Origin of the sequence: Bacillus sp. B1-b2 (assembly GCF_009183415.1) — a bacterium.
In the GTDB taxonomy this organism is placed as follows: Bacteria; Bacillota; Bacilli; order Bacillales; family Cytobacillaceae; genus Niallia.
This window is the reverse complement of sequence record NZ_WEHU01000009.1, coordinates 115,344-173,014: the sequence shown is the minus strand read 5'-3', so window position 1 is coordinate 173,014 and position 57,671 is coordinate 115,344. Positions and strand designations below refer to the sequence as shown.

At 33.3% G+C, this 57,671-nt stretch carries 58 protein-coding genes and 3 riboswitches (2 of these 61 cut by a window edge); of the genes, 35 read left to right on the top strand and 23 right to left on the bottom strand.

What is annotated here, in order from left to right; all coding sequences use genetic code 11:
• The 3 genes from F9279_RS11160 to F9279_RS11150 form a co-directional block, all read left to right on the top strand.
• Positions 1–97: the 3' end of a gamma-glutamyl-gamma-aminobutyrate hydrolase family protein gene (locus tag F9279_RS11160; RefSeq protein ID WP_152112982.1), read on the top strand. It extends 620 nt beyond the left edge of the window; 97 of the gene's 717 nt are visible here — the last part of the coding sequence; its start codon lies off the left edge, out of view; its stop codon occupies positions 95–97.
• 163 nt (positions 98–260) lie between these two features.
• Positions 261–527 carry a phosphocarrier protein HPr gene (locus tag F9279_RS11155; RefSeq protein WP_152112980.1) on the top strand — a complete coding sequence of 89 codons (267 nt, stop codon included), beginning with the start codon at positions 261–263 and terminating at the stop codon, positions 525–527.
• 210 nt (positions 528–737) lie between these two features.
• The gene (locus F9279_RS11150; protein WP_152112978.1) at positions 738–1,511 is read left to right on the top strand and encodes an ABC transporter ATP-binding protein; all 774 of its coding nucleotides are present in this window, start codon (positions 738–740) and stop codon (positions 1,509–1,511) included.
• A gap of 73 nt (positions 1,512–1,584) precedes the next feature.
• Here F9279_RS11150 and F9279_RS11145 read toward each other — a convergent pair whose 3' ends face one another.
• On the bottom strand, positions 1,585–1,902 hold the full coding sequence (locus tag F9279_RS11145) for a hypothetical protein (protein ID WP_152112976.1): 318 nt from the start codon (positions 1,900–1,902) through the stop codon (positions 1,585–1,587).
• 457 nt (positions 1,903–2,359) lie between these two features.
• Between F9279_RS11145 and F9279_RS11140 the strand changes: the two genes are divergently transcribed.
• Together F9279_RS11140 and F9279_RS11135 are read left to right on the top strand one after the other, a co-directional pair.
• On the top strand, positions 2,360–2,704 hold the full coding sequence (locus tag F9279_RS11140) for a hypothetical protein (RefSeq protein ID WP_226793438.1): 345 nt from the start codon (positions 2,360–2,362) through the stop codon (positions 2,702–2,704).
• 24 nt (positions 2,705–2,728) lie between these two features.
• Positions 2,729–4,255 carry a flotillin family protein gene (locus F9279_RS11135; protein WP_152112972.1) on the top strand — a complete coding sequence of 509 codons (1,527 nt, stop codon included), beginning with the start codon at positions 2,729–2,731 and terminating at the stop codon, positions 4,253–4,255.
• 49 nt (positions 4,256–4,304) lie between these two features.
• On the opposite strand, the gene F9279_RS11130 is transcribed toward F9279_RS11135, so the two are convergent.
• The 3 genes from F9279_RS11130 to F9279_RS11120 are packed head-to-tail and all read right to left on the bottom strand — an operon-like array spanning position 4,305 to position 7,271.
• A complete protein-coding gene (locus tag F9279_RS11130) occupies positions 4,305–5,186 on the bottom strand; it encodes a glycine betaine ABC transporter substrate-binding protein (RefSeq protein ID WP_152112970.1) in 882 nt (293 codons plus the stop codon).
• A gap of 1 nt (position 5,187) precedes the next feature.
• Complete coding sequence (locus F9279_RS11125; protein ID WP_152112968.1) at positions 5,188–6,033, bottom strand: ABC transporter permease; 846 nt, start codon at positions 6,031–6,033, stop codon at positions 5,188–5,190.
• On the bottom strand, positions 6,030–7,271 hold the full coding sequence (locus tag F9279_RS11120; RefSeq protein WP_152112966.1) for a quaternary amine ABC transporter ATP-binding protein: 1,242 nt from the start codon (positions 7,269–7,271) through the stop codon (positions 6,030–6,032). The genes F9279_RS11125 and F9279_RS11120 overlap by 4 nt, the downstream gene beginning before the upstream one ends.
• A gap of 363 nt (positions 7,272–7,634) precedes the next feature.
• On the opposite strand from F9279_RS11120, the gene F9279_RS11115 reads away from it, so the two are divergent.
• From F9279_RS11115 to F9279_RS11100, 4 genes are all read left to right on the top strand, one after another.
• Positions 7,635–8,180: a GbsR/MarR family transcriptional regulator gene (locus tag F9279_RS11115; protein ID WP_152112964.1), complete on the top strand. Its 546-nt coding sequence runs from the start codon at positions 7,635–7,637 to the stop codon at positions 8,178–8,180.
• A 173-nt stretch (positions 8,181–8,353) separates the two neighbouring features.
• Positions 8,354–8,452 carry a YjcZ family sporulation protein gene (locus tag F9279_RS11110; RefSeq protein WP_101177663.1) on the top strand — a complete coding sequence of 33 codons (99 nt, stop codon included), beginning with the start codon at positions 8,354–8,356 and terminating at the stop codon, positions 8,450–8,452.
• A gap of 42 nt (positions 8,453–8,494) precedes the next feature.
• Positions 8,495–8,635 carry a YjcZ family sporulation protein gene (locus F9279_RS11105; RefSeq protein ID WP_152112961.1) on the top strand — a complete coding sequence of 47 codons (141 nt, stop codon included), beginning with the start codon at positions 8,495–8,497 and terminating at the stop codon, positions 8,633–8,635.
• Positions 8,636–9,011: 376 nt separating this feature from the next.
• A complete protein-coding gene (locus F9279_RS11100; RefSeq protein WP_152112959.1) occupies positions 9,012–12,584 on the top strand; it encodes a CheR family methyltransferase in 3,573 nt (1,190 codons plus the stop codon).
• On the opposite strand, the gene F9279_RS11095 is transcribed toward F9279_RS11100, so the two are convergent.
• The 3 genes from F9279_RS11095 to F9279_RS11085 are packed head-to-tail and all read right to left on the bottom strand — an operon-like array spanning position 12,577 to position 13,861.
• Complete coding sequence (locus F9279_RS11095; protein ID WP_152112957.1) at positions 12,577–13,188, bottom strand: hypothetical protein; 612 nt, start codon at positions 13,186–13,188, stop codon at positions 12,577–12,579. The two genes, F9279_RS11100 and F9279_RS11095, sit on opposite strands and share 8 nt — an antisense overlap.
• On the bottom strand, positions 13,185–13,610 hold the full coding sequence (locus F9279_RS11090) for a B12-binding domain-containing protein (protein ID WP_193224539.1): 426 nt from the start codon (positions 13,608–13,610) through the stop codon (positions 13,185–13,187). The genes F9279_RS11095 and F9279_RS11090 overlap by 4 nt, the downstream gene beginning before the upstream one ends.
• On the bottom strand, positions 13,541–13,861 hold the full coding sequence (locus tag F9279_RS11085) for a B12-binding domain-containing protein (protein ID WP_152112953.1): 321 nt from the start codon (positions 13,859–13,861) through the stop codon (positions 13,541–13,543). Before F9279_RS11085 ends, F9279_RS11090 begins: the two co-directional genes overlap by 70 nt.
• Positions 13,862–13,985: 124 nt before the next feature.
• Here F9279_RS11085 and F9279_RS11080 point away from each other — a divergent pair, with 124 nt between their 5' ends.
• Complete coding sequence (locus F9279_RS11080; RefSeq protein WP_152112951.1) at positions 13,986–14,348, top strand: hypothetical protein; 363 nt, start codon at positions 13,986–13,988, stop codon at positions 14,346–14,348.
• Between the two features lie 71 nt (positions 14,349–14,419).
• Here the strand turns inward: F9279_RS11080 and F9279_RS11075 are convergent, their stop codons facing one another.
• Genes F9279_RS11075 through F9279_RS11055 form a run of 5 tightly spaced genes read right to left on the bottom strand, consistent with a single transcriptional unit; the run spans position 14,420 to position 17,975 of the window.
• Positions 14,420–15,187, bottom strand: coding sequence for a TatD family hydrolase (locus F9279_RS11075; RefSeq protein WP_152112949.1), 768 nt, complete (start codon positions 15,185–15,187; stop codon positions 14,420–14,422).
• A 5-nt stretch (positions 15,188–15,192) separates the two neighbouring features.
• The gene (locus F9279_RS11070; protein ID WP_152112947.1) at positions 15,193–15,924 is read right to left on the bottom strand and encodes an ABC transporter ATP-binding protein; all 732 of its coding nucleotides are present in this window, start codon (positions 15,922–15,924) and stop codon (positions 15,193–15,195) included.
• A gap of 1 nt (position 15,925) precedes the next feature.
• Complete coding sequence (locus F9279_RS11065) at positions 15,926–16,684, bottom strand: ABC transporter permease (RefSeq protein WP_152112946.1); 759 nt, start codon at positions 16,682–16,684, stop codon at positions 15,926–15,928.
• Positions 16,681–16,974: an MTH1187 family thiamine-binding protein gene (locus F9279_RS11060; RefSeq protein WP_152112944.1), complete on the bottom strand. Its 294-nt coding sequence runs from the start codon at positions 16,972–16,974 to the stop codon at positions 16,681–16,683. The genes F9279_RS11065 and F9279_RS11060 overlap by 4 nt, the downstream gene beginning before the upstream one ends.
• Positions 16,975–16,976: 2 nt before the next feature.
• Entirely contained in the window at positions 16,977–17,975 is a 999-nt protein-coding gene (locus F9279_RS11055; RefSeq protein ID WP_152112942.1) for an ABC transporter substrate-binding protein, read from the bottom strand.
• Positions 17,976–18,114: 139 nt separating this feature from the next.
• Positions 18,115–18,223, bottom strand: a riboswitch (TPP riboswitch).
• Positions 18,224–18,386: 163 nt separating this feature from the next.
• Between F9279_RS11055 and F9279_RS11050 the strand changes: the two genes are divergently transcribed.
• The 7 genes from F9279_RS11050 (at position 18,387) to F9279_RS11020 (ending at position 27,371) form a co-directional block, all read left to right on the top strand.
• A complete protein-coding gene (locus F9279_RS11050) occupies positions 18,387–19,964 on the top strand; it encodes a peptide chain release factor 3 (RefSeq protein ID WP_152112940.1) in 1,578 nt (525 codons plus the stop codon).
• A 328-nt stretch (positions 19,965–20,292) separates the two neighbouring features.
• The gene (locus tag F9279_RS11045) at positions 20,293–21,369 is read left to right on the top strand and encodes an amino acid ABC transporter substrate-binding protein (RefSeq protein ID WP_152112938.1); all 1,077 of its coding nucleotides are present in this window, start codon (positions 20,293–20,295) and stop codon (positions 21,367–21,369) included.
• Between the two features lie 98 nt (positions 21,370–21,467).
• Complete coding sequence (locus F9279_RS11040) at positions 21,468–22,637, top strand: amino acid ABC transporter permease (protein WP_152112936.1); 1,170 nt, start codon at positions 21,468–21,470, stop codon at positions 22,635–22,637.
• 9 nt (positions 22,638–22,646) lie between these two features.
• Positions 22,647–23,846 (top strand): amino acid ABC transporter permease, encoded by a 1,200-nt coding sequence (locus F9279_RS11035; protein ID WP_152112934.1) that lies wholly within the window; start codon positions 22,647–22,649, stop codon positions 23,844–23,846.
• A 16-nt stretch (positions 23,847–23,862) separates the two neighbouring features.
• Positions 23,863–24,642: an amino acid ABC transporter ATP-binding protein gene (locus F9279_RS11030; protein WP_152112932.1), complete on the top strand. Its 780-nt coding sequence runs from the start codon at positions 23,863–23,865 to the stop codon at positions 24,640–24,642.
• Positions 24,643–25,517: 875 nt separating this feature from the next.
• A complete protein-coding gene (locus tag F9279_RS11025; RefSeq protein WP_152112930.1) occupies positions 25,518–25,991 on the top strand; it encodes a hypothetical protein in 474 nt (157 codons plus the stop codon).
• A 381-nt stretch (positions 25,992–26,372) separates the two neighbouring features.
• Positions 26,373–26,504, top strand: a riboswitch (yybP-ykoY riboswitch).
• A gap of 90 nt (positions 26,505–26,594) precedes the next feature.
• Complete coding sequence (locus F9279_RS11020) at positions 26,595–27,371, top strand: TerC family protein (protein ID WP_152112927.1); 777 nt, start codon at positions 26,595–26,597, stop codon at positions 27,369–27,371.
• Positions 27,372–27,447: 76 nt separating this feature from the next.
• On the opposite strand, the gene F9279_RS11015 is transcribed toward F9279_RS11020, so the two are convergent.
• Positions 27,448–27,642, bottom strand: coding sequence for an alpha/beta-type small acid-soluble spore protein (locus F9279_RS11015; RefSeq protein WP_152112925.1), 195 nt, complete (start codon positions 27,640–27,642; stop codon positions 27,448–27,450).
• 249 nt (positions 27,643–27,891) lie between these two features.
• Between F9279_RS11015 and F9279_RS11010 the strand changes: the two genes are divergently transcribed.
• The 3 genes from F9279_RS11010 to F9279_RS25165 all read left to right on the top strand — a co-directional run bounded on the left by F9279_RS11010 (position 27,892) and on the right by F9279_RS25165 (position 29,907).
• Positions 27,892–29,247: a TrkH family potassium uptake protein gene (locus tag F9279_RS11010; protein WP_152112923.1), complete on the top strand. Its 1,356-nt coding sequence runs from the start codon at positions 27,892–27,894 to the stop codon at positions 29,245–29,247.
• 353 nt (positions 29,248–29,600) lie between these two features.
• On the top strand, positions 29,601–29,759 hold the full coding sequence (locus F9279_RS25170; RefSeq protein ID WP_193224538.1) for a hypothetical protein: 159 nt from the start codon (positions 29,601–29,603) through the stop codon (positions 29,757–29,759).
• Between the two features lies 1 nt (position 29,760).
• Positions 29,761–29,907: a hypothetical protein gene (locus tag F9279_RS25165; RefSeq protein WP_193224537.1), complete on the top strand. Its 147-nt coding sequence runs from the start codon at positions 29,761–29,763 to the stop codon at positions 29,905–29,907.
• Positions 29,908–29,956: 49 nt separating this feature from the next.
• Here F9279_RS25165 and F9279_RS11005 read toward each other — a convergent pair whose 3' ends face one another.
• On the bottom strand, positions 29,957–30,976 hold the full coding sequence (locus F9279_RS11005; RefSeq protein ID WP_152112921.1) for an acyltransferase family protein: 1,020 nt from the start codon (positions 30,974–30,976) through the stop codon (positions 29,957–29,959).
• Positions 30,977–31,283: 307 nt separating this feature from the next.
• Between F9279_RS11005 and F9279_RS11000 the strand changes: the two genes are divergently transcribed.
• Positions 31,284–33,131 (top strand): PAS domain-containing sensor histidine kinase, encoded by a 1,848-nt coding sequence (locus F9279_RS11000; protein ID WP_152112919.1) that lies wholly within the window; start codon positions 31,284–31,286, stop codon positions 33,129–33,131.
• Between the two features lie 102 nt (positions 33,132–33,233).
• Complete coding sequence (locus tag F9279_RS10995; RefSeq protein ID WP_152112917.1) at positions 33,234–33,803, top strand: metalloregulator ArsR/SmtB family transcription factor; 570 nt, start codon at positions 33,234–33,236, stop codon at positions 33,801–33,803.
• 57 nt (positions 33,804–33,860) lie between these two features.
• On the opposite strand, the gene F9279_RS10990 is transcribed toward F9279_RS10995, so the two are convergent.
• The gene (locus tag F9279_RS10990) at positions 33,861–34,646 is read right to left on the bottom strand and encodes a carbon-nitrogen family hydrolase (RefSeq protein WP_152112915.1); all 786 of its coding nucleotides are present in this window, start codon (positions 34,644–34,646) and stop codon (positions 33,861–33,863) included.
• Between the two features lie 154 nt (positions 34,647–34,800).
• Here F9279_RS10990 and F9279_RS10985 point away from each other — a divergent pair, with 154 nt between their 5' ends.
• From F9279_RS10985 to F9279_RS10970, 4 genes are all read left to right on the top strand, one after another.
• A complete protein-coding gene (locus tag F9279_RS10985) occupies positions 34,801–35,985 on the top strand; it encodes a pyridoxal phosphate-dependent aminotransferase (protein ID WP_152112913.1) in 1,185 nt (394 codons plus the stop codon).
• Between the two features lie 455 nt (positions 35,986–36,440).
• Positions 36,441–36,707 carry an aspartyl-phosphate phosphatase Spo0E family protein gene (locus F9279_RS10980; RefSeq protein WP_152112911.1) on the top strand — a complete coding sequence of 89 codons (267 nt, stop codon included), beginning with the start codon at positions 36,441–36,443 and terminating at the stop codon, positions 36,705–36,707.
• A 287-nt stretch (positions 36,708–36,994) separates the two neighbouring features.
• Complete coding sequence (locus F9279_RS10975; RefSeq protein WP_152112909.1) at positions 36,995–37,435, top strand: MarR family winged helix-turn-helix transcriptional regulator; 441 nt, start codon at positions 36,995–36,997, stop codon at positions 37,433–37,435.
• A 147-nt stretch (positions 37,436–37,582) separates the two neighbouring features.
• Complete coding sequence (locus F9279_RS10970) at positions 37,583–39,277, top strand: M3 family oligoendopeptidase (RefSeq protein ID WP_152112908.1); 1,695 nt, start codon at positions 37,583–37,585, stop codon at positions 39,275–39,277.
• A gap of 31 nt (positions 39,278–39,308) precedes the next feature.
• Here the strand turns inward: F9279_RS10970 and F9279_RS10965 are convergent, their stop codons facing one another.
• Positions 39,309–41,465 carry an ATP-dependent Clp protease ATP-binding subunit gene (locus F9279_RS10965; RefSeq protein WP_152113043.1) on the bottom strand — a complete coding sequence of 719 codons (2,157 nt, stop codon included), beginning with the start codon at positions 41,463–41,465 and terminating at the stop codon, positions 39,309–39,311.
• Positions 41,466–41,683: 218 nt separating this feature from the next.
• On the opposite strand from F9279_RS10965, the gene F9279_RS10960 reads away from it, so the two are divergent.
• Positions 41,684–42,721, top strand: coding sequence for a hypothetical protein (locus F9279_RS10960; protein ID WP_152112906.1), 1,038 nt, complete (start codon positions 41,684–41,686; stop codon positions 42,719–42,721).
• 222 nt (positions 42,722–42,943) lie between these two features.
• On the opposite strand, the gene F9279_RS10955 is transcribed toward F9279_RS10960, so the two are convergent.
• Positions 42,944–44,305, bottom strand: coding sequence for a PFL family protein (locus tag F9279_RS10955; protein WP_152113041.1), 1,362 nt, complete (start codon positions 44,303–44,305; stop codon positions 42,944–42,946).
• Between the two features lie 17 nt (positions 44,306–44,322).
• Entirely contained in the window at positions 44,323–44,601 is a 279-nt protein-coding gene (locus tag F9279_RS10950; RefSeq protein WP_152112904.1) for an ACT domain-containing protein, read from the bottom strand.
• A 243-nt stretch (positions 44,602–44,844) separates the two neighbouring features.
• Positions 44,845–44,927: riboswitch (glycine riboswitch) on the bottom strand.
• 186 nt (positions 44,928–45,113) lie between these two features.
• On the opposite strand from F9279_RS10950, the gene F9279_RS25680 reads away from it, so the two are divergent.
• The gene (locus F9279_RS25680) at positions 45,114–45,218 is read left to right on the top strand and encodes a DUF6254 family protein (protein WP_226793435.1); all 105 of its coding nucleotides are present in this window, start codon (positions 45,114–45,116) and stop codon (positions 45,216–45,218) included.
• Positions 45,219–45,311: 93 nt separating this feature from the next.
• Here the strand turns inward: F9279_RS25680 and F9279_RS10945 are convergent, their stop codons facing one another.
• A complete protein-coding gene (locus F9279_RS10945; RefSeq protein WP_065429081.1) occupies positions 45,312–45,485 on the bottom strand; it encodes a YkvS family protein in 174 nt (57 codons plus the stop codon).
• Positions 45,486–45,890: 405 nt separating this feature from the next.
• Between F9279_RS10945 and F9279_RS10940 the strand changes: the two genes are divergently transcribed.
• Complete coding sequence (locus tag F9279_RS10940; protein ID WP_152112902.1) at positions 45,891–46,085, top strand: hypothetical protein; 195 nt, start codon at positions 45,891–45,893, stop codon at positions 46,083–46,085.
• Positions 46,086–46,264: 179 nt separating this feature from the next.
• Here F9279_RS10940 and F9279_RS10935 read toward each other — a convergent pair whose 3' ends face one another.
• A complete protein-coding gene (locus F9279_RS10935) occupies positions 46,265–46,633 on the bottom strand; it encodes a PilZ domain-containing protein (protein WP_152112900.1) in 369 nt (122 codons plus the stop codon).
• A gap of 526 nt (positions 46,634–47,159) precedes the next feature.
• Here F9279_RS10935 and F9279_RS10930 point away from each other — a divergent pair.
• The 4 genes from F9279_RS10930 to F9279_RS10915 all read left to right on the top strand — a co-directional run bounded on the left by F9279_RS10930 (position 47,160) and on the right by F9279_RS10915 (position 53,124).
• On the top strand, positions 47,160–47,426 hold the full coding sequence (locus F9279_RS10930) for a phosphocarrier protein HPr (RefSeq protein WP_152112898.1): 267 nt from the start codon (positions 47,160–47,162) through the stop codon (positions 47,424–47,426).
• Complete coding sequence (ptsP, locus tag F9279_RS10925) at positions 47,426–49,144, top strand: phosphoenolpyruvate--protein phosphotransferase (protein ID WP_152112896.1); 1,719 nt, start codon at positions 47,426–47,428, stop codon at positions 49,142–49,144. The genes F9279_RS10930 and ptsP overlap by 1 nt, the downstream gene beginning before the upstream one ends.
• A gap of 324 nt (positions 49,145–49,468) precedes the next feature.
• Positions 49,469–52,117 carry a cation-translocating P-type ATPase gene (locus tag F9279_RS10920; RefSeq protein WP_152112894.1) on the top strand — a complete coding sequence of 883 codons (2,649 nt, stop codon included), beginning with the start codon at positions 49,469–49,471 and terminating at the stop codon, positions 52,115–52,117.
• A gap of 128 nt (positions 52,118–52,245) precedes the next feature.
• Positions 52,246–53,124, top strand: a complete 879-nt coding sequence (locus tag F9279_RS10915; protein ID WP_152112892.1) for an NAD(P)-dependent oxidoreductase — start codon at positions 52,246–52,248, stop codon at positions 53,122–53,124.
• A gap of 89 nt (positions 53,125–53,213) precedes the next feature.
• Here the strand turns inward: F9279_RS10915 and F9279_RS10910 are convergent, their stop codons facing one another.
• Complete coding sequence (locus F9279_RS10910; RefSeq protein ID WP_152112890.1) at positions 53,214–54,368, bottom strand: aminotransferase A; 1,155 nt, start codon at positions 54,366–54,368, stop codon at positions 53,214–53,216.
• A gap of 132 nt (positions 54,369–54,500) precedes the next feature.
• Complete coding sequence (locus F9279_RS10905; RefSeq protein WP_152112888.1) at positions 54,501–54,680, bottom strand: hypothetical protein; 180 nt, start codon at positions 54,678–54,680, stop codon at positions 54,501–54,503.
• Positions 54,681–55,179: 499 nt separating this feature from the next.
• On the opposite strand from F9279_RS10905, the gene F9279_RS10900 reads away from it, so the two are divergent.
• Together F9279_RS10900 and F9279_RS10895 are read left to right on the top strand one after the other, a co-directional pair.
• Entirely contained in the window at positions 55,180–56,481 is a 1,302-nt protein-coding gene (locus tag F9279_RS10900; RefSeq protein ID WP_152112886.1) for an MFS transporter, read from the top strand.
• Between the two features lie 140 nt (positions 56,482–56,621).
• Entirely contained in the window at positions 56,622–57,527 is a 906-nt protein-coding gene (locus tag F9279_RS10895; protein WP_152112884.1) for a chemotaxis protein, read from the top strand.
• Between the two features lie 70 nt (positions 57,528–57,597).
• Here F9279_RS10895 and F9279_RS10890 read toward each other — a convergent pair whose 3' ends face one another.
• Positions 57,598–57,671 carry the end of a YkyB family protein gene (locus tag F9279_RS10890; protein ID WP_152112882.1) on the bottom strand. The gene runs 394 nt beyond the window's last position, so the window shows 74 of its 468 coding nt (coding positions 395–468); the start codon falls outside the window, past its right edge; its stop codon occupies positions 57,598–57,600.

Genomic DNA, 57,671 nt, shown 5'->3' with positions numbered 1-57,671 from the left:
TTTCTTCTTGGGATTACAATGGCATCCTGAATCTATGGCTGCCACTAATGAGAAAATGAATAGAATATTCTCGGAATTTATAAAGAGTGCAATATAGACTAAAAATACATAGAGTTTAAAAAAAGTACATGACTGAATAATTGTGAGAATATAGTGTAATTTAATAAGAGGCAAAAAAAGATGAAAAAAAGTTAGTATTAGATACTAAAATCAGCTAAAATAAGAAGGTAACAAATTATTTTATTTGGAGGTATTTGAAAATGAGCGAAAAAACTTTCACTGTAATCGATGAGACTGGTATTCATGCAAGACCTGCAACTTTACTAGTAAGTGCAGCTAGCAAATTTAAATCTGATATGCAAATTGCTTTCCAAGGCAAATCAGTTAACTTAAAATCTATCATGGGTGTAATGTCTCTTGGTGTACCTAAAGGTGGAGAAATTACTATCACAGCTACTGGTGAAGATGAAGTAGAAGCTGTTGATGGATTAGAAGCAGTTCTTAAAAAAGAAGGATTAGTAGGCTAATACTTAGTAATTCCTGACCCTCTAGAAAGAGGGTCGCCTTTAAAATAAAATATTAAGCGTTTTCAATTGTGGAAACTTGCTAATAAAAGAGAGTAGATTAAGTAATTTCTTAATGAATATCTCCTATTAGCAAGTTTTTTTGCTGTGAAAAAATCTGTTATTGTAAAAATATTCGAATTTTTTGTAAAATGTTAAAAGGAGGGGATATTAATGGTCGTTAAATTGGAACAAGTAGGATGGAAGAGAAATGGAAAATGGATTCTTCAAAATATTAATTGGGAAATAAAAAAAGGAGAGAACTGGGTCCTTTATGGTCTAAATGGTGCAGGTAAGACTGCATTGTTAAATATGATTTGTGCTTATTATCACCCAACGGTTGGGAATATGGAAGTTCTAGGTAGGAGATTTGGGAAAGCAGAACTAGGAGGCTCATTAAGAAGAAATATTGGACTTGTTTCTAATCGTTTACAACAGAGTTTTTACGAATCGGATAGTGCCTTTGAAATTGTCTTAAGTGGGGAATATGCCTCCATTGGACTTTATGAAACTCCTACTGCTGAAGTTAAAAATAAAGCAATTGATTTACTAGAAAGAATGGGAAGTATTCAGTATGCGGACCGTTCTTATAGAAGCCTCTCTCAAGGGGAGCGTCAAAGGGTTCTTATTGCGAGGGCACTTATGTTAAACCCTGAGCTGTTGATTTTAGATGAGCCTGCAACCGGGTTAGATTTTCTAGCAAGAGAGCAATTATTGGAGCTAATTGGCAAGTTATCGAATGATGGAGAATTAAGTATCATTTATGTGACTCATCATGTAGAAGAAATCTTGCCTGAATTTAATCATACTTTTCTGTTGAAAGATGGAGAGAAATTCTTATCAGGTTGTACGCAAGAAATATTATCTAGTCAGCATTTATCGGATTTCTTTTCTATTCCAGTAGAATTAATGTGGAAACATAAAAGGCCATTTCTTGTCAAAAACTAATTTGTAATGGGAAAAGATAGTCTTGTTTGAAGAATATAGGAAGCCATAATCTGTTCTTCAAACAACCTCTTCTTTATTCATTCTCCCATTCTTCATAAACAACAACTCCACCAGTTAAGTCAATCGTATTTCGTTCGCCTTTATATAATAACTTCCCATCCTCTTCCACGAGTAAGTTATCATATGTATATACCTTTTTCCCATTTGGTAAGGTAATAATTACTTGATCCCCAAGTTCTTGCTTAGAAGAAGCAGTCTCTTTGGCAAAATATTTTTCTGTAAAAATATATCCTCCAAAAAGTAAAAATAATAAGATGGTTAATCCTATTCCAATAAGGAGTTTTCGGGATACCTTTGTATTTTTTTCTTCCAATTTATCAGTACGGTTCATGGGATTCTTCACATCCTCTATAATGAAGAGTTATTGGAGCTCTATATGTGTATATAAAATTCCCTACCTTTTAACATATGAAACTAAAAAAGAAAGATGACTTAAAAATAGAAAAACTTGGAATTTATTAATCGTTCATTATTTGGGAAAGTAAATTGTAAATAAAGTGAAAAAATTGAAACTTTTCCTTCTTTATACCGTATAAAAAAGTACAAGAAAATATGGAGGGAGTGTTAATAAGAAAGTGTGCTTCTTTTAATAAAATAGAAAGTGAATGATTGTTATGGAATTATTTGGTACACCTCTTTCTTCTATATATTTAACCATATTGATCGGGTCAGGATGTTGTATTTTACTAACCATATTTTTATCTGACATTTTTAGTGTAGACATTGGCATATTAAATCCCACACTAATTCTGGCTTTCTTTTCTATCCTCTCTGCAGGAGGATATATTATGGAGAAATATACAAGTATCCATAGCTGGTTGATATTGCTAATTTCCACTGCAATTGCTGTTATTATTTCGATTATTCTACATTTCTTTGTATTTGTTCCATTAGCAAATGCAGAAGAATCCTTAGTGTATACGGAAGAATCATTAAAAGGAAGAATAGCAAGAGTAATTGTTTCCATTCCGAAAGATGGTTATGGAGAAATTCTAATAGAAAGCTACAGTGGCAATATTTCTAAGACTGCTACTAGCTTTTATAATGAAGAAATTCCATATGGAACTGAGACGGTAATTATAGAAATAAGAAGTAATGTCGCATATGTAGTACCAAAAGAAGAGGCTTACTGAAATAAAATTTGAGGAGGAACTGGAATGGGTTTAGCATTAGAAATATGGATTATTATTGGAGTAGTAGCAGTTTTACTTATCGCACTTGTAAGTATATTTATAGCAAAATATAAAACAGCTGGTCCAGATGAAGCATTAATTGTAACAGGGAGTTATCTTGGTACCAAAAATGTTCATGTAGATGAATCTGGCAATAGAATAAAAATAATACGTGGTGGAGGAACGTTTATCTTACCAGTATTTCAACAATCAGAGCCACTGAGTTTACTATCTAGTAAATTAGATGTATCTACACCAGAAGTATATACAGAACAAGGTGTTCCTGTTATGGCAGATGGTACTGCTATTATAAAGGTTGGTGGATCTATAAGTGAGATTGCAACTGCAGCGGAGCAATTCCTTGGAAAAAGCAAGCAGGATAGAGAAAACGAAGCAAGAGAAGTGTTAGAAGGACATTTACGTTCTATTCTTGGAAGTATGACAGTGGAAGAAATTTATAAAAACAGAGATAAGTTCTCTCAAGAAGTCCAAAGAGTAGCATCTCAAGACTTGGCTAAGATGGGACTTATGATTGTTTCCTTTACTATTAAAGATGTACGCGATAAAAATGGATACTTAGATTCACTTGGTAAACCTAGAATTGCTCAAGTAAAACGAGATGCCGATATTGCAACAGCTGAAGCAGATAAGGAAACAAGAATTAAGAAAGCGGAAGCAGATAAAGATGCGAAAAAAGCGGAATTAGAAAGAGCAACGGAAATAGCAGAAGCAGAAAAAGAAAACCAAATGAAAATAGCAGACTACAGACGTGATCAAGATATTGCAAAGGCACGTGCTGACCAAGCCTATGATTTAGAGAGTGCACGCTCTAAACAAGAGGTAACAGAACATGAAATGCAAATTAAAATCATTGAAAGACAAAAGCAAATTGAATTAGAAGAAAAAGAAATATTAAGAAGAGAAAAACAATATGACTCTGAAGTGAAAAAGAAAGCAGATGCTGATCGTTATGCTATGGAGCAAGCAGCAGAAGCAAATAAACGAAGAGAAATAGCGGAAGCGGACGCTAACCAATATCGTATTGAATCACAAGCTAAAGCAGAAGCAGAAAAGGTTCGTGTAGACGGATTAGCAAAAGCAGAAGCAGAAAAAGCAAAAGGGGAAACAGAAGCGGAAATTATCCGATTAAAAGGTCTAGCTGAAGCAGAAGCAAAACGTAAAATTGCCGAAGCTTATGCACAATATGGTCAGGCGGCTATATTGGATATGGTACTTGATATGTTACCAGAATACGCTAAACAAGTGGCAAGTCCGTTATCTAATATTGATAAGATTACAGTGGTAGATACGGGTAGTGATGGAAGTAATGGAGGAGCTAATAAAGTAACAAGCTATGCTACAAACTTAATGTCTACGATGCAGGAATCTTTAAAAGCTTCTGCAGGAATTGATATAAAGGAAATGTTAGAGAATCTTTCAGGTAAAGGGAATATTAGACAAAGCTTAGATGAGTTGAATGAAAGCTTGATAGATAGTAAGAAAGCGGAATAAACAGAAGGGGGGCAGATAATATATCTGCCCCCTTTACTGTCTTTAACTATTATTCTTTTAAATCTTCAATGGAATCAATATCCATGTAGCTTGGTACTACAAGTCCTAGTTTTGTTCCTTCTAGGTTTGCTCCTAGGTCTTCAAATTGACCTTCGTATTTTTTAGCATAGTCTTCATGTGTAATTGGTAACCAACCAGCAAGTGATGCATCTAAGCTGCCATCAGCTACTCCAGTCCACATTGGACCAGCTTCGATTTGACTTAATGTTACTTTATAACCTAGATCTTCTAACACTTTTCCAATAACATTTGTACTAGCAATTTCACTATCCCAAGCAACATAACCAAGGGTAATTTTGTCACCGTCTACTTTTTCTACCCCATTTGTCCATTCTGTCACTTTGTCTGCGTTATCTTCAACCCAGCTTGCTGCTGCTTTAGTTGGATCTTCACCTTCATAGATATCCATCATAACTACGCCCATATCGTCTGAAGTCCAATAGAAGTTATCTAATACAGTGTAAGCTTCAGGCATATCATCTTTAAGCCCGTTTCTTGTAATAGTATGAATATTTTCATCCTCACCAAATGAACCCTTTGGATCTTCTAGATATTTTAAATCATATGCTGCGAACATCCAGTGAGGAGTCCAGCCTGTAACAATAATTGGTTCTTCTTTATCATAAGCTTTTTTTAGTGAAGCAGTCATTGCTGCACTTGAGCCTTCAACAAGTGTCCAATCCTCAAGTTCATAATCACTAATAGCTTTATTAGATGCTTTCATTAGTCCAGCACCAGGATCAATTCCAATAATCTCATAATCTACTTGTTCTCCTACAGTAGCATTTGCATCACTTGCACTATCAGATCCACAAGCAGCTAAGCCTAAACTAAGTGTAACAGCTCCTAATAAAGTCATCATTTTTTTCATATTAATTTGCCCCCTTTTTTTTTGTACCCATATTTTGGGTAATTCTATCTAATATAATGGCAAGTACTACTATTGCAATACCTGCTTCAAAACCACGACCTATTTGAATTTGTGTAACGGCACGATAAACATCTGCACCAAGACCAGGAGCACCAACCATTGCTGCAATAACTACCATTGATAAAGCAAGCATGATACTTTGGTTAATACCTGCTAAGATAGTTGGCATAGCTAATGGAAGTTGAACTTTTAATAGTCTTTGAGCAGTTGTACTACCGAAACTTTCTGTAGCCTCTGTAATATCGGCTGGTACTTGTTTAATACCAAGAATAGTTAAACGAATTGTTGGAGGCATTGCGAAAATAACGGATGCAACAACACCTGGTACTACTCCAATACTAAAGAAGAAGATGGCAGGAATTAAGTAAACAAATGCTGGCATTGTTTGCATGAAATCTAAAATTGGTACAACAATATTTCGAACTGTATTACTTTGGGATGACCATATACCAAGTGGAATACCGATAATAATGGAAATAAATACAGAAGAGAGTACAAGTGCTAATGTATCAATCATTGGTTCCCAATAACCTAAGTTGTCTACAAGTAATAAACCAATTAGAGTAAAAAGTGCAACCTTTTTATTTGCTAATCTCCAAGCTAATAGTGCTAATAAAATCATTAGTAAGATAGGAGGGATAAATCCGAAGAAACCTACTAATATATCAACTACGAATTCTAAGGCAATCGTTATGCCATCAAACAAACCTTCAAAAGTAGTAGTTAACCAATCTACTAAAGAGTCAATCCAATCTGCTACTGGTAATTTTGGTAATAAGTTATTCATGCTTCCACTACCTCCACTTTTTCTGTTTCTTCAAAGGAGGGATTATTAATATTATCATTATTTCCAGCTAGTGCCCCGATAACTGCACCTCTTACAAGAAGACCTTTAAGACGATTTTGTTCATCTGTTACAGCAACAGGAATGGTAGCAATAGATACTTTATCGAATAAATCAACTAATAAGGTATCTCCACTTACACAAACTACTTCCTTTTGAAGAATTGCTTCTATATTTTGGTTGTTTTCACTAGCAATCTTAGCATCATCTGCAGTAATAGCACCAAGTAATTCTCTACGCTTATTTACAACATATATACTAGAGATTCCTAATTTTTTCATCATCTCTAACGCTACACGAGGGCCTTTGTCAATATTCACTGCTTCTGCACGTTTCATAATATGGTTAGCAGTTAATACTTTAGATAAGTCAACATCTTCTACAAAGCGTTCTACATAATCATTAGAAGGATTCATTAGTATTTCTTCTGGGGTTCCAACCTGTACGATAGAACCATCTTTCATTAATGCGATTCGGTCCCCAATTCGTAATGCTTCATCTAAGTCATGTGTGATAAAGATGATTGTTTTTTCCATATTTGATTGTAAATCTAAGAGCTCATCTTGCATATCTTTGCGTATTAATGGATCAAGTGCACTAAATGCTTCATCCATTAGAAGGATATCTGGATCATTTGCTAATGCACGTGCAAGGCCGACCCTTTGTTGCATCCCGCCACTCAGTTGATCAGGATATTGATTTTCATAACCATTTAAACCAACTAATTGTAAAGATTCTAAAGCCTTTTGTTTTCGAGTTTCTTTGTCTACACCTTGGATTTCAAGACCAAATTCAGCATTTTCCAAAATGGTTCTGTGTGGAAGTAAAGCGAACTTCTGAAATACCATACTGATTTTTTCTCTACGTACTTTTCGTAATTCTTCTTTTGACATGCTAACAATTTCTTGACCGTCAATGAATATTTTTCCGATGGTTGGATCAATGAGGCGGTTAAACATTCGAACTAGAGTTGATTTACCACTACCTGAAAGCCCCATGATAACGAATATTTCTCCAGGGTTAACTTCAAAACTAGCTTTGTTGACACCAACCGTTGAACCTGTTTTCTTCAGGATTTCTTGCTTTGATTCACCATTATTTAATAATTGAATGGCTTTTTTTGAGTTTTTGCCGAAAATTTTTGTTACATTCTCGACTTTTAATTTTGCCTTACTTTCCATTATTTCACCTCTTTAATTCTAACTGCTCGTAATTTTAAGCACTCATACATTATACATTGTTTTGGTTTGATAGTTCAAACTGTGTATTCTGTTAAAAACAATCATTCTGTACGTACAGAAAAAACTGTACGATATTAACATGGGTATTTCGCCTAAATACTTTAAAATACTACTGATTTCATATAAGAATGATTCTTTACAAATTTTCCAATCATGATAATCTATATAGAGATGTTTTTTATATTAATATGAAGATCTTCATATTAACAACGCTTTTATAATGAATTAATTGTAAAAGTCTACATGCAAGTTTTATGAAAAAGAACGAAGACAAGTAAATGAATATATGGATGTGATTAATATATGAAGGATAAGGATCAGCTAGACATTGCTCGAGAAAGAGTTATAGATGCAGTAGCTCAGAATATTGAACTATATGGAGTATCAGATTCAATAGGTAGATTATATGGTATGCTTTTATTTCAAGAAAATCCAATGACTTTAGATGAAATGAAAGAAGAGCTAGGAATGAGTAAAACTAGTATGAGCACTTCTGTAAGAACATTACTTGAGTTGAAAATGGTCGATAAGGTTTGGAAAAAAGGAGTACGAAAAGATTTATATCGTGCAGAAGAAGATTGGTATCAAACGTTTATTGATTTCTTTACTATTAAATGGAGATCTGCTATTTCTGAGAATGTTACGGCAATGGAAAAGTCCATGAATGAGCTAAAAATGCTTATAGATAATGAAGATACAACCGAAGAAGTAAAAATAATGGCAAAAGCTGATCAAGAAAGATTGGCTAGTGCTATTGAATATTACGATTGGTTAGATCGATTTGTAGACAGTCTAGAGTCACATGAAATTTTTAATTTGGTTCCAAAGAACATAGAAAACAAAAAATGAAATGAATGCTTCCTTAAAGTAACTACTAATACAGATTAACAGCCTGTATTAGTAGTTTCTGTAGGAAGCATTTTTTATGTAGTAAAAAAACCAAAAAAAATTGCGTTTGGCTATCGCACATTTTTGTATTCCTGAATAGGATATAAGGAATTAAGAAAAGGAGGGAATTATTCATGGGTGAAGTTGGTTACGGCGGAGGTTTCGCTCTTTTAGTAGTATTGTTTATTCTTTTAGTTATCATTGGTGCTTCTTGGGGTTACGGCGGATTTTAATAATCCGTTTTATGGGATAGAAAGATAGAAGGAGGAAAAAATATGTACGGATATGGTTATGGCTATCCTAGCTATGGTTACGGCTATGGTGGTACAGGAGCTGGTTACGGCGGAGGTTTCGCTTTAATAGTAGTATTATTTATCTTATTAATTATTGTAGGTGCAGCTTGCTTTAAATGGTAAGTAGTAAGGAAGACTGATTCCTAAATGGAGTCAGTCTTCTTTTTTTCTTGTTACAAATTTAGTGAAACAAATAGTAATTAAATGAATTTGTTTTACGCGGATTTAACTAAAGGAAAGAACTCGGAAGTTGCTATAAATAAAAAAAATAAAAAAATGATAAAAAAAGGTTTAAAAAACAAATGAAATGGGTAGTGGTTTTATTAAAAAAAATTTTGGGTAAAAGGTGCATAAAAAATGTAGAAAACTAAACAATTGCATGATTAATATGATAATGTAAATATATACATATAAATAACATACGTCGATATTTATGGATTCTGCTTATATAAGAACATTTAGTAGGAAAGAAAAGCAGTAATTTTAAATGGGGGTTATTATGTCAGAAAATATTTCTAGTTATTCATCAGAATCTAATCAATTAGTAGATGATGCATATGTAGTTGGAATAGGAGCTTCTGCAGGTGGCTTAGAAGCGATTGAACAATTCTTTTCTCATTTAACAGCTGATACAGGAATGATTTATGTCCTTGTACAGCATTTGTCTGTTAAATATAAGAGTTTTATGCCAGAATTGCTTTCAAAAAAAACCAATATGAATATAGTGAGAATTGCTGATGGGTTAAAGGCAGTTCCCAATACCATTTATTTAAACCCGCCCCATCATTATATAACGATAGAAAATGGAGTATTCCGTGTAGAGGAATATGATAAAAATGTCCCTAATCACTTTCCGATTGATCGTTTCTTTAACTCATTAGCGGAAGAAAAAAAAGATAAGGCTATTAGTATTATATTTTCTGGAAATGGAACGGATGGAACAGAGGGAGTAAAAGCGATAAAAGAGTGCGGTGGTATGGTTATTGTTCAAGAAGAAGAAAGTGCTAAATTTGAGAATATGCCTAAAAGTGTCATTCACTCGGGTTATGCGGATTATATTGAATTACCAGCGAAAATCCCTACAATTTTTCAAACAATGCTTGAGCCAGCTACTATTACATATATGGAAGAAACATTAAATCAAATATTTCATATTATCCATAAAAGAACTGGAATAAACTTTTCTAACTATAAAAAAAGCAGTATTTTAAGAAGAATGGAAAAAAGAATGAATGTTTTAAAGGGCGAAGTACATAGTATGGAGTCGTATTATAAATATTTAGAAAAAAATGCGGACGAAATTGATCTACTTCAAAAGGATTTACTAATTAATGTGACTGAATTTTTTAGAGATCCTAAGGCTTTTAATGAAGTAGAGCGATTAATACCAGATTTAGTGAAACATAAAGTGGATAGTGGTGCTGATGAAATAAGACTTTGGTCAGTAGGATGTTCAACAGGGCAAGAGGCCTATTCATTAGCAATTATTTTGGATCGATATTTAAAAAGTTTGGACTATACCATTGATTTTCGGATTTTTGCAACAGATGTTGATAGAGAGACAATTAAAAGTGCTAGCGATGGCATTTATGATAAATCATTAATTAGTTCCCTGCCGGAGAGTTTAACAAGTCATTATTTTGATGAGCATGGGGAGAAATATCAAGTAAAGAAATTCTTAAGAAAGAAAATAGTTTTTGCTCCACACAATATTACCAAAGATTCCCCTTTTGTAAATATTGATTTAATTAGTTGCCGTAATATGATGATATATTTCCAGCCAGAATTACAGCAAAAAATATTATCTTTATTTCATTTTTCTTTAGTTGATAATGGTATTTTATTTCTTGGTCCTAGTGAAACCATAGGTAAATTAACCACATTATTTGAACCTATCCATTCTAAATGGAAAATATATAGAAGTCGTAGTGGCGGGATATGGGAAGTTAGAGAACCTACTGTTACTTTAGATAATCCCAAGAAAGAACAATTATCAAGAGATTTGAGTCATTCTAATAGTTTCTTCGAGGTTTTACCTACACGTAAACTGGATGTTTTGTATCAAAATTTAATCAATGAATTTATGGATCCTTGTATTATTATTAATGAGAAAAATGAAGTCATTCTTACTTCGAAGAGTGCTAACAAATTACTAACTATTCCTATTGGACAAACAAATTATAGCATTCATAAGCTTGTACCTACACCTTTATCTGTTATTATTGGAACAGCTTTAAAGAAATTAACAGGCATAGAAAGTGAAATTCACTATAAGGGTATAGCAATAAAAATTAATGATGAAGAGCAAGAATTTGATCTAACCATTAGGAGATTAGCTGGAAGTGATACATTAACGGTTCTATCTTTTCATAAAAAAGATGTTTCGTTAGAGAAGGATCATTTCAGTGCTCCCATCTATTTTGACCCAAATACTTCGATTTCAGAAAGGGTAATAGATTTAGAGCAAGAATTATTTTATACACAGCAAAATTTACAAACTACAATAGAAGAACTAGAAACTTCTAATGAAGAACTACAATCAACAAATGAAGAATTAATCGCATCTAATGAAGAGTTGCAAAGTACAAATGAAGAGCTTCAATCAGTGAATGAAGAGCTTCTTAATGTGAATAACGAATTTGAATCTAAAATTAGTGAATTGACTAGTACGACGAATGATCTAGATAATTTGCTCGTAAACACAAGTATAGCTACGATATTTTTAGACAAAGCTCTGAATATCAAGTTATTTACACCTGAAATTCAAAAGATTATTAATATACTAGAAATGGATATTGGTAGACCATTTTTTCATTTAACACATAACCTAGAATTTGGCTCCTTACTTCAAATTGCTGAACAAGTACTACGTACATCAGAAAAAATGCAGTATGAGATAAAAAGTAGAGATGATAGATGGTATACAATGAAGGCAATGCCATATCGCACAGGAAACAATATCATTGATGGTGTAGTAATTACCTTTACGGATATTACAGATATTAAAGCATCCAATCAAAAGCTTATGTTTACCTCAAGTGTTATTGAGCAAACACCAACAAGTATTTGCATAACAGATAAGCATGGAAAAATAGAATTTGCTAATGCTCGATTTAGAAAGCACTTGGGAATAGAGCAAGAACAAATAGAGAATACAGATAAGACCCTATTTGAGTTTTATGAAGATTTTCTTCATGCTACTATTTCTGATGAAATTTGGGCAAATATGTTAACAGGAGAAGCCTGGGTAGGAGATATCTCTTACTATAATGAAGATAAACAAGAAATTTGGGAAAGTGTTAGCATGCTTCCAATATTAAATGAAGATGGTACATTAGCGAATGTCTTGCGGATTGCGGAGGATATAACAGAGAGAGTAAAATCAGAGGATATGTTAAAGAAATCTGAAATGCTTTCTGCTGTAGGGCAATTAGCAGCTGGAATTGCTCATGAAATTAGAAATCCACTAACCTCACTTAAAGGATTTCTTCAATTAATGATGCAAAGTAATGAATATAATAAAGAGTATACAGAAGTAATGTTCTCGGAATTCAATCGGTTAGAGCTTATTATTAGCGAATTTTTAGTATTAGCAAAACCACAAGCATTATCATTCCAATCACTTAGTCTTGAAAAGGTATTAGAAGATGTTCATATTCTTTTGAATACTCAAGCAATCCTAAAAAATGTACAAATAGAAATGAAGGTTCAAGAAGATATTCCATTTATATACGGAAATGAAAAAGAATTAAAGCAATTATTTATTAATATGATTAAGAATGGAATAGAGGCAATGGAAGAGACGGAAGGGGCAATTCGAATTGTCGTTTCTATGGAAAAAACAGAAAAAGTACTTGTGCAAATAATAGATCAAGGAAAAGGAATCCCGAAAGAGCAATTACAAAAAATGGGACAGCCATTCTTTACGACAAAAGAAAAAGGAACAGGATTAGGATTAATGATCAGCCAAAAAATTGTGGCAAATCATCATGGTACCTTACATTTTCAAAGTGAATTAGGTGTAGGTACAACTGTCGAAGTAAGATTTCCAGTTGAAAAAAAGCTTAGTTGATGGATGATTTTATCTCATCAACTAAGCTTTTTATATCCCTTAATTCGTCATACACTAGTTCTAAATAGTCAGATTTGTCATTTTCAATAATAATATTCGTCATAACACCAAGTAAGTCCATAATAGAAGAGGTAGATCTTCTAATAGAATCTAATCTTTTGCTCGTATCTATTTGGATGATTTTTTCTAAGCTTGTGGAATCTGATTGGGAAAGAGAGTACTGTTCTAGGTTTTTATATGCCTGCTCGTCCATATTCACAATGCTTTCTTTCAATTGGAAGAGTTCATATTGTAAATTAATATACTGGTCATGAAATGGCTGACAAAATATATAGTATTGATTCTCTTCTACGTGAAAAGAAGCATTCACTCTAAAAAGAGTAGGTGGATTATTTTTTGTCACCATATTTATTTCCACTGAATCATGAAAATTTTTTTCTAGTAAGTAAGTCTTAAACTTATCTAAACTCTCCGAATCAATGAGCTCTAAGAAATTTTTAGTACAATTAAAAAAGTGATTACATGGAGGGGACTTATCGATGATTCTATAATCTTTCGAAATCTGGAAAAAAGGTATTGGGATATGATTAATAGTAATACTCATCTTTGTTCTCCATGCATCATATTAAGTAATGCTCTTTCTTTGGCATAATGAATAATCCAATTCTTTAGAGAATACTGATCGTTTAATAAATAAATATGATTATCTTTAAGCATCTCAAAGGAATATTCATTTAAAAGTCTGCTTCCAATAATAATATCTGGTTTGTTATTTATATCAGAAAATGTAGAAATATATTGCTCTAATTTTGGAATAGTATAGGACATGGTGAAAGAAATCGCAATTACATCAGGATTCCATTTTCTAGCCATGTATAGAGCATGTTCTAATGGTAAATTAGCACCAAGATTTCTTGTTATCCAACCATATTCTTCAAAGGTAGATGCGCACATTTTTAAGCCAAGAGTATGATGTTCGGCCTCAGGACAGAACAACATAACCTTTCTTGCTTGTACGTTTCCCATTTTTTCTTTTTCCCATTGATATCTGATAATAAAACCTCGCATACGCCAGTTGCTAAATGTTCCTCCGCAACACTAATTTCGTTTCTTTGCCACATATATCCTATCTCTCTTAATGCGGTTGTAATGAGCTCATCATATATAAAGGTAGAACTGTATCCTTTATAATCATATTCTTTTATGATTGCCCAGCATTTATTTAAATCGCCTTCTAATAAAGAGTCGGCTAATTCTTTTGAAGAAGTAAAGACCATTCTCCTAATCCTTTCTCTACTATTTGTTCGTTTTTCGATTTCTATATTTCTATTAGAATATCTATAATAATAAATTATACTATACTAGAGCGATTTTTTTACATTTAAATAGGAAGGTGTCAAAGTGGAAATTCATCAAAAAGATCAGATTGTAGAACGTTTATTTATACGGTTTTATAGAGAATATCCGAGCTTGGAGAAATTCGGTGATAATGGCAAAAGGCGTACAAAGGAAGATATCTATTACCATTTTCAATACCTTGAAACGGCTTATACATTAAGAGAGCTTAACATATTTAAGGATTATGTGATTTGGCTAGGGGAAGTCTTGGAAACAAGAGGGGTAGGTCGACATTTATTATTTATTAATTTTGCATGGTTAATAGAGGAAATAGAAAAATTGGAAAAAACAGATGAGCATGATTTCTACTTAGAAGCATTAAAAAAAGGGATGCAGCTATTAAGTGAAGATGATAATTTGATTTAGGTGAAAACAAAAAAATCTGCTCCATTTCATCTGTTTAAACGGGGCAGATAATCTTCAGGTAAATCAGTATATTAAAGTCTATAAAAATTAGTTGTATTATGGAATAATTGTTCGTAAACGGATAATGTTTTTTCATTCTTTAACCGAGCTATTTCTTTAATGGTATGGTGAATCATACTTGGCATCGTTTTTTGTTTTACAAATGGACCTTCAAATGGCCATGGTCCATCTGTTTCTACCATGATCTGTTCTAGGGGGAATTGTTTAGCTATCTTTTGTATGTTTTCCTCGTATAATATGTCTGGAGTAAATGAAAGGAAATAACCGTTTGCCTTAAGGTGCTCTACTGTCTTATCTTTTCCTTTAAACCAATGAAAATGTGCATGATTATAATTGTGTTTCTCAAGTAAATTAATAACAATTGGTGCTTCTTTGTAAATACTATGTAAGATAATAGGCTTATTCCACTTCTTCGCCATAAGTAAAAATTGTTCCAATAATTCTATGTATGGCTCTAAAGGGTAGAGCTCTGGATGCTCCAATCTACAATAATGTGGTAACCCAACTTCTCCTATAGCTATCATGCTTTCGTGATTATCTTCTATCCATTTCAAAAGTTGACTTATTTCTTCGTCAGAAGGCATTACTTGTTCAGGGTGAAACCCATATGCAGGTTTAATGAAATCAAACTCCTTGCTAAGCTGGAAGTTTTTTTGACTAGAAGAGAGATTCATAGAGACAGCAATAGCGTATGCTAATGTTTGATCATTTTGCATTTCTTTCCTATCTTCGTATGTATATTGATCTAAGTGAATATGTGAATCAATCATTTTCTTCATTTTAATCACCCTTTTAAGCAGGAATAAATCTCTTTTTTATACTGTAAAAAATCTTTTTCTAACCATAGTTCTGAGCTTCTTGGTCTGTCAAATGGAACTTTTATCTCTTTAATAATGGTTGCTGGATTGGAAGAAAGTATAATGATTCGATCTGACAAATAAAGTGCTTCTTCAATATTATGTGTAATAAATAGGATGGTTCTTTTGTTCGATTCCCATATGGATAATAACCATTGCTGCATGTCTAAACGAGTGAATTCATCTAAAGCACCAAAAGGTTCATCTAATAACAATAGTTCTTGAGAGCTTAATAATGCACGAATAAAGGAGGCTCTTTGTTTCATTCCCCCAGATAATGCATTAGGATACTGGTCCGTATAGTCAGAAAGTCCCGCTTTTTCTAACATGGCTGTAGCAATAGCCTTCTGCTTTTTTCCTGATAGCTCTTGTCCTAACATGACATTTTCTATTATTGTTCTCCAAGGAAATAAAGAAGGAGCTTGTGGCATATAGCTAATATGTCCTTTTGTCCCAGTTATGTTCTCGTCATTTAAAAATATATTTCCTTGGTTTGGTTGAAGTAATCCACCTATTAATTGGAAAAGAGTACTTTTTCCGCTTCCAGAAGGCCCTATGATGGAGACGAATTCACCTTTCTTAATAAGTAGGTTAATGTTCTTAAGAACATGGTGTGAGCCAAAGGATTTATCAACATGGTCTATTCTTAAATAATCCACTTTAAACACTCCTTCCTTTTCTGTGTACAAACCACTTTTCTAGTAATTGGATAATAAAGAAAAATAGCAAACTTAAAATCATAATCGCAAAAATAGCAACAAATACACGATCTGTTCGAAAACTAGAAGAAGCTAAATTCATGTATACACCTACACCGGATTTTGCTCCTAGCCATTCCGATATGACAGCTCCCATCACACTATAGGTAGCAGAAATCTTTAAGCCAGAAAAAATGGATGGAAGGGAAAACGGCCATTCTAACTTCCAAAAAAGTTGGCGAGAGTTTGCTCCTGACATTTTCATATAGTGCTTTAATTCTGCTGGTGTTTGCATAAATCCATCTAGACAAGCGATTGTAATGGGGAAAAAGCAGACTAATGTAATGATAATTAATTTTGGTAATAAGCCAAACCCAAACCATATTATTAATAAAGGAGCAAGTACAATAATAGGTATATTTTGCGTTAATATTAATAAAGGATAAATAGCTTTTCTTAAAAAAGTTACTCGGTGAAGTGTGATGGCGATAACTAAACCAACAGCAGTACCGATGAGAAATCCGTATAACGATAATTTTGTTGTTGAAAGCAAATGAAGCGAGAAGGATTCCCAACTGGTAAGTGCTTCCCTTCCTATTGATAGGGGGGAAGGCAAAAGCCATTCTTCTATTTGAAAAAAAGTTACGGAAATTTGCCAAATAATTAATAAAAGAAGGAGAACCACTGCGGGTCTCCAAATTTTGTTCCATGCATTTCTCATGAATGATATTTCTCCGTTAAAGTTGACAAGGTAATGCCATCTGGTTGGTATAGCACCTTAATTTGAGTAATGACATTTTTACTGCCAATTTCCATCATTTTCTTATTCATCTTACTTATTATTTGAAATAGCTCATCCATATTGCCTTCCATGGTCGTTTCTAAAGGGTGGACTTCATATTTGATGCCACTTTCTTGAATGATTTTAATAGCTTCATCTACATAAGGAATAACATCTTCTCCATTTTTTGTTTTCGGAATAATCTGCACACTAATCAAAGAGTTAGCCATATTTATTCGTCTCCTTCTGGTAGAAATTCATTAGTAAAAGCTTTCTCTGCATCTAATTTACTATCAAGTATTTTATTATCATACATCCAATTAGCATAGTTTTCCCAAACGGAAAGCTTCTGTTCTCCCCAACGGTCTGCGTCATCTTGATATTTGGATGCAAGCCACTCTTGGCTTTTCTTAACTAGTTCTTTATCTAAGTCTGGAGCAGCGCTTAATAGAATCTCACTGGCTTTATTCGGATTCTCTATACTGTATTCATACCCTTCAGATACAGCTTTTAAAAATGTTTTCACTGTTTCAGGATTAGAATCAATCATTTTTTCATTCGTTGCAATTACTGGTGTGTAGTAGTCTAATTTATCACTGAAGTCTGTTAGGTAAATCATATTTAATTTTTCTCCACGTAACTCTGCTTCTACACCAGTCCATCCATAATAAATCCATGCAAAGTCTACATCTTTCTTAGTAGCTGTGAAAAAATCTGTATCTCCAATATTTAAAAACTCTACATCATTAACATCTCCACCATCTATTTGCATAAGAGAGCTAATAACACTTTTTTCAACTTCTGACCCAAAAGCTCCGTAAGTTTTTCCAACAAAATCTTTCGGTGATTGAATATTTTTATCAACTGGTGAAGCAAAGCCAGATGTATTATGCTGAATTACAGCTGCTATTGATACAATAGGCACACCTTCTGTTCTAGCTTGGGTAATATTTTCTTGATAACTGATGCCAAAATCAGCTTTCCCTGAAGCAACTAACGCATCCGCACTAGATTCACCAGGTGTAATAATTTCAACATCTAATCCATTTTCTTTAAAATAACCATTTTCTTGTGCTACATATAGTCCAGTATGATTGGTATTAGGTGTCCAATCTAGTACCATTGTTATCTTTTGTAATTCATTTTCTTTGCCTTCTGTACTTGGAGTGGAACTATTACTACAACTAACAAGTAATAATACAGCCACCATTGCTAACATTATTTTTTTCATGAGTAACCCCCAACTTTTTGTATTGAATTAGAAAAGATAAGGAGGAGAATGTTGTAGGAAATTCTTTATTAATAAAAATAAAAAGCGCTCAGTAGGACTGAACGCTTTTAAAATACATGACTAAATAAGGCTAATTATGTATTAAAGAATATACGTTTCCTACGCTGGTATAAACCAGATCAGGTTCAAAGGGTTTTATCTTTATTGATAACTCTCAACCAGAAACACTGGTTCCCCTACAAATTCTTTTCTATTTCATTGTCACCAACTATTATACCAAAGAATATGGATAGCGAAAAGAAATAAAAAAAATTGGTGTATAGGAATAGGTAGGGCATTGCAAACTTTGATGTATCGCGATAATATAAGGGAATGGACTTAAAATGAAAGTGCAAAAGAGAGGAACGTAACATGTCAAATAATTTTAATCAGAATGTACTATCTCGTCGCACATTTGCGATTATTTCCCATCCAGATGCCGGGAAAACTACATTAACGGAAAAGTTACTACTGTTCGGCGGTGCTATAAGAGATGCTGGAACAGTTAAAGGGAAGAAAACTGGGAAATTTGCAACAAGTGATTGGATGGAAATAGAAAAACAAAGAGGGATATCTGTTACATCGAGTGTTATGCAGTTCGATTATAACGATTGTCGAGTGAATATCCTTGATACACCAGGTCACCAAGATTTTAGTGAAGATACTTATCGTACTTTAACAGCAGTAGATAGTGCTGTTATGATTATTGATTCTGCAAAAGGAATAGAAGCACAAACCCTAAAATTATTCAAAGTTTGTAAAATGAGAGGAATACCAATTTTCACGTTTATTAATAAAATGGATCGCCAAGGTAAGGCACCTCTAGAATTATTAGCAGAACTTGAAGAAGTAATGGGAATCGAAGCGTATCCAATGAACTGGCCGATTGGAATGGGGAAAGAATTCTTAGGAATTTATGATCGTTTCTATAATCGCATTGAACAGTTCAGAGTGGAAGAGGAAGAGAAATATATAGCGTTAAATGATGATGGAGAAATCGAAGGAGATCATCCAATTAAAATTGATTCTCTATATGATCAAACCCTAGAAGAAATTATGCTACTTAATGAAGCTGGTAACGAGTTTTCTAGAGAGAAGATTGATAGTGGAGATCTTACTCCCGTATTCTTTGGAAGTGCGTTAAGTAATTTTGGTGTTCAAACATTTTTAGAAACATATCTAGAATTTGCTCCATCGCCACAAGCTAGAAATTCATCTGTAGGAGAAATAGATCCATTATCAGAGGATTTCTCTGGATTTATATTTAAAATACAAGCAAATATGAATCCAGCCCATCGAGATCGTATTGCTTTTTTACGTATATGTTCAGGTAGATTTGAACGCGGTATGACGGTGAATTTACCTCGTGCTGGGAAACAAATCAAGCTAGCTCAATCTACTCAATTTATGGCAGATGATAGAAGTACGGTTAATGAAGCGGTAAGTGGAGATATTATTGGTCTGTATGACCCTGGTTTCTATCAAATTGGGGATACCTTGACTGTTAATAAAAATAATTTTCAATATGAAAAGCTACCACAATTTACACCTGAGCTTTTTGTGAGAGTTACGGCGAAAAACGTAATGAAACAAAAGCATTTTCATAAGGGTATTCAACAATTAGTTCAAGAGGGAGCTATTCAGCTTTATAAAACATTAAAAACAGAAGATTATCTACTAGGAGCTGTAGGACAACTGCAGTTTGAAGTATTCGAGCATCGTATGAGAAATGAATATAATGTAGATGTCTTAATGGAGCATGTAGGTTCTAAAATAGCAAGATGGATAGTAGACGAAGAGGTTAACGAAAATCTTTCTAGTGGTCGAAGTCTACTAGTAGAGGATCGTTATGGGAAAAAAGCTTTCTTATTTGAAAATGAATTTGCTTTAAGATGGTTCCAAGATAAAAATCCAGAAGTTAAATTATATAATCCGATGGATGAAGAATAATAGGTAGTAGTATATACCTAAAAGAGGAGTGCTTACTAAGAGCACTCCTCTTTTTTTTGTGTGATATTTTCTGACATATAAATACGTTTATTTATTTTTAAAATTTAAAGTTTTCAAAAAACTATTTGTATTCACGTGAAAAATAGGTATAATAAAAACAAGTTATCACAAACTTGTCATCTGATGTTAGTTTTTATTACGTGTAATGGGTTAGAAGTGATGTTATAGTCATTCTCTATATTTAGTATTCGTATATACTAAAAAGATTGAATATTCAGTTTTAAACGAGGTGGCTTACATATAAAAAAATCTTAGGGGGAATAAAAACATGAAGAAAAGTTTATCTCTAATGTTTAGCTTGCTATTAGTCCTTGTATTAGCACTAGCTGGTTGTTCTAGTGATGAAACAAGTACAGATGGAGAAACAGAAGGAAACTCATCTGCTGCCTCAGGTAATAGTTTATTAGAGTCAATAATAGACAGAGGTACATTAAAAGCTGGTATTAATGATGCGTTACCAGGGTTTGGATACATAGGGTCAGATGGTAAGAATTCAGGTTTTGATGTGGACTTTGCAAAGGCAATTGCTGCTGGTGTTCTTGGAGATGCAACAAAGGTAGAATATAGACCTCTTTCTGCAACAGACCGTTTTACAGCAGTTCAGTCTGGAGAAGTAGATGTGCTTATTCGTAATACTACTTGGACAACAAACCGTGATGCAGAGGTTGGATTAAGCTTTGCTCCTGTCACTTTTTATGATGGGCAAGGAATTATGGCCCCGAAAGATAGTGGTATTACTACATTAGAGGACTTAGAAGGAATGACAATTGGTGTAGAAACAGGAACAACTACAGAATTAAATTTAGCTGATCAAATGGCAGCTGCTGGTGTCACTTATACTCCTGCAACATTTGATAATGCAGATGCTGTTATTGCGGCATATGAAAGTGGATCTATCGATGCATGGACAACAGATAAATCTGGATTAGTTTCTCGTCAATCCACTTTACAAGACCCTAATGCACATATTATTTTAGATGCTACTTTATCTAAGGAACCATTAGCTCCAGCAGTCAAAGACGGTGATGAAAAATGGTCAGATGCAGTTACTTGGATTGTATATGCAACCATTCAAGCTGAAGAGTTTGGTATTACATCTACAAATGTAGATGAATTCTTAACTAGTGAAAATCCAGAAATCCAAAGATTATTAGGTGTTGAAGGGAATTTAGGAGAGCAATTAGGATTATCTAATGACTTTGCTTACCAAGTAATCAAGCAAGTTGGGAATTATGGAGAAATTTACGATCGTAACTTAGGACCAGATACAGCATTTAAATTAGAGCGAACTCAAAATGCTTTATATAGCGATGGTGGATTGTTGTACTCTATCCCATTCCGTTAAAAAATGAGAAATGAATTGTAAATAGTTAGGAAGGGGATATCTCAAGAAAATAAAAATACTTTGAGGTATCTCCTATTCTTTTATGTGAGGTGAAAGGCATGGAATTAAAGAAGACTTCCACTCCGGTATGGAGAAATAGAAAGATTGTTCCTATTTTATTTCAACTTATCTTCCTATTAATAGTTGGAACAGTCATCTTTTTTATGATTCAAAATGTTATGGCAGGTTTAAAACAAATTGGGTTGACTTTAGGTTTAGACTATTTAAGTCTTAGAGCATCTTTTCCAATTTCTGAATCCTTAATTAGTTATACACCAGCAGATCCATATTTTCGGGCATTGATTGTTGGTTTGTTGAATACTCTAAAAGTTTCTATTTTTGGAATTATTTTTGCGTCAATTATTGGAGTAGTTGTAGGGATTGCAAGATTATCGGACAACTGGCTATTAAGTAAAGTTGCGACAGTTTACGTAGAAGTATTTCGTAATACGCCGCTGTTAGTTCAAATCTTCATTTGGAATTTTGCTGTTTTTCTTCAAATGCCTAAAGTGCAAGAGGCTGTATCAATTGGTCCTTTTTATTTTTCAAACAGAGGTGCTAGTGTACCATGGTTTCATTTACAGGATAACACATTCATTTGGGTAGTTATATTGATTGTATTAGGTATTGTAGGATTTATTTTTTATAAAAAGCTATCGAATTACACGATAGAAACAGGAAAAAAAACATTTCCTCTCACCTATAGTATTGGATTATTTCTAGTAGGTTTTGTTCTTACATATTTTATTTTAGGAAATGGCCCCTTACAAGTTTCAATACCGGCATTTGAAGGTAATAGCTTTGTCGGAGGAACATCCGTCTCCATTGGGTTTTTATCTGTATTGGTTGCATTAACTATTTATACTTCTACATTTATTGCTGAAATTGTACGTGCTGGAATCATCGGTGTTCCGAAAGGGCAGACAGAAGCGGCAAAAGCACTTGGCTTTAAAAGCTCCATTTCTTTAAGATTGATCATTTTTCCACAAGCTATTCGGATTATCATTCCACCACTAACTAGTCAATATCTTAATCTAATTAAAAATTCTAGTTTAGCGATGGCGGTGGCTTATCAGGATATAGTGGGAATTGGAAATACTATTATTAATCAAACTGGGCATACAATAGAGACTTTAATAATCGTTATTGGCGTTTATTTATTATTTAGTCTAGTTACATCACTTGTAATGAATCTGTTTAATAAAAAATTCCAATTGGTTGAAAGGTAGTGAGTCGAATTGGATAATATACAACGGAACAATACGGAAAAAGTGTTGAAAACAACTAAGTTGAATAATCAAACAAAATTACAATTATGGCTCAAGAATAATTTATTCAAAGACTGGAAAAATGCCATATTAACAATCTTAACACTGATGTTTTCTATCTATATTATTTTTAAGATAGGCGGATTTCTAGTAGCAAGTGAATGGGAAGTAGTGACAGAGAATCTTCCATTATTATTTATGGGTCAATTCCCAGTAGAAGAAGTATGGAGATTGTGGACTTCTATCCTTATACTTTCGGCATTACTTGGGGCGTCATGGGGTGTTTGGAGAGGTGTTATCGGACATGTGGCAATGACCATAGGATTTATTTTATTGGTTTTTGGCATTGTACCTTATACAGAAGCATCATCTAAGGTCTATTTATTTACTAGTGTAGCATTAATTTTATTATTCTATGGTATTGGAAGGTTTGTACCAAAGTTAAAGATTCCTATTTTAGTATTATGGATTTTATATATCCCTATTTCATTGGGTATCATTAATGGTTTCGGTATTATGGAACCAGTTAAATCTAATGTCTGGGGCGGATTTTTACTTACATTAATTTTGGCTTCTGTTTCTATTGTTTGTTCTTTTCCTTTAGGTTTATTGTTGGCTGTAGGTAGACGTAGTAAACTTCCTATTATTAAGTATAGTTGTATTATTTATATTGAACTAATACGGGGTATGCCTTTGATCATGGTATTATTTATTGCCCAGCTTCTTCTACCGATGTTTCTTGGAGGGGTACAATTAGATAATGTAGTTCGCGCTATGATAGCTTTTACCCTATTTAGTGCAGCATATCTAGCAGAAAACATTCGCGGTGGATTGCAGTCTATCCCACGAGGGCAATTTGAAGCAGCACAAGCATTAGGATTGAATCAGGCTAAAATGATGATTTTTATTATATTACCACAAGCTTTAAAAGCCGTAATACCAGCTATGGTAGGTCAATTTATTTCGATTTTTAAAGATACTTCTTTAGTAGCGGTAATAGGATTGTCTGATTTCTTAGGTATGGGAGAAAAAATTGCAGCTAATCCAGAATATTTAGGTAAGTATATGGAGTTATATATTGTTATCGCATTTATCTACTTTATATTCTGTTATTTAATGTCACATGTAAGTAAACATATAGAAAAGTCGCTTGGAGTTGGGTATAGATAGGAAGGGGAGAAGAAAAATGGAAAGTGTTTTCTCAGTCGATAAAATAACAACACCTTTAAATAAAAGAGAAGATATTATAACGGTAACTAAATTAAACAAATGGTATGGCGATCATCATGTGCTAAAGGATGTAGACTTAACTGTTAAGCAAGGGGAAGTTATAGTAATACTTGGTCCATCAGGTTCAGGTAAATCTACTTTTATACGCACGATAAATGCATTAGAAGAATTCCAAAAGGGTAGCATTGTAGTGGATGATATTGCATTAACAGATGACTTAAGAAATATAGAAGAAATACGAAAAGAAACTGGTATGGTATTTCAATCCTTTAATTTATTTCCTCATATGACCATCTTAAAGAATATATCGCTTGCACCGATTTGGGTTCGTAAATGGAAAAAAGCGAAAGCAGAACAAATTGCAAAGGAACTATTAGAAAGAGTAGGGATTCCGGAACAGGCGAATAAATATCCTGGTCAATTGTCTGGTGGTCAACAGCAACGTGTAGCAATTGCTAGAGCATTAGCCATGCAACCAAAAATCATGTTATTTGATGAACCTACATCAGCACTAGATCCAGAAATGGTAAAAGAAGTGTTGGATGTAATGAAGACATTGGCGGAGTCAGGTATGACGATGTTAGTAGTAACCCATGAGATGGGCTTTGCGAGACAAGTGGCAGACAGAATTGTGTTATTTGATAAAGGAGAAATTGTAGAAATGGGTAAACCAGAGGAAATCTTTGATAATCCAAAACATGAAAGAACAAAATTATTCTTATCACAGATCTTATAAAAGAGCCCGAGGGCTCTTTCGGCTTGTTGAAAAAGATTATGCAATGAAAATGCCTCCAATTTTATAACATGAGTGTGTTAAAAACTTGTATAAGTAATTAACTCGCTAAATAAGGTATTGGTTTCGGTTACAGGCGTTCGGTTCGCTTTCCATGGGGTTCGAGAAGCTTTATCCGAGGTCTGCCTTTTGCCTACAAGGTATAAAGCTCTCGCAGATTCCATAGGAGTCCCACCACTGAAACATAAATCATCTGGATAAAAATTAAGCTATATTAATAATTTTGTTGTAAAAAAAATTCCACAGCCAATTTGTAGGAATCATCAAAAATAAGCGGAGAATTCCGACTAATGGCAAATATACTGTTAATTTGCTTGCTAATAAGCGGATTTTTCCGGTTAAGTAAGGAAAATGCCTCCGATTTCATGTGTTCTAAGGAAATAGGCGTAATTCTCCGTCTATTTCCTTTGTTTTTCATGGAAGTAACGATAATAAGAGGATTTCTACGACTATTTTTCTAAAAGTGGTTTTTTCCAAATTCTCTATGGTACGAAGCATCCTACATTATTTCATCACTCTTTCAATTTTCTACTATTTCCACATTTGAATGGGTGAAGTGCATAGAATAATCCCTCGTTTTCCATTGTGTTACGAGGGGGTATCTCTATTATCACAAAATTGTCCATAGACAATTTTGTTTTTCAACAGTATGAAAAGAGCCCAAGAGCTCTTTTTTTTGTTAGCTTCAAGTAATAAGAATAAAAGATTTGTAAATTTGTTGGGATTTTTTAGGAGGGTGTATAAAAAGTAACATAACAGCTAAAAATGTTACAGTATAGTTACAGAAGTAAGGTATAGAAAATTAGATGGTGATACCGATGAAGGGGCTTAGTAAATTAGAAGCGATAATGTGGAGTATTGCACTACCAGGATTCAGCCAGTTATTATTGAAAAACTATTGGAAAGGAACCATTCTTGTTATACTGGAATTTATTATTAACGCAGCGAGTCACTTTAATAAAGCCATTATGCTAAGTTTTCTAGGTGATATTGATGAGGCAATTAAGGTAGTGAATTTTCAATGGCTCCTTTTTTATCCCTGTTTGTATATGTTTGCTATGTGGGATGCTTATAACACTGCTATGGAAACGGAAGATGAATACGCATTTTTACCTTTTGTATTTTGTGCATATTTTGTGACAGTAGGAGTGTTTTATTCCACTAAGCTTGAATTATTTGGAGTATTACTAGGTCCTGTTTTTCTACCAATCGTATTTTTGATTCCAGGCATAATATCTGGGGAAATAGTGAAGCGTAGCATCATATTTTATAAAAAGCAAAAGCAAGCTTAATCTTTTAGGATGTCAATAAAATCCTAAATAGTGTAGTAGGAGTTTGTGAAGAACATCACTCTGAATAGGGTGATGTTTTTTGTTACAGGTGCTCATAGTTTAAGCCAAGTGGAAAGAGGCCATTACACAGTTAACTTATATTAAGAGGGTTTGCTATACACTGATACAAATAGTATTACTTTCTCAGTGGCTTCCTCGTAAAACCTCTAGGATTTCATCCATGTAACCGTAGATCATCTGGCATAAAAATTCTATTCAATCTTCCTAAATTACATTTTCAACAAGCTGAGAGCTTAAGTTTTATTTAAAATAGTTTATAAAAAACAAAATTTGTATTGTCAAAGTATTAGGAGTTGGATATAATAGTATTATAATATTTGTATACTACTCAAAGGGGAGTAGCTTTTAGGTTCTAAACCTAAAACAAAGTCGTCAGTTCATGACTTAATGTCATCGGCTTTGTTGGCATCTACGTATGCTTTGCAAGACCTTTGCCTATTTGGCAAAGGTCTTTTTTGCGTACTTTTGTACATACTAACGAAAGAACGTAGCCAAACCTGCAAATAGGGGGTATACAAATAAAAAACAAAAGGAGGAAAAAGTATGGATGCTAGCATGTTGTTAGAATATGGATGGGTATTACTAATTTTAGTTGTGTTAGAAGGATTACTCGCAGCTGATAATGCGGTTGTTATGGCTGTAATGGTTAAACATTTACCACCAGATCAACAAAAAAAGGCACTTTTTTATGGTTTACTAGGAGCATTTGTTTTCCGTTTTGCTACATTATTTATGATCTCTTTCCTAGTAGATGTATGGCAAGTTCAAGCAATAGGTGCGATTTATCTATTGTTTATCGCAGTCCATAATATTTATGGGAAGTACGCGAATAAAGGGGATAAAGAGAAAGAAGGAAAAGAAAAGAAAAAATCTGGTTTTTGGATGACTGTGTTAAAAGTTGAATTGGCAGATATTGCATTTGCCATTGACTCTATGCTAGCTGCTGTTGCTCTAGCGATTACATTGCCAGCTACAGGTTGGTTCTCACTTGGTGGAATTGACGGTGGACAGTTTATGGTTATGTTCTTAGGAGGATTAATTGGCTTAATTATCATGCGTTTTGCTGCAAACTGGTTTGTTAAACTTCTTCATTCTAGACCATCATTAGAAACTGCAGCTTTCTTAATAGTTGGTTGGGTTGGTGTAAAATTAGCAGTATTTACATTAGCACACCCTGCAGTAGGATTCCTAGATGAGCATTTTCCAGAGTCAAAAGGTTGGAAGGCTGTATTCTGGATTGTGTTAGTAGCAATTGCTGTTGGAGGATATTTATTATCTAATAAAGAAGCTGTAAAGACAAAGGAAAGTAATGCACAATAATAAAAAGATTATCTCATGAACAAAAAAGCCATTCCTTATTGAATGGCTTTTTTGTTCGTGGCAAATAATAAGTCTGTTAGTTTGTTTTACCTGATAACTCAGCTTGTGCTTGTTGAACAAGTCTTTTTGTTATTTCTCCACCTACAGAACCATTTGATCTAGCTACAGTATCTGAGCCTAAACTAACTCCAAATTCTTGTGCAATTTCATATTTTATACTATCCATATATTGTTCAATCCCAGGAACTAATAATTTATTTGTAGTAGCCATTCTAATTTCCTCCTATTAGCAATTAGTATTTGTTCATACATATAGAACCAAGAAATGATTCTGTACTACTAATTTATGTGTTTTTTCTATAATAATAAGTGGTAATGATTGTGTATAACGGTTTTATATAGAATTTACCTCAAAAACCGCTAAAGGAAAAAAATAATAAAACAACTGTACGTGATAATGGAGATAAATTATACTTTTAGTTATTGATGATTTTTTTAGAAAGAAAGGAAATGTATCAGAATGAATTTGAGATTCAAAGAATTGCTGCAGAAATTTACACCAGCGCAAATTATTACAAGTTATTACTTAATTGCGGTAAGTGTTTCTGTCCTCTTATTACGATTGCCTGGTGTACATAAAGAAGGAGTTTCTGTTTCCTTTCTAGATAGTGTTTTTACTGCTGTTAGTGCTGTAAGTGTAACGGGATTAACGGTAGTGAATATTGCAGATACATATAGTACCTTTGGGATTTTTATTCTCATTTTAGTTTTGCAATTTGGTGGCATTGGAGTAATGACATTAGGAACTTTCTTTTGGATGTTGCTGCGGAAGAAAATTGGGTTAAGAGAGAGACAACTAATTATGCTTGATCATAATCAATCCAATCTTTCAGGATTAGTGAACTTGATTAGAGAAATAATAAAGATCATTTTAATAATAGAGATTCTTGGAGCCATTATTTTAACTTTACAATTTCATCATTATTATAATGATTGGAAAAGATCCTTATTACATGGATTATTTGCTTCTGTTAGTGCTACTACTAATGGAGGATTAGATATCACAGGTGGTTCATTAACACCCTTTAAGGATGATTATTTTGTCCAATTAGTTCATATTATTTTAATCACATTAGGTGCTATTGGATTCCCTGTATTAATTGAGGTAAAGAATTATTTATTTTTAAAAGGAGAAAACACATCCTTTCGATTTTCTCTGTTTACTAAATTAACAACTATCACATTTGGGTTCTTACTACTATTTGGTACAATTGTCATGATTCTTCTTGAGTGGAATCATTATTATATTGGTATGACCTGGCACGAAATATTTTTTAATGCCTTTTTTCATTCAGCATCCACTCGCAGTGGTGGACTAACCACCATGGACTTAAATCATTTATCTACAGGAACTTTGCTCATCTTTTGTTTTCTTATGTTTATAGGTGCATCACCGAGTTCTGTTGGTGGGGGAATAAGAACAACCACCTTTGCACTAAATTTATTATTTATTTATCATTATGCAAATGGAAATAAGCATATTAAGCTATTTAAAAGGGAGCTTCATGAAGAAGATATCATTAAATCTCTTGTTGTTACTATTTTCGCTACAGGGATTTGTTTAATATCCGTTATTATGTTGTCTATAACAGAGAATCTGCCTTTAATAAAAATTTTATTTGAAGTATGCTCAGCATTTGGAACTACAGGTCTGTCTTTAGGGATTACCCCAGAATTATCAAGCTTTGGAAAATGTGTTATTATGCTACTAATGTTTATAGGGCGTATAGGCTTAACCTCTTTTATCTATATCATTGGCGGAAAAGAGAAAAAAGACAATTTCCATTATCCAAAAGAAAGAATTATTATAGGCTAGAAGTTGCTAAGTATAAATATTTCAGTTCATCATAAGTAAATGGGCAAAAGTATTTCAACCAATAATTAGTCCGAACTATTAGAAGTCATTTTTTCTAGTTGTTCGGATCTTTTTTTTACCTGTTGAATATTGAATTTTAAAATTAGTGGAATGTAGCGGAAGACACTCGACTCCTGCGGGAAATAGAGGAAAAGCTGGTGCTCCGCAGTGAGGACAGAAATAGAAAAAATCTCAGTTGTAGGATGAAAATAGTTAATTTTCCCCCTTTATCCATTCTGTAAAAAGTAGGAAAGAATAGATTGAAGGTAGCTAGCGGAAAATAGAATGTAAGCAAAAAAGGAGTTGAAATTTAAATGGCAAAGCGAAAAGCAGAGCATGATGTGGTTGAAAAATATAGCAAAACACCAAAGAAAAATACACAAGAGACTGAGTTCTCAGCAGAGTTTTCGGGTGAAGAAAACCCAATGAAGGGTGCAAATAGAAATTCAAAACATGGCAGGGAGGAAAGATAATATGAGTAAAAAGAAAGCAAATAAAAAAGAAGCAGCTACAAATGTAGAATTTGGACAAGAGTTTGGTGACGTAAACGCAAGTAAAATGTTTGATACAGCTCCGCTTACAAAAGATCGAGTGAAAAGTAAAGCTGGAAAAAGTAAATAAAATAAAGAAGAAAAGCTAATCCAAGAGAACAATGGATTAGCTTTATCTTTTACAGTTTTATTTTATTTTGAGAAATATCTAGCCATTTTTTAAGTTTCGATCCTTTTAACTCAATAATTGGTTGAGTTAGCGAAATAATCATGTTACTGGAAAGAAACATGGTTAATAAGAGAGAAACAATAACAATCATGATATAGTAATTTGGTGATTCAAATATTTCAGGAAGATGACTTTCTCTAAATATTCGTATAATAAACCCATGCAATAAATAAACATATAATGTGTATTTACCAAACTTGGTGAAAAAGTATTCTTTTTTAGGTACACAAGCGAAAAAACAGAAAATCATGATAAAGCTTAACAAATAGAAGCAAATACGAATACCCATTCCTACTATAATGCCTTCCCCTAAAGCTTCATAAGACTTAGACCCAAATAACCATTGGTAGTTAATAAATGGATAGAGATGAAACCCAATAAATACACTTAAGAAAATGATAATAGAACAAACTCGTGCAAATTTAGATTGAACAAGTTGAAAATGTTCTTTTTTCATATAAAACCCAATAAGAAAGATAGGAAAAAATACAAAAGTTCTTGTTAAGCTCAGATAACTAGAGGTCCATTCAAAGCATCCAATCAAAAGTCCTAAAACTAACGCAATCATTATCCCCAAAATGGGCTTTAGCTTCGCGAAATAAAGTAAGAAGATATTCCAAAAAAATAAACTAACCAAAAACCATAATGACCAATGAGGAGATAAAGGTTCAATTTTAATAGTGGATTTACCGTATAAATAATAGTAGAAAACACTATAAACCAATTGAAAGATTAGGTATGGTACAATTAGCCTTTTTACATATTTTCTTACATATCCTTTTTCAGCAATGCCTTTCGCAAAGAAACCTGAAACCAAAATAAACGCTGGCATATGAAAAGTATAAATAACTTTATAAAGCGTATATATATTTTCATTATCATTGATAAAAGATTGGATAAAATGTCCAAAAACAACAAAAAAGATTAAGAAGAATTTTGCATTGTCAAAGTAGTAATCTCTTCCTTTCATTTACACAACCCTTTCTATTTCAGAGTAAATCCTATTCTCTTATATATCACAAAATCAATATTTTTAGTCTCGATTCATTAAAGTGTTAACGAAAAAACCTGAAAATAACACATAATTGAAAAAGAGTGTTATTTTTGTTTCTTAAAATAAATATGTTGCTTCTCTTCCATATTATTAGTGGTGAACCTGAATTTTTACTTAACTTGGCTATACGCCATAACTCAAGTCCTAATTTTTTGATAACTAAAGGAGTTTTCAAATAATTGTAGAATTATGTAAACAATATGTTGTTGGGGGAGGGGTATCCATGAGCGGAATATCCTATACAGAAGAAAATAGCTTTTTACGAAAAAGGATTAAAGAACTAGAGGAAGAAAATGCAAAGCTGCGTCATAAAAGTTCAATAGAAAATAATAGGTTAGGTTTTGTGCTATTTAATTATAAAGGAGTTATTTTAGATATTAGCCCATCTCTATGTTCTCAATTTTTGGTGAAGCAAGAAGATGTTATTGGGAGAAATATTACTCATTTTATTGAGCAGGAAGAAAGATACATGGTAAGAGAGCGTATACGTAAATTGTCTAAATCTTCATTTAGAGAACCTTTTCATCATATTCTGCCTATTTCTATTAGAAGGAAGAAACAATACTTAGAAATGATAACAGCCCCTCTACCAGAAAGCGCTGGTTATATTACTATTATAGGTAATGTAACAAGAGAAGTAGAAGAAAATCAAAAGAGAGATAAGAAGGAAGTGCTATACAATGAATTTTTTACAGAGGCGCTTGATGGAATAGTTCTTTGGAGTGAAACTGGAAATATTACGGCAGCTAATCGCTCTGCATTAAAAATATTTGAAAGTACGCTGGAAAATATGCTTCAATCAAAAATTAGTGATTACGTATATAAAAAAGATGAAAAATACATGCAGATGATTATAGATCTATACAAAACAAAATCCAATCGAGAAGAACTTCTATTTCTAATGCCTAATGGACAAAAGAAAATATTAGAATTTACCACTAAGCTTCATTCTGTTGAAGGCTTACATATGAGTATTTTTCGCAATGTAACAGAAAGATACAAAATGGAGCAGGCACTAAGAGAAAGTAAAGTGAAGTTTGAAAGTATTTTCGAAGAAGTATTTGATGGAATTATTATATGGGATGAAAACTACCAGATTAAAGATATGAATAAAGCAGCAGAGAGATTACTTAATGAACAGAAGGAAGAGGTTGTTGGAAGACATTTATTAGAGTATCTTCCACCTGGGAAGTCTATTAGCGAGGATATAAAAATAAAAATCATGAAGCTAAATGAAACAGGTCAAAATAGAGGTATTTATACCGTGCAGCTTCCAAATAGAAGAGAAGAAGCACAATTTGAATATCGAAACAAACATAAAATTTATGATGGATTAAGTATTACTACTTTAAGAGATATAACGGAGTATGCTGTATTAGAAGAGCAGTTAAGAAAATCCTCCACATTAAATGTGGTAGGCGAATTAGCTGCAGGTATTGCTCATGAAATAAGAAATCCGATGACAGCATTAAAAGGCTTTATTCAGCTTTTAGAGAGTGGTACAGTTTCAAAAGGAAATGAAATGTATTTCTCTGTTATTAAATCAGAACTGAATAGAATAGAATCCATTGTGAATGAGTTTTTATTACTTGCAAAACCTCAAACCGTACAATTTGTAAAAAGTAATATTGTTCAAATTATGAATGAAACGATTGAATTACTAAATGCCCAAGCAGTATTACACAATGTACAGTTTCAGAAGGAAATTGATACACTACAACCTTCTATTTATTGTGAACCAAATCAAATGAAAAAAGTCTTTATTAATATTATAAAAAATGCAATTGAAGTGTTAGAGGATGGTGGGAATATTAAGGTTAGTATGCAGTATAAAGAGCAAGAAAATTATTATCATATAAAAATAACTGATAATGGAAAAGGGATGAGTAAGGAAAAAATAGAGAGACTAGGAGAACCATTTTATACGACTAAAGAGAAGGGAACAGGGTTAGGGCTTTTAGTTTCCTATCAAATAATTGAAGAGCATAAAGGGAGAATGGAAGTGGAATCTGAGGTAGGTGTAGGCACTACCTTTCATATATATCTTCCTAATCAGTATAAAGAAACGTAAAGAAAAGGGTATTTTTTCGGGGAAAATAATTGAAGCACCGATTGACATAAGGTGCTAATTTTATTATCATCTAATTAGATAAACATGAAATTAGGTGAGCTTATGCAATTAGATAAAATGGTTGCCTTTTATAAAACAATTGGTGATCCAACAAGAATCAAGATAATTTCCTTATTGGCAAATCGCCCTTGGCATGGTCAAGGTTTAGCAGAAAAATTAGGATTAACTGCACCAACTATCACTCATCATCTAAAGAAATTAAGAGAGATTAATGTTGTTTATGAAAGAAGAGATAAGAATACTATTTACTTTTATTTAAATCAGTCTGTATTACTACAACAAACAGAAAGTTTACGGAAACTAGTAACGGAGGATGATAGTACTATGTCTATCACGAAAGAAGAGGAAGCGAAGATAATAGCTAATTTCTTTACAGAGGAAGGAAGGTTAAAAAATATACCTTCTCAAAGAAAAAAGAAATTAATCATATTTAAGCAATTATTAAAAGGACTAGAGTTTGGAAAAAAATATCAGGAAAAGGAGTTGAATGAATATATAAAAAAATATTTTGATGACTATGCAACCATTAGAAGAGAATTTATTATCAATCATTTTATGTATCGAGAAAATAGTATTTATGAACTTAACCCAGAAGAAATGTGGGCAAAGTAAGAGAGAAGGGGAGTTACTATAAATTCTGATAGAAACTCCTCTTGCAAGAAAATGGACTTATTTATAAAATTCAGGTTTTCGATCAGCAAAAATAGGGATCATTTTTCGTACTTCTTTTACTTTTCCTAAATCAACAGAGGCAGTGAGTATTTCTTCTGATTCCCCAGCTTCTGCCACAATATCTCCCCATGGGTCAATAATCATGCTATGTCCTGCAAATACATTATTAGGATCCTTTCCAACTCGATTACAAGCAATAATATAGCATTGATTTTCTATTGCACGGGCAATTAACAAACTGCGCCAATGATCTAATCTTGGTTTTGGCCACTCTGCCACTACAAAAATCGCCTCTGCTCCTTTTGTAGTATGCGTACGAATCCATTCAGGAAATCGAATATCATAACAAATCATACTAGCAAATGAATTCCCATCAAGTGTAAATATCCCTTCTGACTTTCCTGAATCTAGATATAAGTGCTCATCCATAAGTTGAAAAAGGTGAAGCTTATCATAGGTATGCACTACTTTTCCTGTTTTGTCTACAACGATTAGTGTATTGTATATTCCGTTTGCTGTTTTATTAGCTACAGATCCTCCAATAACATGTATCTGGTTTTTTATAGCTACCTCCTGAAGGAATGAAATGGTCTTTAGAGCATCTTTATCTGCAATAGTAGATAGATTTGTTAAATCATATCCTGTTGTCCATAGCTCTGGAAGAACGATTATATCACAATCATTTCCGATGGCTTCGTTCATTTTTGCTCTCGCTACTTGAAAATTCACATCAGGGCTTCCAAAGGCAATGTCCATTTGGATAATACTTATACGATAATTCATTTTTTCACCCTCTATTCAACTATTTCATCTTGCTTTATAATGGTATGCATCTAGCTTATGGTTATATTATAAAATACCATATTACGCCAAGAAAGAATAGAAGTATACTTGTAATTGTTAGAATAGTTTTAATTATAAAAAAGAAGGTGAAGAGATGAATGTTTATGATAAATCTAAATTACTAAACCAATTACCCGACCAGTTTTTTGCTTCATTAGTATTAAAAGTAAATCAATATATGGAAAAGGGGTATGATGTTATTAATTTGGGACAAGGAAATCCAGATCAACCAACACCATTACATATTGTAAAAAGCTTACAAAAAGCTGTAGAGAACCCATCTCATCATAAATACTCCCCATTTAGAGGTTATACCCATTTAAAGAAGGCAGTAGCTGAATTCTATCTTAGGGAATATGAGGTGGAAATTAATCCTAATACAGAAGTAGCCATTCTTTTTGGAGGAAAGGCTGGTTTAGTTGAAATACCTATCTGTTTATTAAATCCGGGTGATACTATTCTATTACCTGACCCTGGTTATCCAGATTATTTATCTGGTGCAACTCTAGTCCAAGCAGAAACAATCATGATGCCGTTAATGGAAGAAAATAACTTTTTGCCAGACTACTCAAAAATCCATCAAGAAGAATTAGAAAAAGCGAAGCTAATGTATTTAAACTATCCTAATAATCCAACTGGTGCAGTGGCAACAAATGAATTTTTTAAAGAGAGTGTTAAACTAGCAGATAAGTATCAAATATGTGTAGTACATGATTTTGCCTACGGGGCAATTGGTTTCGATGGAAAGAAGCCTTTGAGTTTTTTGCAATCAAAAGGGGCTAAAGACGTAGGAATTGAGATATATACTCTATCCAAAACATTTAATATGGCTGGCTGGAGAGTAGGATTTGCTATTGGGAATGAAAGTGTCATTTCAGCGATAAATTTATATCAAGATCATATGTATGTGAGTCTATTTGGTGCTATTCAAGAAGCAGCAGTTACAGCCTTAACAGAGTCGCAAGAATGTGTACAGGAGATGAATTTACTGTATCAACAAAGAAGAGATGTTTTAGTGAAGGGACTTAAGGAATTGGGTTGGGAAGTTACAGCTCCAGAAGGTTCATTTTTTGCTTGGTTAAAGGTGCCAAAGGGCTTTACTTCACAGCAATTTAGTGATTATTTATTAGAAGAAGCGCATATAGCTATGGCTCCTGGCTCAGGTTTCGGGCAATATGGGGAAGGTTATGTTCGAGTAGGCTTACTAACTTCAATAGAAAGAATACAGGAAGCGATAGACCGTATAAGTAGGCTGCCGATTTTTTCAGAGTTGAGATAAGTAACCATGCAAAAGGAAAGAGATAAGAGCGGAAAACCAACAAAATAAACCAGTTTCTAAGACGAAATAATCTTAGTTAAGATGAATAAAAAAAGGTAGTCCATTACACTTGAGACACTTGCTTTCCTCTATTTCTCGCGAAGTAGATTGTCTTCTTTTCTTTTTCATTAAACGATAAGGTTGGTTTTCATTGGTTGAAAAACATCCCAAACACTTTAACTTCTATGTCTACGGATTTCCATTCTATTACTTTCGACTTAGCCGAAGTTTGATTTTGTCGAATAAAGTGATAGGAAATATGATATTCTGAACCTTTTGTCCTATTTTCCTTTAGAAAATTGTCTAATATTGCGAATCTATTTACTTTTATATGGATTCTTGTAATAATTCTTCAAGTAAACATTATTTATTACGAATTTTTCTAAAGTATTGGAACGTGATTAGGAGGAAGAAAGGTGTATTGTAAGAAGGAAGATTTATTATTTTTAATACAAGAAAAAAGGGAGGTAATGATACAAACAGCAAAAGAAAAAGGAAGAGGACATGAAGAAACCATTAGATTAAGTCAAGAGTTGGATCAACTTATATACAAATATCAACTCAGTTTTCATGAAGAAAAAAGAAGAAAACAGCTTGTGAAAAATAAGCCTAATCTTAAAAGAATTATTTGGTCAAGAAAAAGTAGGTACAATATTAAAGAATATTCAGAGGTAATCTACTAATCTTTTATATATAAAAATGAATGGTGAAGGGTAATGGCAGTGTGTTACCTGTTTAAGCAAATCATCTAAATCAATGCCCTTCTAAACTATCCATTTTTTCTACAAGAGTAGTCCCCAATACAGCGATTCTTCTACACTTATTCGATAAGGCTTCATTATATCTATCAAAAGGTTATCCTTCATTATTTCTTAGGAAATACTATATCACTTGGAAAATTTGACAAAACTCTGTTCAGATTATATAATAATTTTGAATTCGAGATATTTTTGAAAAGGGAAGAAATAAAATGAAAGAAAAAGAAATTGAGCAATCATTAAAATTGTTTATTGTCTTATCACGGGCCTATCGTGCAATCAATGAAAATGTAAATAAATTAATTAGTACATATGGCCTGAATCCGACAGAGTTCGCTGTTATGGAGTTATTATACCATAAAGGAGATCAACCTTTACAGCAAATTGGCGGAAAGATTTTATTAGCAAGTGGAAGTATTACTTATGTTGTAGATAAACTGGAGGAAAAAGGTTATTTACGAAGAGTTGCTTGTCCGACAGACAGAAGAGTAACATTTGCTCAAATCACGGAGGAAGGGAAAAAGTTAATTGAAAATATTTTCCCTAATCATGAACAAAAAATCAATGACTTAATGTCAGAATTAACAACAGATGAGAAAAATACTGCAATTGAGCTTATTAAGAGACTGGGATTGTCAGCAGCAAGCAAGTGATAAGTTTAAGCAGTAAATAGTTTTATAAGTGATGTTTGTACATCACTTTTTTTTCGTTGTAAAACGATTTCATGTATAATAATTATTACAGGAATAGAAGAAGAGTAAATAATTTCTTCTAAAATAATAATAATTGGAGGTTGGATTATGAATTTTTCAGAATTTACATACGATAGACCAGATATGGAAGATTTCTCAGCTAAAATGAATGTTCTTTTGAAAGAGTTAGAAAATGCCGATCAAGTAGAGCAACAAATCGATGCAATCGAAAAAATAAATGTGTTACGTAATGATATTTCTACAATGTTTAATCTATGTTATATTCGTCATTCTGTTGATACAAATGATGAATATTATCAAAAAGAACAAGACTATATAGATGATATTTCTCCAAGAGTAGAGGGGTTAGTAACAAAATACTACCAAATACTTGTTCAATCTAAATTCCGTGATGAATTAGAGAAAAAATGGGGAAATCAGCTCTTTGCTTTAGCAGAAGCACAATTAAAAGTTTTCTCTGATGAAATAGTCGAATTATTGCAAAAAGAGAACAAGCTTTCCACAGAATATACAAAGTTAGTAGCCTCAGCTAAGATCATGTTTGAAGGAGAAGAGAGAACACTTGCTCAACTACAGCCTTTTACAGAATCAAAGGATCGTAGTGTCAGAAAAGCTGCAAGTACGGCTCGATTTGCTTTCTTTCAAGATAATGAAGAACAGTTAGATAGAATTTATGATGATATGGTAAAAGTACGAACAGAAATGGCTCATAAGCTAGGATATGAAAACTTTGTTGAACTTGGTTATTATCGTATGTATCGTACGGATTATAATGCAAATATGGTGGCAGCCTTTAGAGACCAAGTAAAAGAGTATATTGTGCCACTTGCTACGAAATTGAAAGAAAGACAGAAACAAAGAATTGATGTAGATTCTTTAAAGTACTATGACGAACCTTTTGAATACAAAACAGGAAATGCAGCTCCAAAAGGCGATCCTGATTGGATCATTGAAAATGGCCAAAAAATGTATAATGAACTATCAAAAGAAACAGGAACATTCTTCTCCTATTTAAGAGAAGCTGGATTAATGGATTTAGTAGCCAAAAAAGGGAAAGCAGGCGGGGGATACTGTACGTTTATTGAAAACTATAAGGCTCCATTTATTTTTTCTAACTTTAATGGTACATCTGGAGATATTGACGTATTAACACATGAAGCTGGGCATGCATTTCAAGTGTACTCTAGTGGCAAATTGGATGTGCCAGAATATTATTGGCCTACTTATGAAGCGGCAGAGATTCACTCAATGAGTATGGAGTTTTTCACTTGGCCATGGATGGATTTATTCTTTAAGGAAGATGTCGATAAATATAAATTTTCACATTTAAGCTCTGCTTTATTGTTCTTGCCATATGGTGTTTCTGTTGATGAGTTCCAGCATTGGGTCTATGAAAACCCAACTGCTACACCAATAGAAAGAAAACAGGCATGGAGAAATATAGAGAAAAAGTATAGCCCACATATTGATTATGATGGAAATGAGTATTTAGAGAACGGTGGTTTTTGGCAAAAACAAGGCCATATATTTAGCTCTCCTTTCTACTATATTGATTATACTTTGGCACAAATTTGTGCTTTCCAATTCTGGAAAAGATCTAGAGAAAATCAAGAAGATGCTTGGAAAGACTATGTAAAGCTGTGTGAACTAGGAGGTAGTATGCCTTTCACAGAACTTGTAAAAGAAGCTAACTTAATCTCGCCTTTTGAAGATGGATGTGTAGCATCTGTGATAGAAGAAATTGATACATGGTTAAGTTCAGTAGATGATAAGAAATTATAAAAAAATCGTGGGGTTATTCCCACGATTTTTTTTATAGAGAAACTCTTTCATTTTTATGTGGTGTTATCTTTACTTGACCATCTTCTAACACTGCACTAACTTCTTTCATTTCAGGATAATCCAGTATTACGTCTGCTAATGGATCTTCTAAGTGTTCCTGAATTACTCTTCTTAATGGACGAGCTCCAAAGTCAGGGTGAGTTCCAAGCTCCACTAATTTATCCTTTACCTCAGAGGTTACATGTAAGGTAATGTTTTGATCATTTAGTGTAGAGTAAAGCTCATCTAGTAAGATATCTGTTATACGGAGTAGATGCTCTTTTTCTAACTGCTTGAATTCTATGATAGCATCAAAACGATTTAGAAATTCTGGCTTGAAGAAGCTACCTAATGCTTGTAAAAGATTGGACTCTTCTAAAGCCAGATTATTACCAAATCCAACTACTTTTGCTTTTTGGCCAACACTTGCATTGCTTGTCATAATGATTACAGAATCTTTAAAGCTTACTGTTCTACCTTGGCTATCAGTTAAGCGCCCATCTTCTAAAATTTGCAGAAATATTGTTTGAATGTCAGGATGTGCTTTCTCAATTTCATCTAATAGAATGATGCTATAAGGATTTCTTCTTACTTTTTCTGTTAATTGCCCAGCTTCATCATGACCAACATAGCCAGGTGGTGATCCGATGATTTTACTAATACTATGTTTCTCCATATATTCACTCATGTCTAAACGAATCATACTTTCTTTTGTTCCAAATAATTCTTCAGCAAGTGTTTTAGTAAGCTCCGTTTTACCTACACCTGTTGGTCCGACAAATAAAAAGCTTCCGATAGGTCTGTTTTTCGCTTTTAAGCCAGCTCGGCTTCTTCTAATTGCTTTTGCAACTTTTTTTACTGCTTCTTCTTGCCCAATTACTTTAGATGCCAAGCTTTCATTTAATGTTTTCATTTTTTTCTGTTCATCTTCTTGTAATTTACCAACAGGAATACCTGTTTTCTTTTCAATAAGTTCTTGAATGAGCGATACATCAATAACTGGTTTTTCTTCTAATTTAGTTTCGTTTAAGGCACGCTCTAATTGCTGTTCTTCTTTACGTAACTCTGCTGCTTTTTCGTAGTTTTCTTCTTTTAATGCTAGATCTTTCTCTTTATTAATAGTTAATAAGCGAGTTTCAATTTCCTCTGTACTTTGGTAGGTTGAGGAAAGATTCACTTTTGAACCGGCTTCATCCATTAAATCGATGGCTTTATCTGGTAGGAATCGATCTTGAATATAGCGGTCAGAAAGCTCCACACATGCTCTTATCGCATCTTCTGTATATAAGACTTCATGAAAGGTTTCATAACGATCTTTTAACCCATTTAGGATGAAAATAGCTGATTCAGCAGAAGGCTCACTTACTTGCACAGGCTGAAATCTACGTTCTAATGCAGCATCTTTTTCAATTTGTCGGTACTCTTTTAGGGTCGTTGCTCCAATGATATGAAGTTCTCCGCGAGCAAGTGCAGGTTTAAGGATATTACTAGCATCCATTGATCCTTCTGCAGAGCCAGCACCAACTATTTGATGTATTTCATCAATAAAAACAATAACATTCTTTCTTTGCTGTATCTCTTGAATAACTTGTTTCATTCTTTCCTCGAATTGTCCTCTAATGCCTGTATTTGTAACAAGAGAAGCGACATCTAATAAATATATTTCTTTATTTTGAAGCTTTTTCGGAACAATTCCTTCTGCAATTTTAAGTGCTAGACCTTCCGCAATGGCTGTTTTTCCGACACCAGGTTCGCCGATCAATACAGGGTTATTTTTGTTTCTACGATTAAGAATTTCAATAACACGATTAATTTCTTCTTCTCTACCAATAACAGGATCAATAAGACCTGCATTTGCTAGATGGTTTAAATTCTTTCCATATTTATCAAGGATACCATCTTTATTTATATTCTTATTCATGGTCGCTTGATTAGCTGATTTATATGAGCCAGTTTGATTAGATTGGCTTAATGATTTATATAATTCATCGAAAGGGAAGGAGTGAAAACCGATTGGATTAGTTTGTGTCATTTTTTGTTTTTCTGTTTGATAGCAAGAATGGCACAGATTTATCATGTGTTCATGGTTGTTCACTACATATCTTACACTTACGTTTGCTTGTTTTTCTTGGCAAATTTGACAGTTCATCATAAATCCTCCTTTAAATCTTTGACTAAAGTTGACCTTTTGTAATTATGATTATACTTTGACCTTTTTTGACTTTCAAGAATTTTGCTTGTGTTTACATTGTGAATTTATGGAAATACGTTAATTTGTTATTTTTTAATAAAATAGTTTTAAAGTTCCTGAAAAGCTCGTCATTGTTTGTCCATTTCTACATATAGTTGATGTAGGGAGGGAAGTCAGTGAAAAATAAATGGAGCGCTTGCATACAACTGGCAGCAGTATATGTTGGAACAGTAGTAGGAGCTGGATTTGCAACTGGTAGAGAAATAGTTGTCTTTTTCTCACAATATGGATTCTATGGTTTAATAGGAATATTAATAAGCGGCATCATTTTTGCTTATTTTGGATCAAAATTAATGCGAATTTCTGTAAGAATAAAAGCCACTTCATATCAGCAATTTACCGTCTATCTGTTTGGAAAGTATATAGGGAATATTATAAATCTTGCATTATTGCTTATGTTAATTGGGGTTTGTGCAGTCATGTTTTCTGGTGCGGGAGCTGTGTTTGAAGAACAGCTCGGAATTAATAAAACGTTTGGTGTGCTTTTTACCATTGTGCTGGCTCTAATGGTTATGATGGTAGGTACGAAGGGGCTTTTTGCGGTTAATACATTTGTTGTGCCAATCATGATTAGCTTTAGTCTCATATTATTTATACTATCTGTTAATTTGCCTGGATTTGGTGAGAAGATTTTCCTCTTTCAGGACGTTAGCTTAAAAATGTTTACATCACCGTTTTCCTATAGTGCTTTAAATTTAGCCTTATCCATTGCAGTACTTGTTCCGGCCGCTACAGAAATTGGCGATGAAGAAGTAGTGAAGTGGGGAGGAATAATTGGTGGAATAGCTTTAATGTTAATACTTATATCAAGTCATTTTTCCTTAATGATGCTTTCTGATGTAGAACAATTCTCTATCCCTATGGCTACTATTATGAAAACATTAGCTCCACAACTTTCTTGGGTTTATATATTAGTTATTTATGGAGAGATTTTCACATCTGTAATTGGAAATATTTACGGATTAGAAAGACAATTAAGAAGCTACATTCCATTACCAAGCATCGTTATTATTGGAGGGATTATTTTAGTTTCTTATCTTATTAGTTTTGTTCAATATGGTACTTTATTATCTTGGTTATATCCTGTATTTGGCTACATAAGTTTACTATTTTTACTGTTTTTATGGATTAAACCATTACCTGAAAGAAGATAAAGATAATAATTATTTAATAGGTTTGAGGGGGCCTGAAAGAAATGGTCCTTCAGCTTGTAGGAAAAGCAATCAGAAAGATAAAATATAATTTTCAGCCAGGTGGTTGTAGTGGAAGTGGGGAAACTCCTGTGTGATCTGGGAGGAAACACCAAGTCAATGGAAGGGTTTCTCGACAGCCTAAGGGACCATTAAAAATAATGGTCCCTAAACTAAACTTATATTTTAATTAATCAATGCCTGTAATGGGGAAGGTATTCTTCCTGCGCGATTAATTAATTTGGCAGAACTAAATGGGTTGACTCCCATAACGGGTGCTCTTCCTAATAAGCCTCCAAATTCTACTATTTCGCCTTCTTTCTTACCTGGAACAGGAATAACGCGGACAGCAGTTGTTTTTTTATTTATCATACCGATTGCTGCTTCGTCTGCTATAATGGCAGATAAAGTTTCCGCACTTACGTCTCCTGTTAGTGCAATCATATCTAATCCAACAGAACAAACACATGTCATTGCTTCTAGCTTTGATAGAGTAAGACTCTCATCAAGTATTCCTCGGATCATCCCGTTATCTTCACTTACTGGTATAAATGCACCACTTAATCCGCCAACATAGCTACTTGCCATAGCGCCGCCTTTTTTTACTGCATCATTCATTAATGCGAGTGCTGCTATTGTACCGTGAGTACCTACACGTTCTAGTCCAATTTCTTCTAGAATTTCGGCAACACTATCGTTTACGGCATTTGTTGGAGCAAGAGATAAATCCATGATTCCAAATGGGACGTCCAATCGCTCTGCGACTACTCTGCCAATTAATTCACCAGCTCTCGTAATTTTGAAAGCTGTTTTCTTAATGATTTCAGATACTTCTCCAAGGTCGGCATCAGGATATTTTTTTAACGCACTTAACACTACTCCTGGCCCACTAACTCCGACATTAAGAACTACTTCGCCTTCGCCAGCTCCATGAAAAGCACCTGCCATAAATGGGTTGTCTTCCACAGGATTACAAAAAACTACCAGCTTGGCACAAGCTAATCCATTTTGGTCCTTTGATAACTCAGCAGCTTGCTTAAGTACCTTACCCATTGTTTTAACAGCATCCATATTTATACCAGACCGAGTAGAGCCAACAGAAACAGAAGCACAAACACGATCTGTTACAGTCAAAGCCGTAGGGAGAGCATCCAACAAAGTTTGGTCACCTTTAGCAATCCCTTTATGTACAAGTGCAGAAAAGCCACCAATAAAATCTACATGTAAATCTTTGGCTGCTTTATCTAGTGTTTTAGCTAACGTTATAGCTTGTTCAACTGTAGAATTTCCTAAAATTTCTGCAATAGGCGTAATGGATATACGTTTATTAATAATAGGGATTCCGTATTCCTTTTCCACAGCGTTTGCGACTGTAGTTAATTCACGTGCATAGTTTGTAATTTTATCATAAACTGCTTGGTTCATTTTATTAAAATCTGAATCTGCACAATCATATAAGCTTATACCCATTGTTACTGTTCTTATATCTAAATTTTCCATTTGTACCATATTAATTGTTTCCATCATTTCATTTAAAGCAATTTTCATCATCATTACCTTCCTTCTTATACACGGTGCATGGATTGAAAGATTTCTTCTAACTGTATATTAATCTTTAAATGAAGCTCGTTGCTTAACTCATCTAACTGCTTTCTTAACTCATCTAGATTTTCTTTATCAGAAATATCCACTAACATCATCATGGTAAAGAAATCTTGGAGAATGGTTTGACTAATGTCTAAAATGTTGATGTTGTTATTGGAAAGAATAGTGGTAACCTTACTAATTATGCCGACTTGATCCTTACCAATTACACTAACGACTGCCCTACGTTGTTGAGTCATTTTTTCACCTCATTATTTTGTTTATCTCCTGAAATAATCAGAGAGAGTATAGCTTTTAGCTAAATATGTATGGAGAAATAAAACCCCATTACTTAAATGAAAAGAGTGCTTAAGTAAGACTTTAATAGGTCTCTTTTTAAAGGAGTACTATTTTAGATTACTTAAAACAAGTTTAGCCCTTAAAGCATGGATAACAATCCGCTTTAAGGGCTAAGAAAAACCTCTTTACATGTAGTAAGTAATGGTTAATCTTCTGTCCTTTTACCTGAGATTGTGAATCCTTCGGTGCCGTTCTATAAAGATACGGTCTCTCCAGAAGCTGCTCCAGTTATAGTGTGATCCATAACATTCATAGCACGCTATTATTTAAAATATAAAATGATGTTAACAGTTTTTTTCTATCTGGTCAAATGATTATTTTTTATTTCGAAAACTCAGATAATACATATATTAGTCATTTGGATAAAAGAAAGTTTATTGCTTATGATAAGAATAAGGATGGAGGTGATTATATGTCTAAAGCTAAAAGAGAACAAGAGAGAGAATGGACTGTACGTAAACAAAAGCAAAAACCACATGGTAAAGTTAAAACAAAGAAGGAGCTAGCAGAAGAGTAGTTTCTTCCTTATTATATATGTAATTAAAGCGGATACAAAAAAAGAAGTCATAGAAGGAATACACATCCTTTTTGACTTCTTTCCTTTAAAAACTTATTTTATGATACGATAGTTTTTATGGTTAACAACTGTTCTTTGCTCTAGCTCTAGGTCACGATAATTGTTCATATATGTTAAATCGACAATCACTGAATTTTCATTTACTTTTTCAACAATTCCTTGCAGTCCTCTAAACTCAATGATATTACCAACCTCGGCTCTTTTCACTAGCAATCTCTCCTTGTCATCCCAGTTTTATTTATAGAATCTGTCTAACAATAAATAACTCTATTATTAGAGCGTATTCGCAAAGTGTAATGAACGTTCCATTTGAATATTTTATGTATACGTAATAGATGGATACACATGTACTAAATAGTTTAAGAGAATAATATTTAGTCATAATATTATATTCCCAGTAAAAAAAGAAGAGAAATATCACTTTAACTGGAAATAAAGAATCAAAATTGATTAGAAGCTATTATAACATAATTATCTGAATTATACATAAGATAAAGTTTGAATTAAGAAAACTTTAGGAAAAATTTACAATCGAAAGATTTTACTTTGCATCATCAAGGAATTATTTTAAAATATGAAGAAATGTAAGCATTAAATGGAAGGAGTATTTGAATGGAAAATACAGCAATCGAACAAGTATTAAATCAGCTACAATCAAAGGAATTAGAATCATATAGAGTCGGAAAAAATGATTTTTTGACATTTCGTGCAGTATTAGTAAAAAGGGAAGATTTTAAACATTTTAGAGGAATTGCAGAAATTGGTGGAGATGTTACCTATTCCTATTTAGATGAACCGAGAAGCTGATTAAACAATTGAATAGCTTGCTTAAATATAAACTGTAGACAGACTTCCATAGAGGGAGTAGGAGAAGAGGTCTACAGTTTTTTGGATATCAATTTCTTCTATTAACCTACGACTATCAAAGAAAATAGGATTAGATTAAATGATTTTTCAAAAGGTATAATACTCCATTTACAAAATACTTATTGTTTATTTTGCCTGGAATGTTTTTTTAATAATTCTATTATCCTTTGTTTAGAATCAGTGGAGTCATTACCTTTAAACCCATAGAGAAAACTAGTAGCGAGTTTCTTTTTCCATATTATTTGCCCTGGCAAGGACATGTTCTCTTCATTCAGAATGAATTCTAATATTAAAGAAGAATGATTCGCGTTGATCGGTAAATCAAACTCTGAGTGAAAGCGTAATCCATTTGGACTTATATCATGCACATACGCTTTTCCTTTTTGAGAACTTATTGTTGAATGATCATCCTGTTGGTTAAAAGTAAATTCTGCTTCAATATGTTCATTAAATTGATAACGAAAAGATTCATGACGTTTATATCTCATATGTACACCCCTTAACTACGAAGAACAATATGTTTCATAATAAAACTTTTTTGTCATATAATTCAAGTGCTTTTGTGATGAGAGAATTGAGTTAGGAAGATATATGAAAAAAATTCACAAAGATTTCATTATTTATTAAGCTACTATATATATTATTTAATACTATTGTTAATTATTTTGTATGGATTGATAATTTTTGATTGTCTTGAATTAAAAGAAATGCTATCCTTTGTTTTGAGATGTATTTATATAAACTTAACTTGTCTACATATTTTAATCTATATTATTACATTTTCTTATGAATTTTAGAAAATGCTAGTAATGAGTTGTATACGAAGTGCTCTTTGTTGCTTAACAATACTATTACTTAATAAGGTGCTTTCAGTTTACAATGGTAGGAATAAAGTTATATATTAATTATGGATAAGCAAGAGTTTTCCTTTGCTTTTTGGGCTTTTAAGTTTAACTAAGTATACGAAATTGTTCACATCTTATTTAAATTATTTTGAAGGAGTTTGATTCATTTATGTTAGAAAAACAATTTAAAGTGATTGCAGATACAGGAATTCATGCAAGACCAGCTACATTATTAGTACAAGCTGCAAGCAAATTTGATGCAGATATTCAATTAGAGTACAAAGATAAAAAAGTAAATCTTAAATCTATCATGGGTGTTATGTCTTTAGGTATTGGCCAAGGTGCAGAAATTAAAATTATTGCTGACGGTAGCGATGAGCAAGAAGCTATTAACGGATTACAAGAAACTTTAAACAAAGAAGGTTTAGCAGAATAATGAGTTTCTTACAAGGAATTGCCGCATCTAGTGGAATAGCCATTGCCAAAGCTTATCGCCTAGTAGAACCTGATCTTTCTTTTGAAAAAACGACTGTAGCTGATGCTGACTTGGAAATCAACCGTTTTCAAGAAGCTTTAAGCAAAGCGAAAGGCGAATTAGAAGCTATTCGTGAAAAAGCACATAACGAACTTGGAGCTGATAAAGCTGCTATCTTTGAAGCACATTTATTAGTTTTAAGTGATCCAGAATTAATCACACCTATTGAAGATAAAGTGAAAGCAGAACTTGTTAATGCAGAAGTTGCATTAAAAGAAACGACTGATATGTTTATCACGATGTTCGAATCAATGGATAATGAGTATATGAAAGAAAGAGCTGCTGATATCCGTGATGTGACAAAACGTGTTATGTCTCATCTTTTAGGCGTACACTTAGCTAACCCAAGCATGATTTCTGAAGAAGTAATTGTAGTAGCAGAAGATTTAACTCCTTCTGATACAGCACAGCTTAACCGTCAGTTTGTTAAGGGTTTCACAACAGACATCGGTGGTCGTACATCTCACTCTGCTATTATGGCTCGTTCTTTAGAAATTCCAGCAGTAGTTGGAACGAAAAAAGCAACAGAAGAAATTAACAATGGCGATTTAGTTATTGTTGACGGATTAAAAGGTGAAATCCATATTAATCCAACTCCAGAAGTAGTAGCTAGTTATGAGAAAACAGCTGCTCAATATGAAGAACAAAAAGCAGAATGGGCCAAGCTTGTTAATGAAAAAACAGTAAGCTCTGACGGCGTTCATGTTGAACTTGCTGCTAACATTGGAACACCAAATGACTTAGAGGGTGTAGTAAACAATGGTGGAGAAGCTGTAGGTCTATATAGAACTGAATTCTTATACATGGGAAGAGACCAACTTCCAACAGAAGATGAGCAGTTTGAGTCTTACAAAGCGGTATTAGAAGGCATGAAAGGTAAACCAGTTGTTGTTCGTACATTAGACATTGGTGGAGATAAAGAACTTCCATATCTTGATCTTCCAAAAGAAATGAACCCATTCTTAGGTTTCCGTGCTATTCGTCTATGCTTAGAAGAGCAAGATATTTTCCGTACACAGCTTCGTGCATTATTGCGTGCAAGCTCATACGGAAACTTGAAAATCATGTTCCCGATGATCGCTACATTAAATGAGTTCCGTGCAGCAAAAGCTTTACTTGAAGAAGAAAAAGCTAATTTACTTGCTGAAGGCGTTACAGTAGCGGAGAAAATTGAATTAGGAATCATGGTTGAAATTCCATCTACAGCTGTCCTTGCAGATCAATTTGCAAAAGAAGTAGACTTCTTCAGTATTGGTACAAATGATTTAATCCAATACACAATGGCTGCAGACCGTATGAATGAGCGTGTTTCATACCTTTACCAACCATATAACCCATCAATCCTACGTCTAATTAAAATGGTTATTGATGCAGCTCATAAAGAAGGTAAATGGGCAGGTATGTGTGGAGAAATGGCTGGAGATGAGACTGCAATTCCATTGTTATTAGGTTTAGGTTTAGATGAGTTCTCTATGAGTGCAACATCTATCTTAAAAGCTAGATCACAAATCCTACAGCTATCTAAAGCAGAAATGCAAGAATTAGCTGCAAAAGCACTTCAAATGTCCACTACTGAGGAAGTTATGGAAGCTGTTAAGGCTGCTACAAAACTTTCTTAATAAAGTGGTTTAGCAAATTTATATAGGGGGAAAAATAAAAATAGCAATAGCTACTTAATTTGTTAGCTTAACGCTATTCTCATTTTTCCCCTTATGAACTGACTAGAGAATTCTAGTCAGTTTTTTTATTGAATTTAAATAATTTAGGGTTGATATGATATGAAAGTGGGAAGCTATTAAAGGAACTGCAAATATTTTTGGATTATTTTAATTATGTTAAGGGAAGTAAATTGTTAGGAGTTAAGTATTATTTTCTGGCATAATGTAAAAAAGGGGTAGCTGGATGTTAGGTAAATAAACATATAAGGAGTTGGATGCTAAGAAATGGAGTTCTATCAAAAGGAAAAAGAAACAGTTCTACAAGAAATTCAGTCTACAGCAAATGGTCTTTCTTCTGAAGATGTAAAAACTCGTCTTGAGAAAGATGGGTATAATGAGTTACCAGATAAAGAAAAAATGCCTGTTTGGAAGCTGTTTCTGGAAACATTTAAAGATCCAATGGTTATTGTATTATTAGTAGTAATTGTAATTCAGCTTATAATGGGAAAGTTTGTCGAGTCCATTATCATTTTTCTTGTATTATTACTTAACTCGGTCATTAGTGTGATACAAACGAAAAAAGCGGAAAGTTCATTAGATGCTTTAAGGAGCATGAGTGCACCTGAAGCGAAAGTAAGAAGAGATAATACCAATATGACTATTCCTGCACGTGAATTAGTTCCTGGAGATATCGTCTTTTTGGAAGCGGGAGATTATGTTCCAGCCGATGGGCGTGTTATTGATAGTGGTTCTTTAAAAGTTAATGAAGGAATGTTAACTGGAGAATCAGAAGCTATTGAGAAGCAGGATATTGTTATTAAGGAAGATGCAGCACTTGGTGACCGTATAAATATGGTCTTTAGCAGTTCTCTAGTATCCTACGGTCGAGCTACATATGTTGTTACAGGAACTGGAGAGAAAACAGAGATTGGGAAAATTGCTGACTTACTAAATACAGCTGAAGAGAAACAGACGCCTCTGCAACAAAAGCTAGCAGACTTTAGTAAGAAATTAGGAGTAGGAATTCTTCTATTATCTATTGTTATATTTGCTATTCAAGCAGCCCGAATCTGGTTAGGTGACGAAACTGTTGATGTTACAACTTCCATTTTAAATGCCTTATTATTTGCAGTAGCTGTTGCAGTTGCAGCGATACCAGAGGCTCTTTCTTCTATAGTAACAATTGTACTCTCAGTTGGTACAAATAAGATGGCAAAACAGAGTGCGATCATTAGAAAGCTTCCTGCTGTTGAAACGTTAGGCTCTACTAGTGTCATTTGTACGGATAAAACTGGAACACTAACCCAAAATAAAATGACTGTAACAGATTACTTTATTCCAGAAGGAACAAAAGAACATATCCCTGCTAATGAATCGGATTGGAATCAATCTGAACGACTTCTACTTCAAATTGCAGTATTATGTAATGATTCCTACATAAATAAAGATAATCGAGAAATCGGCGATCCAACAGAGGTTGCACTGATCAATTTCTACAATGATAGTGGAAAAAGGGATTACGAACAAGTTCGCTCTCACTATAAAAGAGAGTCTGAATTACCATTTGATTCGGATCGTAAACTAATGTCTACCTTGAATACTATCGATGGTCAACACCTTATGCTCATTAAAGGTGGACCAGATGTTATGTTCAATCGGGCAACTAAGATATTAATCAATGGAGAAGAAAAAGAGTTAACCAATGATTGGTTGACCAAGTTACAAGAAGCAAATGAAAACTTCTCTCATCAAGCTTTAAGGGTCTTAGCATATGGTTATAAATCTATACCTGAAAGTAAGAAAACACTTACCATTGAGGATGAACAAGAAATCACTTTAGTTGGTTTAACTGCAATGATGGATCCTCCAAGAGACGAAGTGTATGAAGCAATTGAACATACGAAGAATGCTGGTGTCAGAACAGTAATGATTACTGGAGATCATAAAACAACAGCACAAGCAATCGGTCGTAAAATAGGACTAATGAATGAAGAAGATATGGCATTAACGGGACAGGAATTAGATGCACTATCTGAGGAAGAATTAGATAAAAAATTGGAAAGCATTTCTGTTTATGCTAGGGTTTCACCAGAAAATAAAATAAGAATAGTAAAAGCGTGGCAAAAGAAAAATCGAATAGTGGCAATGACAGGAGATGGTGTAAACGATGCTCCTGCACTAAAACAAGCGGATATCGGTATTGCAATGGGAAGTGGAACAGATGTTGCAAAGGATTCTGCCGATATGATATTAACAGATGATAACTTTGTATCAATAGTTAATGCAGTTGGAGTTGGTAGAACAGTATTCGATAACATTAAGAAATCGATAGGATATTTATTTGCAGGTAACTTTGGTGCGATTATTGCTATTCTCTTTGCGGTAATAGCAGGGTGGGCTAATCCATTTACAGCTCTACAACTTCTTTTCATCAACCTAGTAAATGATTCTTTACCAGCGATTGCCTTAGGTATGGAAAAATCGGAGCCAGGCGTAATGAAGCGAAAGCCTAGAGACGTAAATGAAGGTATATTTGCAGGAGGAACGTTAAGATCAGTTGTAACTAGAGGAATATTAATAGGTGCAGCTGTAATTGTTTCTCATTACATCGGCTTACAGCATTCAGAGGAATTGGGAGTAGCGATGGCATTCACAACCCTAATTCTTTCGCGTTCACTTCAAACCTTTGCTGCACGATCTAATACGCAAACAATCATTGGAGTTGGGCCATTCTCGAATAAATATGTATTAGGTGCTGTAGGTATTTGTTTTGTTCTTTATCTTATCACAATCTTACCATTTGCAAGAGGAGTATTTGCGATTCCAGCAACTTTTGGTTTCAATGAATGGTTAATAGCTACACTTCTCGCAATAGGAGCAGTTATTTTAATGGAAATAAGTAAAATAATTCAAGTGAAGTTTATGGCAAAATAAACATGGAAAAAGACTATTAAGATTCTTCCTTACAAAAAAATAGAAGGAGAATCTTAATAGTCTTCTTACTTTTAGTAGACTGTTCTTTGTAAATGTTTAATACTATAAATAGAAAAGGAGTTGGTTCCATGTCAACTGTAAAGACAAGCATTATTGGATTTATTGGTATTGGCGTTATGGGTAAAAGTATGGTAAGAAACTTAATGAAAGATGGTTTCCAAGTAATAGTACATAACCGTACTAAGAGTAAAGCAGAAGAATTATTAGAAGAAGGTGCTAAATGGGCTGATAGTCCAGCAGAGATAGCGCAAAAAGCAGAAATTATCATTACAATCATCGGGTATCCGAAAGATGTAGAAGAAGTATACTTAGGAGAAAATGGACTTATTAACCATGCTAAAGCAGGTAGTTATTTAGTAGATATGACTACCTCCACTCCTACACTTGCGAAAAGAATATATAAAGAAGCAAACAAGAAGAACATTTATACATTAGATGCTCCTGTAAGTGGTGGAGATATTGGAGCAAGAGATGCTAAGTTATCTATTATGATTGGTGGGGATTCTGAAGCTTTCGAAGCTATTTATCCTGTGCTTTCTTGCTTAGGAACGAATATTGTTCATCAAGGACCAGCTGGTTCTGGACAACATACGAAAATGTGTAACCAAATAGCGATAGCTTCTAACATGATTGGAGTATGTGAAGCCATCATTTATGCAGAAAAGGCTGGATTAGATCCAGAAAAAGTATTAAAGAGCATTTCCTCTGGAGCAGCAGGAAGTTTTTCTCTAAGTAATTTAGCTCCAAGGATGATCAAGGGTGATTTTGATCCAGGCTTTTACATTAAGCATTTTATTAAAGATATGAGAATCGCTTTAGAAGAGGCAGAGAAAATGAAGATGGAAACACCAGGGTTAGCACTGGCTGAAAGCTTATATAGTCGTCTTTCTGCTTTAGGGGAAGATGAAAGTGGTACACAGGCTTTATATAAATACTGGAATAAGTAATAGATGTAACTAATTTCTATTAAGATCCATTAGGAGGCTGTAAGTCAAACCACCTAATGGATCTTTTTTTCTCATCATAAAACAAAAGACTAGTTAGTAGGAGTAGTTAAATAAAGTTCTAGTCGATTACATGCTTCTTCTAATGTCTCCATAGAATAAGCAAAAGAGATGCGGAAATATCCTTCTCCTAATGGTGAAAAAGCACTCCCTGGTACTACAGCAAGGTTAACTTTTTCTACTAAGTCTAAGCAAAATTCAAAGGAGTTCATGTGTGGAATTGGCACTTTAATAAAGAAGTAGAAAGCACCATCTGGCATTACTACATCTAAGCCAAGCGTAGATAAGCGATTAAAAATATAATTTCGACGTTTCTTATAATCTTCTCGCATAGGTATGGCGTCATCTATTCCTGTCGTTAGAGCTTCATAAGCTGCTCTCTGTGAGATAGATGAAGCACAAGTAACATTATATTGATGTACTTTAAGGATTTGTTCACTGAGATATTTAGGAGCATATAATAACCCTATTCGCCATCCTGTCATGCTATGAGATTTAGATAATCCATTTATTACAATCGTTTTTTCACGTAAATATTTTGCAATGGAAACATGTTCTTGATCATAAATTAATTCACTATAAATTTCATCTGCTAAAACAAAAATTTCTTTGTCTTCAAGAAATGCAGCTATATCCATAATTTCTTGTTGGGATAAACTAACTCCCGTTGGATTAGATGGATAAGGTAAAACGATACATCTTGTTTTGTCCGTAACATACTTTTCTATGATATCTTTTGTGAAACGGAATGCATTTTCACGTATATCCGCATATACAGGAACCGCACCACTTAAGGTGATAATAGGCTCATATCCTGGATAAACAGGACCTGGTAGGATAACCTCGACACCTTCTTCTAATATAGTGCGAAAAGCGATATCTATTGCTTCGCTTGCTCCAGTAGTTACGATTACTTCTGTTTCTGGTTGATAGGTTAATCCGTATTTTTTATGAACAAAAGAAGAAGCAGCTGTTCGTAAGTCTAAATCACCTGCATTATGTGTATAAGAAGTGAAATTAGCATCTATCGCGTGCTTTGCTGCTTCTTTTATATGTAAAGGAGTAGGAAAATCAGGCTGCCCAATTGTTAATGACAACATATCTTTCTTCCCAGCTACTAAATTAGAAAATTTCCGTATACCAGAAATTTCAATATTCTTCACTTTTTTATTAATTAAATGTTCCATATGCTTTCTCCCATCTCTTTCATTCTTTCTATTTATCATAACAAATACGGTGTTTCTTGAACATATTCTATCCATAAAATAAAAACAGAGAACATGTCTCTGTCTCACGTATTTATAGAAGTATTCCTCTCTTTAATAACCATATTCCCAGTCAATTTCTTCTGCTAGTAAATATATTTTCTCATCTTCGCTCAACACTTGCTTTTGGTGAAAAATGTTGTCATCTGACAGATTGTTCCAATTGGTAATATCGATATGCTCAATCACTTTAATGGATAGATCAGAAAGAATAAGAATAGCTGTTCCTTTCAATTTGTTTCACTCCTCATACATATAATAAATGTATCTTGTTTTTCCTAATTATTTCCTCATACTCTTATGATTAATTTATTCATAAGGAGTTAATTCGTATAGTTGATTGTTACAATTTTCACGAAATAGTCATAAATTAATTCAGCCTCGGTAATTTCCTGCTATTTCAATAAGATTAGATTCCATATAACCTTTACATAAAAAAGGTTGTTTGATTAATAATTTCCATTTATTATGAGTAGAAGAAGAAATGTTTACCAATTATTAATCATTAGCTGTAATGATGATTATTATACGGTCAAGCTTTATAACAAGTTTGTTCCGAGTTGCTTTCAGGATGCTTATAAAGCACTCTAAAGGCATCCGGGTATCAGGCTTTCTAAAGAAGTTGTGTCTCACAGTATTTCCATGCTAATCTTTGCGAAAACAAATATAACTAGTAAAAAATAAAGGTGGGTGTACTACAACCTTATAAACAATGAAAGGCGGAATATACATAATGGAACCTATAAAACAGGAGCAACGATTAGAAAAAAAGGGGCTAGCTCTGTATTTTACTTTGCCAATTATATCTTGGGCCTTATATGATGCAGCAAACACGATATTTTCATCTAATATAAATACGATATTTTTCCCCTTATACTTACAAGAAGTGGTGGGAACAAACGAAACACAAAATCAAATAGCTTCTACCTTTATTTCTTATGCAAATAGTGTTGCAAGCTTATTTTTAGTGCTATTTTCTCCTTTATTTGGAGTGATTATGGATAGAACTGGTAAAAAGAAAAAATATATTATCATACTGACACTTCTTACTGTGATTGGCACAATAGCTATGGGGTTATCGGCTAATTTAGAGGATAGTGGCTCGCTATTTGGTATTCCGTTATCACTTGCTTTAGTTATTCTTTTCTTTGTTCTTTCAAAATTTACTTATCATTCTAGCTTAGTATTTTATGATACGATGATATCCGACTTAGGAAATAAGGAACAAATACCACTAATATCTGGTTTTGGTGTGGCAGTTGGTTATATCGGCACATTGATAGGTTTAACGGTCTATCTTTTTATTGACGATGGACAATACCAGCAATCCTTTATTCCAACAGGAATTTTATTTTTATTACTCTCCTTGCCATTATTTTTCTTTATAAAAGATACACCAAAACAAGTGGTTGAAAAACAATCTATTCTCTCTGGTTATAAAGAAATAATAGAGACGTTTAAACAGTTAAAGAAATACCGTAAGATTTTTACCTTTATGATTGCATACTTCTTCTTAAATGATGCGATTGCAACAACGGTCGCTATGATGTCTGTTTATGCTAAAGCGATTGTAGGATTTAGCACTGGTCAATTTATTTCCCTTTATTTAGTTTCGACTATATCCAGTATTATTGGTTCATTTGTATTTGGTTATATCACAAAGAATCGAGGAGCTTATCTATCTATTCGATATGTCGGAATTTTAATGGTAGTAGCTTTAATTATAGGTACTATTGCTTGGAGTCAAGCATTGTTCTGGGTTGCAGGTAGTTTATTTGGAATTGCGCTAGGAAGCATGTGGGTAACTACTAGAACGTATATTGTTGAGATAACTCCAGAAGATAAAAGAGGGCAATTTTTTGGATTATTTGCTTTCTCAGGAAAAGTATCTTCTATTATTGGACCATTGCTTTATGGAAGTATCACTTTAATATTTGCAGATCTAGGCAATATAGCAAGCCGTATGGCTCTTGGATCCCTTATAATTCTCACAATAATTGGACTAATTGTTCATGCAAGAATCAAAGAGGAATAAATAATAAGTTTAAAGGAACTTTTTCCTAGGAAATTATAGATGAATACTGTAAGAACAGATAGCTTTTGCCGATATAAAAAGTAAGTTTTTTAATCTGTGTTAAACAAGCTGATAATAGCTTGTAAGGAAAGGACAAAAACATGAAGAAAGATAAAGGGATTCTTTTAGAGAGTGGAACAAATGAATTAGAAATTGTTGAATTTAATGTAGGAAGAAATAACTTTGGAATTAATGTTATTAAAGTGAAAGAAATCATTAATCCAGCTCCTATTACTCCCATTCCTCATTCCCATCCCTATGTGGAAGGAATTATTGAATTAAGAGGAGAAGTGTTAACTGTTGTAAACCTTGCAACTGTGTTAGGATATCCACCTTCTGATCAACCTGAAAAAGACAAATATATTGTTTCTGAATTTAACAAAACAAAAATCATTTTCCATGTTCATAATGTTACTCAAATACACCGTATTTCATGGGAAGATATAGAAAAACCATCAGAAACTTATTATGGTGCAAATAGTCAAATTATTGGTGTTGTAAAGTTGAATGGTGAAATGATTCTACTATTAGATTTTGAAAAGATAGTGGTAGAAATCAATCCAGAATCAGGAATCAATGTACAGCAAGTAAAAAAATTAGGTGATAGAGAAAGAAGTAATAAAAAATTAATGGTAGTAGAGGACTCTCCACTATTAAGAAAATTACTAGAAGACACATTAAATGCTGCAGGATTTTATCAGATTGAATTCTTTGAAAATGGTCGCGACGCTTTAACATTTCTTAAAAATAGTGCTGAATCAGGGAAGAACTTGGAAGATATTGTTCAATTAATGATTACAGATATAGAAATGCCACAAATGGACGGACACCATTTAACTAGAGTAGTGAAAGAAGATAGTAACTTAGCTGGTCTACCTATCGTTATTTTCTCTTCTTTAATAACAGATGATTTAAGACATAAAGGTCAAGTGGTTGGAGCAAATGCTCAAGTAAGTAAGCCAGAAATTAATGAGCTTATACAGATTATTGATAGAATTATTTTGTAAATGAATAAAGCCAATTTTCTCTATATCGTAATAGTGATATAGAGGAAAATTGGCTTTTTCTATAGGGAAATTAATAACTTTCACCGAGTTTTTTGAAAACAGGTTTTTGGTATTTTTTTTGCTGTGGTGGGTTATTTGTTGGTA

Coding starts and splice junctions, on each gene's coding strand:
- F9279_RS11155 (WP_152112980.1), top strand. CDS start 261: ATGAGCGAAAAAACTTTCACTGTAATCGATGAGACTGGTATTCATGCA.
- F9279_RS11150 (WP_152112978.1), top strand. CDS start 738: ATGGTCGTTAAATTGGAACAAGTAGGATGGAAGAGAAATGGAAAATGG.
- F9279_RS11145 (WP_152112976.1), bottom strand. CDS start 1,902: ATGAACCGTACTGATAAATTGGAAGAAAAAAATACAAAGGTATCCCGA.
- F9279_RS11140 (WP_226793438.1), top strand. CDS start 2,360: ATGGAGAAATATACAAGTATCCATAGCTGGTTGATATTGCTAATTTCC.
- F9279_RS11135 (WP_152112972.1), top strand. CDS start 2,729: ATGGGTTTAGCATTAGAAATATGGATTATTATTGGAGTAGTAGCAGTT.
- F9279_RS11130 (WP_152112970.1), bottom strand. CDS start 5,186: ATGAAAAAAATGATGACTTTATTAGGAGCTGTTACACTTAGTTTAGGC.
- F9279_RS11125 (WP_152112968.1), bottom strand. CDS start 6,033: ATGAATAACTTATTACCAAAATTACCAGTAGCAGATTGGATTGACTCT.
- F9279_RS11120 (WP_152112966.1), bottom strand. CDS start 7,271: ATGGAAAGTAAGGCAAAATTAAAAGTCGAGAATGTAACAAAAATTTTC.
- F9279_RS11115 (WP_152112964.1), top strand. CDS start 7,635: ATGAAGGATAAGGATCAGCTAGACATTGCTCGAGAAAGAGTTATAGAT.
- F9279_RS11110 (WP_101177663.1), top strand. CDS start 8,354: ATGGGTGAAGTTGGTTACGGCGGAGGTTTCGCTCTTTTAGTAGTATTG.
- F9279_RS11105 (WP_152112961.1), top strand. CDS start 8,495: ATGTACGGATATGGTTATGGCTATCCTAGCTATGGTTACGGCTATGGT.
- F9279_RS11100 (WP_152112959.1), top strand. CDS start 9,012: ATGTCAGAAAATATTTCTAGTTATTCATCAGAATCTAATCAATTAGTA.
- F9279_RS11095 (WP_152112957.1), bottom strand. CDS start 13,188: ATGAGTATTACTATTAATCATATCCCAATACCTTTTTTCCAGATTTCG.
- F9279_RS11090 (WP_193224539.1), bottom strand. CDS start 13,610: ATGGGAAACGTACAAGCAAGAAAGGTTATGTTGTTCTGTCCTGAGGCC.
- F9279_RS11085 (WP_152112953.1), bottom strand. CDS start 13,861: ATGGTCTTTACTTCTTCAAAAGAATTAGCCGACTCTTTATTAGAAGGC.
- F9279_RS11075 (WP_152112949.1), bottom strand. CDS start 15,187: ATGAAGAAAATGATTGATTCACATATTCACTTAGATCAATATACATAC.
- F9279_RS11065 (WP_152112946.1), bottom strand. CDS start 16,684: ATGAGAAATGCATGGAACAAAATTTGGAGACCCGCAGTGGTTCTCCTT.
- F9279_RS11060 (WP_152112944.1), bottom strand. CDS start 16,974: ATGGCTAACTCTTTGATTAGTGTGCAGATTATTCCGAAAACAAAAAAT.
- F9279_RS11055 (WP_152112942.1), bottom strand. CDS start 17,975: ATGAAAAAAATAATGTTAGCAATGGTGGCTGTATTATTACTTGTTAGT.
- F9279_RS11050 (WP_152112940.1), top strand. CDS start 18,387: ATGTCAAATAATTTTAATCAGAATGTACTATCTCGTCGCACATTTGCG.
- F9279_RS11045 (WP_152112938.1), top strand. CDS start 20,293: ATGAAGAAAAGTTTATCTCTAATGTTTAGCTTGCTATTAGTCCTTGTA.
- F9279_RS11040 (WP_152112936.1), top strand. CDS start 21,468: ATGGAATTAAAGAAGACTTCCACTCCGGTATGGAGAAATAGAAAGATT.
- F9279_RS11030 (WP_152112932.1), top strand. CDS start 23,863: ATGGAAAGTGTTTTCTCAGTCGATAAAATAACAACACCTTTAAATAAA.
- F9279_RS11025 (WP_152112930.1), top strand. CDS start 25,518: ATGAAGGGGCTTAGTAAATTAGAAGCGATAATGTGGAGTATTGCACTA.
- F9279_RS11020 (WP_152112927.1), top strand. CDS start 26,595: ATGGATGCTAGCATGTTGTTAGAATATGGATGGGTATTACTAATTTTA.
- F9279_RS11015 (WP_152112925.1), bottom strand. CDS start 27,642: ATGGCTACTACAAATAAATTATTAGTTCCTGGGATTGAACAATATATG.
- F9279_RS11010 (WP_152112923.1), top strand. CDS start 27,892: ATGAATTTGAGATTCAAAGAATTGCTGCAGAAATTTACACCAGCGCAA.
- F9279_RS25170 (WP_193224538.1), top strand. CDS start 29,601: ATGGCAAAGCGAAAAGCAGAGCATGATGTGGTTGAAAAATATAGCAAA.
- F9279_RS25165 (WP_193224537.1), top strand. CDS start 29,761: ATGAGTAAAAAGAAAGCAAATAAAAAAGAAGCAGCTACAAATGTAGAA.
- F9279_RS11005 (WP_152112921.1), bottom strand. CDS start 30,976: ATGAAAGGAAGAGATTACTACTTTGACAATGCAAAATTCTTCTTAATC.
- F9279_RS11000 (WP_152112919.1), top strand. CDS start 31,284: ATGAGCGGAATATCCTATACAGAAGAAAATAGCTTTTTACGAAAAAGG.
- F9279_RS10995 (WP_152112917.1), top strand. CDS start 33,234: ATGCAATTAGATAAAATGGTTGCCTTTTATAAAACAATTGGTGATCCA.
- F9279_RS10990 (WP_152112915.1), bottom strand. CDS start 34,646: ATGAATTATCGTATAAGTATTATCCAAATGGACATTGCCTTTGGAAGC.
- F9279_RS10985 (WP_152112913.1), top strand. CDS start 34,801: ATGAATGTTTATGATAAATCTAAATTACTAAACCAATTACCCGACCAG.
- F9279_RS10975 (WP_152112909.1), top strand. CDS start 36,995: ATGAAAGAAAAAGAAATTGAGCAATCATTAAAATTGTTTATTGTCTTA.
- F9279_RS10970 (WP_152112908.1), top strand. CDS start 37,583: ATGAATTTTTCAGAATTTACATACGATAGACCAGATATGGAAGATTTC.
- F9279_RS10965 (WP_152113043.1), bottom strand. CDS start 41,465: ATGAACTGTCAAATTTGCCAAGAAAAACAAGCAAACGTAAGTGTAAGA.
- F9279_RS10955 (WP_152113041.1), bottom strand. CDS start 44,305: ATGAAAATTGCTTTAAATGAAATGATGGAAACAATTAATATGGTACAA.
- F9279_RS10950 (WP_152112904.1), bottom strand. CDS start 44,601: ATGACTCAACAACGTAGGGCAGTCGTTAGTGTAATTGGTAAGGATCAA.
- F9279_RS25680 (WP_226793435.1), top strand. CDS start 45,114: ATGTCTAAAGCTAAAAGAGAACAAGAGAGAGAATGGACTGTACGTAAA.
- F9279_RS10940 (WP_152112902.1), top strand. CDS start 45,891: ATGGAAAATACAGCAATCGAACAAGTATTAAATCAGCTACAATCAAAG.
- F9279_RS10935 (WP_152112900.1), bottom strand. CDS start 46,633: ATGAGATATAAACGTCATGAATCTTTTCGTTATCAATTTAATGAACAT.
- F9279_RS10930 (WP_152112898.1), top strand. CDS start 47,160: ATGTTAGAAAAACAATTTAAAGTGATTGCAGATACAGGAATTCATGCA.
- ptsP (WP_152112896.1), top strand. CDS start 47,426: ATGAGTTTCTTACAAGGAATTGCCGCATCTAGTGGAATAGCCATTGCC.
- F9279_RS10920 (WP_152112894.1), top strand. CDS start 49,469: ATGGAGTTCTATCAAAAGGAAAAAGAAACAGTTCTACAAGAAATTCAG.
- F9279_RS10915 (WP_152112892.1), top strand. CDS start 52,246: ATGTCAACTGTAAAGACAAGCATTATTGGATTTATTGGTATTGGCGTT.
- F9279_RS10910 (WP_152112890.1), bottom strand. CDS start 54,368: ATGGAACATTTAATTAATAAAAAAGTGAAGAATATTGAAATTTCTGGT.
- F9279_RS10900 (WP_152112886.1), top strand. CDS start 55,180: ATGGAACCTATAAAACAGGAGCAACGATTAGAAAAAAAGGGGCTAGCT.
- F9279_RS10895 (WP_152112884.1), top strand. CDS start 56,622: ATGAAGAAAGATAAAGGGATTCTTTTAGAGAGTGGAACAAATGAATTA.